The sequence below is a fragment of the Derxia gummosa DSM 723 genome, assembly GCF_000482785.1.
GTDB lineage: Bacteria > Pseudomonadota > Gammaproteobacteria > Burkholderiales > Burkholderiaceae_E > Derxia > Derxia gummosa.
In genome coordinates this window covers 1-51,949 of sequence record NZ_AXWS01000004.1, presented here as the reverse complement: position 1 = coordinate 51,949, position 51,949 = coordinate 1, and the positions used below count along the sequence as shown (strand labels likewise).

The 51,949-nt window shown below is 67.6% G+C and carries 42 protein-coding genes and 4 pseudogenes; 9 read left to right on the top strand and 37 right to left on the bottom strand.

The features are described from left to right. Both H566_RS27920 and H566_RS27915 read left to right on the top strand, forming a co-directional pair. Positions 1–490 (top strand): effector protein Tle3 domain-containing protein (locus H566_RS27920; protein WP_156924253.1); only part of this gene is annotated, 490 nt, incomplete at its 5' end. A 5-nt stretch (positions 491–495) separates the two neighbouring features. Then, positions 496–1,863 (top strand): type VI lipase adapter Tla3 domain-containing protein, encoded by a 1,368-nt coding sequence (locus H566_RS27915; protein ID WP_169732473.1) that lies wholly within the window; start codon positions 496–498, stop codon positions 1,861–1,863. A gap of 8 nt (positions 1,864–1,871) precedes the next feature. On the opposite strand, the gene H566_RS0101185 is transcribed toward H566_RS27915, so the two are convergent. After that, positions 1,872–2,579 (bottom strand): glutathione S-transferase N-terminal domain-containing protein, encoded by a 708-nt coding sequence (locus tag H566_RS0101185; protein WP_028309993.1) that lies wholly within the window; start codon positions 2,577–2,579, stop codon positions 1,872–1,874. A gap of 14 nt (positions 2,580–2,593) precedes the next feature. Next, positions 2,594–4,228, bottom strand: a complete 1,635-nt coding sequence (locus tag H566_RS0101180) for a nickel-dependent hydrogenase large subunit (RefSeq protein WP_034410202.1) — start codon at positions 4,226–4,228, stop codon at positions 2,594–2,596. Positions 4,229–4,437: 209 nt separating this feature from the next. Between H566_RS0101180 and H566_RS22205 the strand changes: the two genes are divergently transcribed. Then, positions 4,438–6,723, top strand: a complete 2,286-nt coding sequence (locus H566_RS22205; RefSeq protein ID WP_084544613.1) for a multicopper oxidase family protein — start codon at positions 4,438–4,440, stop codon at positions 6,721–6,723. A gap of 88 nt (positions 6,724–6,811) precedes the next feature. Here H566_RS22205 and H566_RS0101170 read toward each other — a convergent pair whose 3' ends face one another. The 21 genes and pseudogenes from H566_RS0101170 to H566_RS0101065 form a co-directional block, all read right to left on the bottom strand. Next, a complete protein-coding gene (locus H566_RS0101170; protein ID WP_051377795.1) occupies positions 6,812–7,855 on the bottom strand; it encodes an NADH-quinone oxidoreductase subunit B family protein in 1,044 nt (347 codons plus the stop codon). A gap of 32 nt (positions 7,856–7,887) precedes the next feature. Next, on the bottom strand, positions 7,888–9,372 hold the full coding sequence (locus tag H566_RS0101165) for a sigma-54-dependent transcriptional regulator (protein WP_028309990.1): 1,485 nt from the start codon (positions 9,370–9,372) through the stop codon (positions 7,888–7,890). Positions 9,373–9,503: 131 nt separating this feature from the next. Then, positions 9,504–9,755, bottom strand: coding sequence for a hypothetical protein (locus H566_RS0101160; RefSeq protein WP_028309989.1), 252 nt, complete (start codon positions 9,753–9,755; stop codon positions 9,504–9,506). A gap of 109 nt (positions 9,756–9,864) precedes the next feature. Beyond that, complete coding sequence (locus H566_RS22200; protein ID WP_245591257.1) at positions 9,865–10,296, bottom strand: antibiotic biosynthesis monooxygenase; 432 nt, start codon at positions 10,294–10,296, stop codon at positions 9,865–9,867. A 350-nt stretch (positions 10,297–10,646) separates the two neighbouring features. Further along, positions 10,647–11,708, bottom strand: coding sequence for a hydrogenase expression/formation protein HypE (hypE, locus tag H566_RS0101150; RefSeq protein WP_028309988.1), 1,062 nt, complete (start codon positions 11,706–11,708; stop codon positions 10,647–10,649). A 706-nt stretch (positions 11,709–12,414) separates the two neighbouring features. After that, positions 12,415–13,533 carry a hydrogenase formation protein HypD gene (hypD, locus tag H566_RS0101145; RefSeq protein WP_028309987.1) on the bottom strand — a complete coding sequence of 373 codons (1,119 nt, stop codon included), beginning with the start codon at positions 13,531–13,533 and terminating at the stop codon, positions 12,415–12,417. A 143-nt stretch (positions 13,534–13,676) separates the two neighbouring features. Beyond that, a pseudogene (locus tag H566_RS29845) lies at positions 13,677–13,877 on the bottom strand (HypC/HybG/HupF family hydrogenase formation chaperone); the annotation flags it as partial. An 88-nt stretch (positions 13,878–13,965) separates the two neighbouring features. Further along, a complete protein-coding gene (locus H566_RS22190) occupies positions 13,966–15,213 on the bottom strand; it encodes a Kae1-like domain-containing protein (protein WP_051377791.1) in 1,248 nt (415 codons plus the stop codon). A gap of 287 nt (positions 15,214–15,500) precedes the next feature. Next, positions 15,501–16,481: pseudogene (gene hypB, locus H566_RS22185) on the bottom strand (hydrogenase nickel incorporation protein HypB); the annotation flags it as partial. 3 nt (positions 16,482–16,484) lie between these two features. Then, positions 16,485–16,859 carry a hydrogenase maturation nickel metallochaperone HypA gene (hypA, locus tag H566_RS0101120; RefSeq protein ID WP_028309986.1) on the bottom strand — a complete coding sequence of 125 codons (375 nt, stop codon included), beginning with the start codon at positions 16,857–16,859 and terminating at the stop codon, positions 16,485–16,487. 32 nt (positions 16,860–16,891) lie between these two features. Then, complete coding sequence (locus tag H566_RS0101115; protein WP_028309985.1) at positions 16,892–18,088, bottom strand: nickel-dependent hydrogenase large subunit; 1,197 nt, start codon at positions 18,086–18,088, stop codon at positions 16,892–16,894. Beyond that, positions 18,085–18,627 carry a [NiFe]-hydrogenase assembly chaperone HybE gene (hybE, locus tag H566_RS22180; protein ID WP_051377789.1) on the bottom strand — a complete coding sequence of 181 codons (543 nt, stop codon included), beginning with the start codon at positions 18,625–18,627 and terminating at the stop codon, positions 18,085–18,087. Before hybE ends, H566_RS0101115 begins: the two co-directional genes overlap by 4 nt. Continuing rightward, positions 18,624–18,854: a rubredoxin gene (locus H566_RS29565; protein WP_028309984.1), complete on the bottom strand. Its 231-nt coding sequence runs from the start codon at positions 18,852–18,854 to the stop codon at positions 18,624–18,626. The genes hybE and H566_RS29565 overlap by 4 nt, the downstream gene beginning before the upstream one ends. Before the next feature lie 14 nt (positions 18,855–18,868). After that, positions 18,869–19,765 carry a hydrogenase expression/formation protein gene (locus H566_RS0101100; RefSeq protein WP_034410199.1) on the bottom strand — a complete coding sequence of 299 codons (897 nt, stop codon included), beginning with the start codon at positions 19,763–19,765 and terminating at the stop codon, positions 18,869–18,871. Between the two features lie 18 nt (positions 19,766–19,783). Next, the gene (locus H566_RS0101095; RefSeq protein WP_028309982.1) at positions 19,784–20,272 is read right to left on the bottom strand and encodes a thioredoxin domain-containing protein; all 489 of its coding nucleotides are present in this window, start codon (positions 20,270–20,272) and stop codon (positions 19,784–19,786) included. A gap of 71 nt (positions 20,273–20,343) precedes the next feature. Then, on the bottom strand, positions 20,344–20,661 hold the full coding sequence (locus tag H566_RS0101090; RefSeq protein WP_342668626.1) for a HypC/HybG/HupF family hydrogenase formation chaperone: 318 nt from the start codon (positions 20,659–20,661) through the stop codon (positions 20,344–20,346). A gap of 18 nt (positions 20,662–20,679) precedes the next feature. Further along, positions 20,680–21,351, bottom strand: coding sequence for a HyaD/HybD family hydrogenase maturation endopeptidase (locus H566_RS0101085; RefSeq protein WP_028309980.1), 672 nt, complete (start codon positions 21,349–21,351; stop codon positions 20,680–20,682). An 83-nt stretch (positions 21,352–21,434) separates the two neighbouring features. Further along, complete coding sequence (locus H566_RS27910) at positions 21,435–21,935, bottom strand: HigA family addiction module antitoxin (RefSeq protein ID WP_084544616.1); 501 nt, start codon at positions 21,933–21,935, stop codon at positions 21,435–21,437. A gap of 56 nt (positions 21,936–21,991) precedes the next feature. Beyond that, positions 21,992–22,732: a Ni/Fe-hydrogenase, b-type cytochrome subunit gene (cybH, locus tag H566_RS0101075; RefSeq protein WP_028309979.1), complete on the bottom strand. Its 741-nt coding sequence runs from the start codon at positions 22,730–22,732 to the stop codon at positions 21,992–21,994. A gap of 10 nt (positions 22,733–22,742) precedes the next feature. After that, positions 22,743–24,596: a nickel-dependent hydrogenase large subunit gene (locus H566_RS0101070; protein ID WP_028309978.1), complete on the bottom strand. Its 1,854-nt coding sequence runs from the start codon at positions 24,594–24,596 to the stop codon at positions 22,743–22,745. 18 nt (positions 24,597–24,614) lie between these two features. After that, positions 24,615–25,697, bottom strand: coding sequence for a hydrogenase small subunit (locus H566_RS0101065; protein WP_028309977.1), 1,083 nt, complete (start codon positions 25,695–25,697; stop codon positions 24,615–24,617). Between the two features lie 362 nt (positions 25,698–26,059). Between H566_RS0101065 and H566_RS0101060 the strand changes: the two genes are divergently transcribed. Continuing rightward, the gene (locus H566_RS0101060; RefSeq protein WP_169732472.1) at positions 26,060–27,463 is read left to right on the top strand and encodes a DUF3422 family protein; all 1,404 of its coding nucleotides are present in this window, start codon (positions 26,060–26,062) and stop codon (positions 27,461–27,463) included. A gap of 22 nt (positions 27,464–27,485) precedes the next feature. Here the strand turns inward: H566_RS0101060 and H566_RS0101055 are convergent, their stop codons facing one another. Further along, positions 27,486–28,715, bottom strand: a complete 1,230-nt coding sequence (locus H566_RS0101055; protein ID WP_028309975.1) for a hypothetical protein — start codon at positions 28,713–28,715, stop codon at positions 27,486–27,488. Between the two features lie 483 nt (positions 28,716–29,198). Between H566_RS0101055 and H566_RS22170 the strand changes: the two genes are divergently transcribed. Both H566_RS22170 and H566_RS0101045 read left to right on the top strand, forming a co-directional pair. Then, the gene (locus H566_RS22170; protein ID WP_051377787.1) at positions 29,199–30,032 is read left to right on the top strand and encodes a HoxN/HupN/NixA family nickel/cobalt transporter; all 834 of its coding nucleotides are present in this window, start codon (positions 29,199–29,201) and stop codon (positions 30,030–30,032) included. Positions 30,033–30,422: 390 nt separating this feature from the next. After that, positions 30,423–32,867 (top strand): hypothetical protein, encoded by a 2,445-nt coding sequence (locus tag H566_RS0101045; protein ID WP_028309974.1) that lies wholly within the window; start codon positions 30,423–30,425, stop codon positions 32,865–32,867. A gap of 264 nt (positions 32,868–33,131) precedes the next feature. Here H566_RS0101045 and H566_RS0101040 read toward each other — a convergent pair whose 3' ends face one another. Continuing rightward, positions 33,132–35,003: a cisplatin damage response ATP-dependent DNA ligase gene (locus H566_RS0101040; RefSeq protein ID WP_028309973.1), complete on the bottom strand. Its 1,872-nt coding sequence runs from the start codon at positions 35,001–35,003 to the stop codon at positions 33,132–33,134. A 257-nt stretch (positions 35,004–35,260) separates the two neighbouring features. Between H566_RS0101040 and H566_RS0101035 the strand changes: the two genes are divergently transcribed. Both H566_RS0101035 and H566_RS0101030 read left to right on the top strand, forming a co-directional pair. Then, positions 35,261–36,115 (top strand): quinoprotein dehydrogenase-associated SoxYZ-like carrier, encoded by an 855-nt coding sequence (locus tag H566_RS0101035; protein WP_084544608.1) that lies wholly within the window; start codon positions 35,261–35,263, stop codon positions 36,113–36,115. A gap of 17 nt (positions 36,116–36,132) precedes the next feature. Further along, positions 36,133–37,146 (top strand): quinoprotein relay system zinc metallohydrolase 1, encoded by a 1,014-nt coding sequence (locus H566_RS0101030; RefSeq protein WP_245591256.1) that lies wholly within the window; start codon positions 36,133–36,135, stop codon positions 37,144–37,146. A 158-nt stretch (positions 37,147–37,304) separates the two neighbouring features. Here H566_RS0101030 and H566_RS22165 read toward each other — a convergent pair. From H566_RS22165 to xrtB, 9 genes and pseudogenes are all read right to left on the bottom strand, one after another. Then, positions 37,305–38,507 (bottom strand): annotated as a pseudogene (locus tag H566_RS22165) (glycosyltransferase family 4 protein); the annotation flags it as partial. Then, positions 38,405–39,592: a glycosyltransferase family 4 protein gene (locus H566_RS27075; RefSeq protein ID WP_084544607.1), complete on the bottom strand. Its 1,188-nt coding sequence runs from the start codon at positions 39,590–39,592 to the stop codon at positions 38,405–38,407. The gene H566_RS27075 and the pseudogene H566_RS22165, both read right to left, overlap by 103 nt. A gap of 20 nt (positions 39,593–39,612) precedes the next feature. Continuing rightward, a complete protein-coding gene (locus H566_RS27905; protein ID WP_084544606.1) occupies positions 39,613–40,509 on the bottom strand; it encodes a glycosyltransferase family 2 protein in 897 nt (298 codons plus the stop codon). Then, the gene (locus tag H566_RS0101010; RefSeq protein WP_169732471.1) at positions 40,509–41,792 is read right to left on the bottom strand and encodes a lipopolysaccharide biosynthesis protein; all 1,284 of its coding nucleotides are present in this window, start codon (positions 41,790–41,792) and stop codon (positions 40,509–40,511) included. Before H566_RS0101010 ends, H566_RS27905 begins: the two co-directional genes overlap by 1 nt. Then, positions 41,789–42,892, bottom strand: coding sequence for a glycosyltransferase family 4 protein (locus H566_RS27900; protein WP_156924251.1), 1,104 nt, complete (start codon positions 42,890–42,892; stop codon positions 41,789–41,791). The genes H566_RS0101010 and H566_RS27900 overlap by 4 nt, the downstream gene beginning before the upstream one ends. After that, a complete protein-coding gene (locus H566_RS0101000; RefSeq protein ID WP_028309966.1) occupies positions 42,889–44,316 on the bottom strand; it encodes a hypothetical protein in 1,428 nt (475 codons plus the stop codon). Before H566_RS0101000 ends, H566_RS27900 begins: the two co-directional genes overlap by 4 nt. A gap of 6 nt (positions 44,317–44,322) precedes the next feature. After that, on the bottom strand, positions 44,323–45,720 hold the full coding sequence (locus H566_RS28715) for a hypothetical protein (protein ID WP_156924250.1): 1,398 nt from the start codon (positions 45,718–45,720) through the stop codon (positions 44,323–44,325). Then, positions 45,720–46,454, bottom strand: a complete 735-nt coding sequence (locus tag H566_RS27895; RefSeq protein WP_169732470.1) for an exosortase C-terminal domain/associated protein EpsI — start codon at positions 46,452–46,454, stop codon at positions 45,720–45,722. Before H566_RS27895 ends, H566_RS28715 begins: the two co-directional genes overlap by 1 nt. Positions 46,455–46,459: 5 nt before the next feature. After that, positions 46,460–47,416, bottom strand: coding sequence for an exosortase B (gene xrtB / locus H566_RS22150; RefSeq protein ID WP_051377781.1), 957 nt, complete (start codon positions 47,414–47,416; stop codon positions 46,460–46,462). A gap of 970 nt (positions 47,417–48,386) precedes the next feature. Here xrtB and H566_RS27890 point away from each other — a divergent pair. Further along, on the top strand, positions 48,387–49,838 hold the full coding sequence (locus tag H566_RS27890; RefSeq protein WP_084544602.1) for a GNVR domain-containing protein: 1,452 nt from the start codon (positions 48,387–48,389) through the stop codon (positions 49,836–49,838). 247 nt (positions 49,839–50,085) lie between these two features. Here the strand turns inward: H566_RS27890 and istB are convergent, their stop codons facing one another. From istB to H566_RS0100965, 3 genes and pseudogenes are all read right to left on the bottom strand, one after another. Further along, on the bottom strand, positions 50,086–50,883 hold the full coding sequence (istB, locus tag H566_RS29835) for an IS21-like element helper ATPase IstB (RefSeq protein ID WP_034410193.1): 798 nt from the start codon (positions 50,881–50,883) through the stop codon (positions 50,086–50,088). Continuing rightward, a pseudogene (gene istA, locus H566_RS29830) lies at positions 50,880–51,641 on the bottom strand (IS21 family transposase); the annotation flags it as partial. The gene istB and the pseudogene istA, both read right to left, overlap by 4 nt. A 42-nt stretch (positions 51,642–51,683) precedes the next feature. After that, a partial coding sequence (locus H566_RS0100965) for an integrase core domain-containing protein (RefSeq protein ID WP_028309962.1) occupies positions 51,684–51,949 on the bottom strand: 266 nt, incomplete at its 5' end.

Sequence of the window (51,949 nt, the reverse complement as noted above, 5' to 3'; positions counted from 1 at the left end):
CGACGCCACCGGCCAGCTCGTGATCACCCGCGAGGAAACGCCCAACGAGATGAAGCGCCGCCTGATGGAGGACACCGACCTGCGGAACGCCAACGAGAACAGCTACCACTCGGGCGTGCCGGCCAATGCCAAGCACCACGAATTCGTCACCGCCTATGACCTCAGCCTCGGCGAGCCCGTACCCTTCGAGATGGAGTATTTCGGATGGCTGGAGTATTTGCGGGCCGTGGCGGATTGGCGGGTGAAGTGGCAGAGCGACAAAAAGGTGGAGCGAGATTCAACTGCATTCGGCAATAGCAGCCCGTTACCGGAGCACGTCCTGAAATGGAAAAACGCCGAACAAGACAGTGCAGCAGTAGATTTAATCGCCTCAACGTACCGTTATCACACAGATGGAACCCTCCCATCCAACCTACCTTCATTAGCTGCGCTTCGCCTGATCACCAATATCACGATCAAGCATCGACGCGAGTCATCTGCACGAGACTGAAAGTCATGACGCTCCCCGACAAACTCAAGATCCCATCCCTGGCCTTATTCGTCATCACCTGCGCACTCTCGGCCGACATTCAGGCTGCCGACCTCACCCCACCCGTAAAAATGTCAGACCAAATTATTGACGATTCCACCCACATGACTGAGGACACCCAATCATTGTCCATCATCGGACTGTCGGCTCTGGCAGAGCAATTCCACCAACGAAAACTCTGGCTTGGAATTCAAAAAAAGCCCGGACAACGAATTATCCCCGATGATCCAAACTATTACTACATCACCCAAGCCGAAAAAAGCAGGGAAATTGATTGGAAGATATCGACTGGCCTAGAATGGGTAGCCCGCCCACTGGTGGAAGGCTGGACAATTCCCGGATTGGAAATTTCCGAAAAGCCCAGAACCCCTGAAGCTGAACAAAGACTTCAGCAATCAGATACCTTTAATGAATATAGGGCTGACGCCGGACTGCACTGGCATCGGTTCGTCAAAATTGGCCATCTCTTCAGCAACTACCCAGACCGGGCATTGAATGCGGTATTCCGCTTTTTTGATCTGAATACTGACGTGCCAATTCTTCTCGTTCATAGTGATCATTACGGCAATCTTCGGACAGGTCCGCGTACAGTCTCGGACACCACCCAATCCGTCGCCGTCCTCGCCTTTGCCCGCCGCGATCGCGTCGAGTGGTTGCGGTATTTCGCTCCCTATACCCGGAAGCCAGACGGCACGGCTTATCCGCAATTCTGGAAATGGCGTTCCACGCCTCCCAAGCCATTTACTCCCACCCGCTTTTTCCCCGAACCCTGGACCACCGAGCAGCTCGCGATGTTCGACCAGCTGCCCGACCTCGCCATCGTCCATCGCCCGATCCTCGTCTCCTACCGCAAGGACGACGGTGCGCCGCAGTCGCCGCCGGTGCTCATGAAGGAGCGCGAGCGCCAGGCCGCCTTCGCCGAGGGCTGGGCCCGCGCGCTCGCGCTGCTGCCCCGTGACGAGCGCGGCGAGATCCCGCCGGCCGCCCTGCCGCAACGCGTGTTCTACGACTACGGCGCCGGGCCCAAGGCCTACAACTTCGTGCCCGCCACCCTCGCGCTCATGCACAACCCGGCCTTCCCCGAGCTGCCGCTCGCCGATCCCGCCTTCGGCATCAATCTCTGGACCGCCCTCGGCGACCCGGGCGCCAACATGCCCATGCTCGGCTGGAGCATCGCCGCCATGGCCACCTCCATCGAGCGCAACACCAGCGTCGTGCTCAATCTGCGCGACGACGATCACGCCGTCATCACCGTCATCGAGCCTCCCGCCGTCAAGCCCGCCGCGCCGTCGATGTTCGATGGCTGGGATCCCTTCGGAACTCAGCTGCGCTGAGCGGCGATTCAGCCCGCCAGCCCCCGCACCGATGCGGCCGTCTGTCCGAACAGTCGCGCCTTCTCCTCCTCGGTGAATGGCTGCCGCTTGATGCGCTCGCCATGCTCGTACGCCCGCGCGGTCGCTGCGCGCGCCCCGATCGCCTCGAACCAGCGTTTCAGATGCGGGAAATCATCAAGGTTCTGCTGCTGGTTCTTCCAGGGCACGACCCATGGATAGGCCGCCATGTCGGCGATCGAATAATCCGAGCCGCCGAGGAACTCGAACTGCGCGAGCCGCCGGTCCATCACGCCATACAGGCGGTTGGTTTCCTTCACGTAGCGCTCGATCGCGTAGGGCAGCTTCTCGGGCGCGTACAGGCCGAAGTGATGGTTCTGCCCGGCCATCGGCCCGAGCCCGCCCACCTGCCAGAACAGCCACTCCAGCACCGTCTTGCGGCCGCGCGCATCGGCGGGCAGGAAGCGGCCGGTCTTCTCAGCCAGATACACGAGGATCGCGCCCGACTCGAACACGGTGATCGGCTCGCCGCCATCGGCCGGCTCGCTATCGATGATCGCGGGCATGCGGTTGTTGGGGCTGAAGGCGAGGAACTCGGGGCGGAACTGGTCGCCCTTGCCGATGTCGACCGGCACGATCGTGTAGTCGAGCCCGGCCTCTTCGAGGAAGAGCGTGATCTTGTGGCCGTTGGGCGTGGGCCAGTAATAGAGGTCGATCATGGTTTGACGCCTTGTCAGTGGACCGTGCAGACCATGCACGGATCGAAGGATCGGACCACGTGCTGGACGCGCACGGGCGTGTCGTCACCGGCGTTTACCTCGGTGCCGACGAGGGCGGCTTCGAGCGCGCCGGGCGTGCCGGCGGCATCGCGCGGCGAGAAGTTCCAGGTGGTGGGCGCGACGATCTGCCAGTTGGCGATGCGGCCGCCGCGCACTTCGGCGTAGTGCAGCAGGCTGCCACGCGCGGCCTCGGTACGGCCGACCGCGAAGCCATCGGCGGATGCGGCATGGCCTGCGTGCGACGCGGCGCCCGGCCGGGCCGCGACATGGAAGGGTTCGCCCGGGCGGATCGCGGCGAGCCAGCCTTCCGCGGCGATGACGATGCGCGCCGTCTCGACCAGCCGCGCGAGCACCCGTGTCCACACGTTGGCGCCCGAGCGCATCACCTCCCGCTCGACCAGCGGCTGGCCGTCGATGAGCTGGCGCGCGATCGCGCCCGTCTCGAGCACGCGGCCGGCGTAGCGCGGCGCCTTGGCCCAGCTGTAGGCGCCGGCGCGATCGATGTCGGGCAGCGTGCGGGCGGCGGCCGGCGATGGCGCGGGCTGGTCGGGCGCGGCGGCATACCAGGCGTGGCTCACGTCCTCGGTGACGGCGGCCGGATCGGGCATGACGAGGCGCCAGGGACGCGGCGCGGTGCTGAGCGGACGGGGATGCGGCGCGTGATGCGGCTCGGGCGCGTCTGCAAACCCTTGCAAGCCATCAGTTCCAGCCGGCGCGGGCACGCGCTCGCCGATCTCGGCCGGGCCGTGGTGCGTGTCGAGAAAGCCGGAGTGGAACGCCTCGCCGCCCTCGGGCAGCGGATAGGCGCCGACGCTCAGGTAGCGTCCCGGCCCCGGCCCGAGCGCATCGAGCGCGAGCGCGTCGGCCAGTTGCGCGAAGAAGCCGAGATCGCCCGCCGCCGCGCCGCCGCCGAGCAGCGCGTCGAAGGCCGCGCGCGAATCGAGCGCCGCCACCGCCTCCAGCGGCGCGCCGAAGGTGGTGGTTTCGAGAAAGCGCCTCAGCTCGCGCACCGACGCGAGCAGCCGCCGCCGCTCGGCCGCGTCGATCGCGCGCGTGCTGCCGCCCGGCACGATGCTCTGGGTGTGCGGCCATTTGCCGCCGAGCGTCCCGACGATCGTGAACCAGCGCTGCCGCGCCGCCAGCGCCGCGCGCGAGCGCTCGCCGGCCAGCGCGGCATAGCGCCGCTGCGCCTCGGCAAACCACGGCTCGGCAGCGTAGGCCGGCCGCGCGAAATCGGGCATGAAGAACAGGTAGAAGTGCGACAGATGGTCGGCCACGTTCTCGACCGCGCCCATCAGGTTGATCGCATGCGCGCCGTTGGGCGGCGGCTCGATACCGGCCAGTTCCGCCAGCGCGCGCGCCGCCGCGATCGACTGCGACACCGAGCAGATGCCGCAGATGCGCGGCACGATCACCAGCGCGTCGGCGGCCTCGCGGCCTTCCAGCATCTGCTCGAAGCCGCGGTACATCGGCGAATTGACCTCGGCGCGCCGCACGCGGCCATCGGCGATGTCGAGCCGCACTTCGAGGTCGCCCTCGACGCGGTTGAAGGGGCCGAGGATGAGGCGGCGGTCTGGGCTGGCGGGCATGCGGGCGGCAATCGGCGGGGGAGGCGCGAATACTCGCCCGCGGGGGTGGCGGCCGGCAACCGGCGGCGCCGGACAGGATGACCGGCCGGGGACACGGGGTTACGGGAAGGCTCCCGCGTGAACTGGTTCACACGACGCGGCAGGCCCGGGCGGCGACCTTCGGCATTCCGTCGTCGGAACCACTCCCTCTCGTCAAAGAAGGTCATCCCATGCCCCCGTCCTTCCGCGCCCGCCCTCGTCGGGCGCCAGCCTTGCACCGCCTGCTGCCGCTGGCGCTCGCCCTCGCGGCCGGCGCCGGCCATGCCGCGCCGGCCCAGATCGCCGTCGATCCGCCGGTGCTGACCAACATGCTCGGCAGCGCGCGCAGCCCGTCGCTGCAAGGCCGCGTCGCCCGCGGCGGCACGGCCGAGCAGGTGCTCGACCTCAGCATCAAGGCCGAAACCGGTGTGCTGCTGAACCCCTCCGCCACCGATCCGGCCGCCGCCTACCAGCGCGTGCGCCTGCGCAGCTACCAGGACCGCAACAAGCCCCGCGCGAAGGACGCGCCGATGTTCGTCGCGCCCACCATCGATATCGAGCCGGCGCAGACGGTGCGCATCACGCTGCACAACGACCTCGATCCTGAAGCCGGTTGCGACGGCGCGGGCCATGCGGCCGACCCCAACAAGCCGCACTGCTTCAACAACACCAACCTGCACTCGCACGGCCTGTGGGTGAGCCCGGCCGGCAACAGCGACAACGTGTTGCTCAACATCCGCCCGGACAACCACTTCCAGTACGAGTACAACGTGCCGGCCGACCATCCCGCCGGCACCTTCTGGTACCACACCCATGTGCATGGCTCGACCGCGCTGCAGGTGTCGAGCGGCATGGCCGGCGCGCTGATCGTGCGCGGCAACCGCCAGCCCGTGCTGGCCGCGCCGGGCGTGCAGCCGCGCACCGGCGACCTCGACACGCTGCTCAAGGATCCGGGCGGCAAGCTCGCCTTCGAGCGCGTGGTGCTGCTCCAGCAGATCGCCTACGCCTGCCCGGTCGTGACCGGCGGCAACGGCACCCGCGCATGGACCTGGAACTGCACGCCCGGGCAGATCGGCGAGATCGAGAGCTACGAAGGCCCGGTCACGGGCGGCGTGCCCAATCCGCCCGTGCCCACGACCGGCCAGTTCGGCCCCAACACCTGGGCCAATTCGGGCCGCTACACCAGCATCAACGGCATCGTCTGGCCGTGGTTCGAGGGCGCGGTGGCCGGCCGGCTCGAACGCTGGCGCGTGATCCACGGCGGCGTGCGCGACTCGATCGGCGTCGAATTCCGCCGCGCGAAGCCCGGCCTGCGCGCCCTGCTGGCCGACCCGACGCGCCGGCTCGACAAGGACAAGCTCATCGCCGACGCCTGCACCGACACGCCGCTGCGTCATCACGTTGCAGCCTCCGACGGCCTGACGATGGGCGCCGCCAGCTCGCATCTGCGCACGGTTCTGCAACCGGGCTACCGCAACGACCTGCTCGTCACCTTCCCGGAAGAAGGCGACTACTGCGTGCTCGACATCAAGCCGGCCAACGGCACGGTGGATCGCGCCGACTTCCGCGATCCGGCGCTCGGCGGCGTGAACGTCGCGAAGGATCGCCGCGCGGTGCTCGGCTTCGTGCACGCGGGCAAGGCCGCGCCCGGCAGCCTCACCGCCGGCAGCCCCGGCCCCGACGGCGACGACCATGCCAACGAGCGCCGCCTCATCGCCGACTCGCGCCTGCGCGCCCAGCTCACCCGGCTCGCGCGGCTGAACATCACCGATCGCAAGGTGCGCGCGGTGGTGATCGACGACATCGACCACGGTCTGAAGCTGACGCAGTTCATCCCGCATCCGACCGTGACCGACGGCGAGATCGCGGGCCGGCCGGTCGAGAAGCTCAGCTTCCTCATCCAGGGCAACCAGAAGGCCGACGGCTTCCTGTTCCAGGTGGGCGGCACGAGCGCCCGGCCCGACGCGCCGCCGGAGTCCTACGTGCCGTCGGCGGTGCCGCGCCAGCTGCTGCTCGGCACGGCCCAGCAATGGGAGCTGGAATCGTGGTTCGTGGGCCATCCCTTCCACATCCACGTCAACCCGTTCCAGATCGTCAAGGTGCTGAATCCGGACGGCGTGGACGTAAGCGAACCCGACACGAGCGACTGCCCGAAGACCACGCCGTGGCAGCTGTGCCCGTCGCCAGCGGCCAACCAGTACGCCGGCCTCAAGGGCGTGTGGAAGGACACGATCTGGCTCGAAAACTCGAACCCGCCCGGCCCGCCGCCCGCCTACCAGGCCGATCCGAAGGCGCCGAGCACCGGCGTCTACAAGATCTTCGTGCGCACCCGCTACGAGCGCTACATCGGCGAGTTCGTCCTGCACTGCCACATCCTCGACCACGAGGACCAGGGAATGATGCAGAACGTGAGCATCGTGCTGCCCGACGGCACGCCCACCACCTCGCCGGCGGCGGCCCACGGCCATCACCACTGACGCGGCGCCCGCGCGGCTGCGGCCGCACCGTACCGTGACGACAACGGCGCCGTCCCGCGCGAGCGGGCGGCGCCGTTGTCATGCCGCGCTACTTGAGCGTCGTCTTGCGGATCGCCGGCGCCACCACGCGATGGTCGGCGACGGCGTTCTTCTTCACGCGCGGCGGCGTCGCCGACTTGCTCAGCGACGCCAGCGCGACGAACCAGGCCTTGGGCATGTCGGTCGGCAGGCCGATGGGGATGCCGGCGATCTTGGGGGTGGTGTCGAAGGCATGGCCGGGGTTCTGGAAGCCCGGCTCGGTGCAGCTGATGCAGGCATAGCCGCCGCGCGTGCAGCTGCCCTGCCCGTTCCACAGCCGCGTGTTGCAGTCGGCGTGCGCCTGGGTGCCCTTGCAGCCCTGGTGTTCCATCATGCAGCCGAGGTCGCCGGGCTTCTCGGCGCTGGCCTTGAACTCGTAGAACTCGTTGCGCGTGCAGCCGTGGTGCACGAGCTGGTCGGCATAGAAGCGCGGCCGGCCGAGCGCGTCGAGATCGCCGGCCGCCAGCTCGCCGGCCGCGAGCATTGCAAGCGTTTGCGTGACCCAGTCCGGATGCGTCGGGCAGCCCGCGATGTTGATCACCGGCAGCCCCGCCGCCGAGCGCCAGCCCGCGCCGAGCAGCCCGCCCGCGCGCGAACCTTCGTATTGCAGGCCGCAGGCCTCGGTGGGATTGGCGCCGGTCGCGCTCATGCCGCCGTAGGTGGCGCAGGTGCCGACCGCCACCACATGCCGCGCCACGCCCGCGAGGTCGCGCAGCCAGTCGGCCATCGGCCGGCCGGTGCCCGCGAGCAGATGGAAGCGGCCCGTGCCGTTCGGCCCGCGCAGCGCCGCGCCCTCGACGCAGAGCGCATCGAGCCGGCGCCGGCCCGCGAGGATGTCGTCGAGCAGCGCGATCAGCTCGGCACCCGTTTCCTGCGACAGCGACGGATGCCAGAGCAGGTCGATGCCGAGATCGGGCCACAGCGCCGCGAAGTCGGGCGTGTCGGCGCACAGCAGCGACATGCTGCAACCGCCGCAGCCGCCGCTTTGCAGCCACAGCACGGTGAAGCCACCCTTGCCCGCCGCCGGCGTGGCGCTGCCGCCTTGGCCCGCCATCGCCGCGCCGCAGCCCGCATGATCGCCGCCCATCACTTCTCCTCCAGCCCGAAGCGCACGAGCTTCTGCTTCAGCCCCACGCGCGACAGGCCGAGCGCCTTGGCCGCGCGCGTCTTGTTCCAGCGATGCTGGAGCAGCGCCTCCTTGAGGATCGCCACCTCGATCGCGCCGAGCCGCTCGACCAGCGTGCCGGTCTCGGGCACGCGCAGGCCGCCCGCGTCATCGCGCGCCGAATGCATCTCGTTGACGGCCTGGCCGCGCAGCAGCTTGGGGCTGAGCGCGGCGGCCGGAATCACCAGCTCGTCGCAGAGCGCGACCGCGCGGTAGATCTCGTTGCGCAGCTCGCGGATGTTGCCCGGCCAGGCATAGGTGAGCAGGCAGGCCATCGCCTCGGGCGCGAAGCCGTGCACCGGCCGCGCGAGATCGATGGCGGCCTGGGCCAGCAGGTTGTCGACGATGACGCCGATGTCCATCGTCCGCTCGCGCAGCGCCGGCAGCGTCACGGTCACGCCGGCAAGGCGGTAGTACAGGTCTTCGCGGAAGCGCCCGGCGCGCACCTCGGCTTCGAGGTCGCGGTGGGTGGCGGCGATGACGCGCACGTCCACGCGCACCGATTGCGTCGCACCAACGGGCCGCACCTCGCCCTCCTGCAGCACGCGCAGCAGCTTGACCTGCATCGTGAGCGAGGTGTCGCCGATCTCGTCGAGGAAGATCGTCCCGCCGTTGGCGCGCTGGAACAGGCCGACGTGATCGGCATGCGCGCCGGTGAAGGCGCCGCGCCGGTGGCCGAACAGCTCGCTTTCGAGCAGCGAGTCGGGGATGGCGGCGCAGTTCTCCATCACGAAGGGGTCGGTGGTGCGCGGGCTGGCGTAGTGGATGGCACGCGCGAGCAGTTCCTTGCCGGTGCCCGATTCGCCCTGGATGAGCACGCTCAGGTCGTAGCGCGCGACCTTCTGCGCGGTGCGGCACACCTCGTCGAGCGGGCTGCCGGGCGCGCGCACGAGGCGGTCGAATTCATGGTGCAGCTCCACTGCCGCCTGGCGCTTCTGCGCCCGCGCGCGCAGGGCGCCGGTGCCGGCGCGCAGTTCCATGTCGAGCCGGCGCACGTCGCGGTTGAGGCGGCGCGCCTCCAGCGCGTCGGACACGAGCGCGACGAGGTGGTCGGGCAGCCAGGGCTTGAGCACGTACTGGTAGATGCCGGCCTCGTTGATGCCCGCGATGATGTCCTCGGCGTCGGTGTGGCCCGAGATGATCACGCGCACGATCTCGGGCCAGCGCTCGCGCACGCCCTTGAGGAAGGCGATGCCGGTGGTGCCGGGCATGCGCTGGTCGCAGAGGATGAGATCGACCGGCGTGTCGGGGTTGCCGATGCGGGCCTCGTTTTCGAGGATGCCCAGCGCCTCCTCGGCCGAGCCGGCGGTGCGGATGTCGAAGTCGTCTTCGAGCGTGCGGCGGATGGCGTCGGCGGAATGGCGCTCGTCGTCGATGACGAGGACGGTGGGCTGGATGGAGGGCATGGCGGCGAGTTTAGGTGCTCGCGCTGGCTCCGAGGATGGTGAGCGGCCCGGCGGCGCCGGCTGGCGGCGGGGTGCCTGCCTCGGAGGGTGTGTCGGAGGGGACGGGCCGCCTTGAGCCGGTCGCGACCGGCTCAGTCGTCGTAGGGATCGATGTTCTTCATGATCACCCGGCCATCCGGGAAGACCTGGAACTGCATGCCCGAGTCGGCGTCCTCGCCGGGGCCGTCCCACAGGCGGTAGAAGGTGTAGCTGTCGTCGCCCGCGCCGCCCTTGCCGAAGGGCGGGAGCACGCCGGTCTCGCGCACGTCGTTGCCGTCGTCGTCATAGACGAGGTCGTGACTGAGGGCCTGGGTGATTTCCTTTGGGGCGTCTGCGACTTGCATGCGGGGGTCTCCGGGTGAGCCGGACGGCGGGCGTCGCTGTCCGGATTGATGGTCTTGCGACACGGTTTTCCGGGGGAGGCAAGGCGCGGGCCATGACGCCCGGCGCGGATCAGAGCAGCGCGCCGCCGCGCGACAGCGGGCCGACGTCGCCCAGATCGGCCACTTCGGCGACGACCACGCGGTAGCCGTCCAGCTCGCGGCCCTGGGCGGCCTCGGCCGCGTACTGCGCCGGATGCCGCATGAGCGCGTCGAGCGCCTCGGCCGATTCCCAGTAGATGACGCGGGCCGCGAGGCCGGTGGCCGGATTGCCCCAGCTCTGTTCGCCGAGGTAGCCGGGCAGGCCGCGCGCCGCGACCGCGATCTCGTCCTCGAAGGCGTGGGCCGAGGTCTCGATGCCGTGGCCGATGAAGATGAAGGTGGCCGACACCGGCGTCGGCTCGGGCGTCGGGAAAGGGAAGGTCGCCGACGGGAGCGGGCGATAGGGGGCGCGGGCAAGGCTTCCGGGCGGGAAGACGGTGGTGGCGGTCGCAAGCATCTGCATGGCGTTGCTCTATCCGTAGGAACCCGCGCAGCATGCTTGCCACGTGAGTGCGCCGGATGTGCGCGCGATCAATTCGTCCGCGCATGTGTTGCAGGGCGGACGCCGTTTGACGCCCGGCCGTGTAACGAGTCACGACAGCCGGCGGCGCTGCGCCGATGGCGCGCATTCCGGCCACTTCCGTGACGGAAGACCGCGACGTACCCGACCCGGAACGCTCCGTTTTCCGTCCTCGTTGCAAGCGTATGCACGCACCTCGCGCGAGGCCTTGCCTCGAGGCGGAGGCAGCCCTTGCCCGTCCTCGGAAAAAGCCCGGGCAAGCGCCCGAGGTTGCTCCGAGTCGCGCGCCGCCCTCAGCAGATGCGCGGCAGCGGCTCGCCGCTGAGCCAGTCCACCACGCGCTGGCCACCCATCTGGGTGCGCATCCGCACGAAGCCGTTGGCGTCCTCCACCACCGTGCCTACGCGTGCGGCGCGCTGGCCGAGCGGATGCGCGCGCATCGCGTCGAGCACGACCTCGGCCAGCTCGGGCGCGACGATGGCGATGAGCTTGCCCTCGTTGGCGAGGTAGAGCGGATCAAGCCCGAGCAGCTCGCAGGCGGCCGCGACCTGCGGCTCGACGGGAATCGCCGACTCGTCCAGCTCGATGCCGGCGCCGCTCTGCCCGGCGATCTCGTTGAGCGTGGTGGCGAGGCCGCCGCGCGTCGGGTCGCGCAGCACGCGGATGGCGGCCGGCGGCACGGCGGCGAACATCGCCTCGACCAGGCCGTTGAGCGCGGCGGTGTCGGAGCGGATGGCGGTCTCGAAGCTCAGCGATTCGCGCTCCGACAGGATGGCGACGCCGTGGTCGCCGATCGTGCCCGACACGAGCACCACATCGCCCGGCCGCGCGTTGGCGCCGCCGGTGTCGCGCCCGGCCGGCAGCGCGCCGACGCCGGTGGTGGCGATGAACACGCCGTCGCCCTTGCCGCGCTCGACCACCTTGGTATCGCCCGCGACGACCGCCACGCCGGCCTCGCGCGCGGCGGCGGCCATCGACTCTGCGATGCGCTTGAGGTCGGCGAGCGGGAAGCCTTCTTCGAGGATGAAGCTGGCCGTGAGGTAGAGCGGGCGCGCGCCGGTCATCGCCACATCGTTGACGGTGCCGTGCACCGACAGGCAGCCGATGTCGCCGCCCGGAAAGAACAGCGGGCTGATGACATGGCCGTCGGTCGCGACGACGAGGCGCTCGCCGGGCGCGGGCGCCGGCAGCACGGTGCCGTCATTGCCCTGGGCCAGCAGCGGATTGGCGAAGGCCCGCGCGAACACCTCGCCGATGAGCTGGTGGCTGGCGCGGCCGCCGGCGCCGTGGGCCATGTCGATGCGGCCGGTCTTGAGGTCCAGGGGGCGGACGTAGGTGGGCTTCTTCTGGGTCATCGGAGTACAGGGGTTGAGTTGCTGTGCGGGGCTTGCGCTTGGGCGGCGCGGGTGGGGATCGGGGTGGCGGGCCGGCTGGCTGCGCCCGCCTGCTTCGCAGGCGGGTTCCCTCGCGGCACGGGCGGGACGGGGCCGGTCCGCCAACTCGCGGCCTGCGGCCGCTCAAACATGCGGACCTGGGCGCCACAGGCGCCCTCCCCGTCCCGCCCGCGCCGCGAGGCTTGCCAGAAGGCCCGCCACCCCGATCCCCACCCACGCCGCCCGCCCGTTCCCCTCGACGATTGGGGGATCAGGGCTTGTTCGACGAGTCGGCGGCCTTGGCCGCAGACAGATTGGAGCTTGCGGCCGAAGCGAACCGGCCAGACGGAATCGCAGGCGGGCGCCAGCCCGCCAAGCGCCACCGGCCAAACCGTGACGCCGCCTCCGCCCGCCCAATCCCCCTCAGCCCCAAAGCGGTGCTGCTCGGTGCCGGGGGTGGCGGGTGCGGGTCGGGCGGCTTCTGGCGCGCCGGGCGCGGGGCTTGCGGCGGGGTGAACGCCTTCGGCGTTCAGGCGTGCCTGTCTGAGCGGGCAACGCCCGCGAGTTGGCACGCCGCCCCCGCCGCAAGCCCCGCGCCCGGGAACCCGCCTGCCACGCAGGCGGGCGCAGCCAGTCGCCGCCCGACCCGCACCCGCCACCCCCGGCACAAACCGAAGCACCGCAAGCCTCACGACGTCCGGAACCGCCCGTAGGTGTAGTGCGCCGCGCAAGCCCCTTCGCTGCTGACCATGCACGACCCCACCGGCGATTCCGGCGTGCAGACCGTGCCGAACAGCTTGCAGTCCACCGGCCGCTTCACGCCGCGCAGGATCGGCCCGCACTCGCAGCCCTTGTGGTCGGGCACCGGCTTGTAGCGCACGAAGTAGCGCGCCTCGGCGTCGAACTCCTCGTACTGCGCGCGCAGCTTCAGCGCGCTCCACGGCACCTCGCCGAGGCCGCGCCATTCGAAGCTCTCGCGCTTCTCGAACACCTGGTCCACCAGCGCCTGCGCCGCGAGATTGCCGTCGCGGTCCACCGCGCGCACGAACTCGTTCTCGACGGTGGCGCGCTTCTCGTTCACCTGACGCACCAGCATCAGCACCGCCTGCATCACGTCGAGCGGCTCGAAGCCGGCGATGACCACCGGCTTGCTGTGGCTCGCGGCAAACGGCTCATAGGGCCGCGAGCCGATCAGGATCGACACATGCGCCGGCCCGATGAAGCCGTCGAGCACCACGCCCTCGCCGCTCTCGCCCGAGTCGAGGATGTGCGCGATCGCGGGCGGCGTGAGCACATGGCAGCACAGCACGCTGAAGTTGCCGAGCCGGCGCTTGGCGGCTTCGCGCACCACCAGCGCGGTGGGCGGCGTCGTGGTCTCGAAGCCGATCGCGAAGAACACCACCTCGCGCTCCGGCTCCTTCGTGGCCAGTTCGAGCGCGTCGCTCGCGCTGTACACCATGCGGATGTCGGCGCCCTGGGCCTTGGCCTTGATGAGCGACATGCCGTTCGAGGCCGGCACGCGCATCGTGTCGCCGTAGGTGCAGACGGTCACGCCGTGCTTGAGCGCGAGTTCGATCACCTGATCGACGCGGCCGATCGGCAGCACGCAGACCGGGCAGCCGGGGCCGTGGATCATGCGCACGTTGGGCGGGAGCAGGTCGGTGACGCCGTAGCGCGAAATGGCATGCGTGTGGCCGCCGCAGAACTCCATGAAGGCGTATTGCCGATTCGGGTTTGCCTCGGCGGCGATGCGCGCGGCGACGCGCTGGCCGAGGTCGGCATCGCGGAATTCATCGACGTATTTCATGCGCGGACTCCTGCGGCGGGAATGGCGCCGGACGCGGCGGCGGACGTCGATGCGGCGCCATCGGGCGCGATGCCGGGGCCGCCGTCGGCCGTGTCGCCGGCGGCGGCGCGGTTGCCTTCGAGCGCGGCGTCGAGCAGGCCGCCCTCGGCAAAGATGGCGAGCGTGCGTTCAGCTTCGTCGGGGTCGATGCGGCCGATCGCGTAGCCGACATGGACGATGACGTAGTCGCCCGCGACCGCGTCGGGCACGAGGGCGATGTTGATGCGTTTGCGGACGCCGCCGAGATCGACGACGGCCTGGTCGAGTTCCACCGAGACGACCCGGGCGGGAATGGCGAGGCACATGGAAACAGCTCCGTGATCCGGAAGGCGTTGAGGTCAGGACCGGCGCGCGCAACGCGTGCCGGCGGTGGGCAGGCCCATCGCGACGAGGTCAGAAGGCATCGCCGGGCAGCACGTCGCGGCAGGCGAGCGCCTGGCGCGCGACCCAGGCCTGGCCGAGCGCGAGGCCCGAATCGCCGAGGCCGGCGCGCGCCGAGTCGATCACCTCCAGCCCGGCGGCCGCGAGCCGCGCGCCGAGATCGACGCGCAGCAGGCGGTTGAAGAAGCAGCCGCCCGACAGCGCGACGGTGCGCACGTCCTGCGCGCGCGCGGCGGCAATGGCCCAGTCGGCGAGGCCGGCCGAGAGCGTGGCGTGGAAGGCCGCCGCCCAGTGGCCGACGCTTGCGTCGTCGCGGCCGGTGGCGTCGAGGCCGTCGAGCAGCGCGAGCGCGAAGGGGCGCAGGTCGAGCGCGGTGAAGCCGGGCGCGTCGGCATGCGGCGGGTCTTCGGCGAGCAGCCAGCCGTCGGGGATGGTGAAGCCAGCCAGCGCCGCGCCGCCGGCTTCCAGATGCAGCCGCGCGGCCGTCTCCAGCGCGATCGCGGCCTCGGCTTCCTCGGTCTGCCGGTCGCTCAGCGCGAGCAGGCCGGCGATGGCGTCGAACCAGCGGCCGGCGCCGGTGGCGGTCGGGCAGTTGAGGTTGCGCGCGAGCATCGCGGCGACGGTGCGCGCGGCGGTCTCGCCCACGCGCGGCGCGAGGCGGAACTCGATCTGGCGGTCGAGCCCGAGCGCATGCAGCAGCGCGGCGGCCATGCGCCAGGGTTCCCGCGCGGCGATGTCGCCGCCAGGCAATGCAAGCGGTTGCAGGGCGCCGAGGCGCAGCCAGTCGTCGGCCTCGACCAGCAGCAGCTCGCCGCCCCAGGCGCCGCCGTCGGTGCCGAGGCCGACGCCATCGAGCGCGAGGCCGATGGCCGGCCCGGCATGGCGATGCTCGGCGAGCGCGGCGGCGATGTGGGCATGGTGGTGCTGCACCGGCACCGCCGGCACGCCGAGCCGGTCGGCGATGCGCACCGCGAGCTGGCTGCTGAAGAAGTCGGGATGCAGGTCGTGCGCGACCACGCCGATCTCGATGCCCTCGGCCTCGGCGGCGGCGAGCAGCGCCTCGGCCGAGGCTTCGAGTGCCGCGCAGGCGCCGGGGTCGCCGAGGTCGCCGTGCAGGGCCGACCAGCGCACGCCGTCACCGCCGAGCCGCGCCGGATCGCCCACGAGGCAGATGCGGTTCTTGAGCCAGGCGCCGAAGGCGAGGCAGGCGGGCTGGGCGTCGAGCGGGGGCGCCACGCCCGCGACGGGCGGCGGCGTCATGCCTTGCGGCCGAGCCGGGCGCGCAGGGCGGCAAGTTCGGCTTCGATGGCGGCGAGACGGTCGGCGACGGCGGCGTCGCCGTCGTGCGCGTGGTCGTGCGGATGCGCGCCGGCATGCAGATCGGCGTCGGCATGCGCGTGGGCCTGGGCATGGTCATGGCCGTGGTCATGCCGGTGCTCGTGCGCATGCGAATGCGGGCGGCCGTCGCCGTGGTCGTGCGCGTGGTCGTGCACATGGCCGTGACCGTGCGCATGCGCCTCGCCATGGCCGTGCGCCCGCCCGGCCGCGTGGTCGAGCTCGTGCACGAGCCAGGCGACCCAGCGGTCCATGCCCTCGCCGGTGCGCGCCGATACCTGCAGGACCTCGATGTCCGGATTGACGCGCCGCGCGCTGTCGATCGCCTTCTGCACGTCGAAGTCGAGATAGGGCAGCAGGTCGGTCTTGTTGAGGACCATGAGCCGCGCCGCCGCGAACATGTCGGGGTACTTGACGGGCTTGTCCTCGCCCTCGGTCACGCTGAGGATCGCGACCTTCGCGCGCTCGCCCAGGTCCCACATCGCCGGACAGACGAGGTTGCCGACGTTCTCGATGAAGCAGATGCCGCCATCGCCGAGCGGCAGCCGCGCGAAGGCCGTCTCGACCATCTCGGCGTCCAGATGGCAGCCCTTGCCGGTGTTGACCTGGATCGCCGGCGCGCCGGTGGCGCGGATGCGGTCGGCGTCGTTGGCGGTCTGCTGGTCGCCCTCGATCACGCCGATGACGGTGGTGGGCAGCGCGCGGCGCAGATGCTCGATCGTGGCGCAGAGCAGCGTCGTCTTGCCCGAGCCGGGGCTGGACACGAGGTTGAGCGCGAGCACGCGATGCGCGGCGAAGTGGGCGCGGTTGCGCGCGGCGACGGCGTTGTTGGCGCCGAGCACGTCCAGCTCCAGCTTGATCGCGCGCTCCTGGCTCATGCCCGGCACCGACACGCGCGCCGAGCCGGCGCCGTAGTGCAGGTCGCCGCAGGCCGCGCCATGCACGTGGCCGGGCAGCGCGTCGGCCGCGTGGGCGTGGCCGTGCGAATGCGAGTGGCCGTGATCATGGGCATGCGCGTGATCGTGATCGTGATCGTGATCGTGCGCATGACCGTGGTCGTGCCCGTGGTCATGCGAATGCGCATGGCCGTGCGCGTGGTCGTGCGCATGCGAGTGCGCGTGGCCGTCGGCGTGGGTGTGCTCATGGGCATGGCCGCCCGGCTCCCCGCTCGAACATCCGCAAACGACGCACATGGCTTACTCCTCGATGGTGATGGCGGGCGGCGCCGCGTCGCGGACGATCAGGTCCGTCACGCGCAGCTCGGTGCCGCCGGTGGGTTGCAGGCGATGACTGCCGCAGCTCGGGCAGGCATCGAGGCGCGAGCGGATCTCGACGCTGCTGTCGCAGCCGAGGCACCAGGCGCGCGCCGGTTCTTCTTCGATGACGATGTTCGCACCGTCGAGCACGGTGCCCGGCGCAAGCCCCTCCAGCGCGAAGCGCAGCGCGCGCACCTCGACGCCCGCGAGCACGCCGACGCCGAGCACGAGCCGCGTCACGGCCGCGAAACCCTCGCGCGCCTGCGCGTCCTCGACGATGCGCAGGACGCCGCCGGCCAGACTCACTTCATGCACGACGGGCCTCCGGGGTGGACGGTTGATGACGGTCACGCACGTTCGTCCTCCAGCACATAGCTGACGCAGGGATCGAAGGCGGCGGCGAGCAACGCGCAGTCGCTGGCGGCGACCCGGGCGTCGGGCACGAGGGCCGCGAGCGCGCGCGCGGCCGCGCCTTCGGGATGGAAGTTCCATTCGGTGGGCGACACGATGTCGTAGGCGACGACGCGCCCGCCTGCATCGACCTCGGCCACGTGCGCGAGCAGGCCGCGCGCGGTCTCGACCCAGGCCACGCCGACGCCGGGCGCGACCGCATGGCCTTCGGCGGCGAGCAGGTCGGGCGTGGTGGCGAGCCGGGCGACCTCCTCCAGCTTGGCGAGGATGCGGTCGAAGGCGGTGAGGCGGACGGCGGGCAGCGCGGGCTCGGACGGCGTCGGCGCGGGTCCGGCGGCGGATGCGAGCGCGCGGCCGCGCGTCCAGCAGCCGGTTTCGCGCGTGCGGCCTTGCCAGCGCGCCTCGGGCAGGTCGCGCGCGCGCTGCCAGTCGCCGAGCCAGGCGGCGAGCGCGGCGGCGTCCGTCGCGACGGGCAGCGCGGGGTCGGCGTCGGCGGCGAGTTCGCTCGCGCGCTCGCGGCAGGCGGCGAGCCAGCGCGCGGGGCCGGTGGCGCCGACGGCGAGCCAGTCGCGCAGCCAGACGTCGCGGGCGGCGCGCCCGGCGGTGACGTGGCCGGAACCGCCGCGATCGGCGCTCGTCTGACCGGCGGCAACACGGTCGGCGCCCACGCGATCGAGCCAATGCGCGGGCGCGCAGCCGAACACCTGCGCCGCGAGCCAGCCGCGCAGCAGCCGACCCTGCTCGGCCGCGTCGGCGCCAGCCTGCTGGCGCCAGAGATCGCGCAGCGGGCCGAGGGTGTCGGCGGTGATGTCGGACTCGGCGCCGAGCAGGCGCGGCCAGTCGAGCCAGACGCGGCGCAGATGCTCACGCTGGGCGCCCAGACCGAGCGCGATGCGCTGGCTCGACGTGGCGACGGCCGGCGCGCCGCGCGCGGCGTCGAGCGCGAGCCGCGCCGCGAGTTCGTGCGCGCTGCCGCACAGCGCATGCAGCTGGCCGAGCAGGCGCGGCACGAGATCGACCGTGAGCCCGCGCACGAGCGCGCGCGCCACCGCCGGCCGGGTGCTGACGATGTTGGGCACCGCCGCGCCCGGACGCAGGCGCAGCTCGCCGGCCGGATCGCCGCGCTGGCTCATCCCCGGCCTCCGCCGAGGAAGGCGCGGCGCGAGGGATTGGGGCCGTCGGCGGGGCGGGCTGCGGGGGCGCCCTCCGCGCCGCCGGCCTTCGGCGCGAGCTGGCGCAGCACTTCCTCCGCCACCGCCACCGCCGACGCCTGCCCGTCGAACTCGAACATCGGCGAGAACAGCGAGCAGGCTTCGTGCGGCCCGGCGGCCTTCTCGCCGCCACCGATGAAGGCGTAGTCGGCGCCGTCGAGCCGGTGCGGGCGGGTGTCGCCGGGCGCGGCGAGGCGGGTGGCGTCGTCAGGCAGCCAGACGAGGTTCATCGACCAGGGCGTGACGAGCACGCCGAGCTGGCCCGATTCGGCGGTGAGGCCCTCGGCCGTCGCGCGCAGGCGCGGCGCGAAGCCGACCGCCTGCACACGCAGCGCAAGATTGACGACCGGCATGCCGAGCATGCGCGTGGCCGAGATGCGGGCGTAGGCGGCTTCGAGCCGCGCGACGGCGGCGGCGCGCGTGGCGGCAAGCCGCGACTCGTCGGCCAGCACCGCGCTCACGCGTCCACCACCATGAACTGCTCCGCCTCGCCATCGCAGCGCGGGCAGCGCCAGTGCGCGGGCAGGTCGGCGAAGGCGGTGCCGGGCGGGATCTGCCAGACCTCGTCGCCGAGCGCCGGGTCGTACACCCACCAGCAGATCTTGCATTCGAGCTTCGTGGCCGGGTCGAGCCGCGCCCGGTCGCCGAGATAGCTGCCCTCGAAGCGGGGCTGGTCGTGGAAGGCCATCGCGCCCGCTCCCGTCAGGCCGCGCTGCCGAGCCAGTCGATCACCTCGGCGAGGCGCTCTTCCGAATCGGCGAGGTCTTCGGCGGCGGCGAGCGCGGCCTCGGGCATGGCGGTGATCTCGAGCGTGTCGAGGATGACCGCGTCCTGCGAGTTGTAGTAAGTGACGCGCCAGAGATTGGGCCAGTCGGTGCTGCCGATGCGGCAGTTGCCGTAGCCGCGCGACAGCAGCGTGACCGGGCCGGCGCCGGTGCGTTCATCAACAAACGCGCGGTCGGCCGGGTTGAGCGGCAGCAGCGTCATGTTGATGACGTGCGCCGCGCGGCCGGCGCGGTGGAGCATGAGCTGGTCGCTCACCTCGGCCAGGATGTGCGGCGCGTTCATGAGCTGGCCGGCGTAGATCGGCGCGGCTTCGGCGGTGAGGCGGCCGAGCGCGGCGCGGTCGAGCGGCGCGGCGGCGTGCAGGCCGGCGGGGATGGCGCCGATCTCGATCGCGTCCGAGCCGTCGTCGCCGAGCACGCGCCAGATGCCGGCGAACACCGATTCCTGCACGCGCAGGCCGGGCCGGTCGCCGGCCGGCTCGCGCCGCGCGCTCACCTCGCCTTCGCCGAGCACCTGGTTGATGAGGGCGCGGTTGGCGTCGTCGAGGCCGGTGAGGTCGATGCTGCGCGTGCTCGTGGCCGGGGCGCCGGCGGCGATGTCGGCGCGCAGGCCGGCCAGGGCGACGCGGGTGGCGCGCAGCGCGGCGTGGGCGGCGTCGAGGCCGGCGACTTCTTCCGGCTCGGGCAGCGCGGGCGCGTGGTAGGTGTCCATGCCGCGCGGCATTTCCATGTAGTCGAGCGTGTCCTCCTCGACATGGGAGCCGGGGCCGACCATGCGGACGGGGATCGGGAAGGGCTTGAAGGCGTCGGTCATGGCGTGGCTCTTTTCAATTCAATGGCAGGCATCGGCGTTGCGCACCGGAATGCCGATGCCGGGCGCGCGGCCCGGTTCGGTGGCGAGCAGGCGGCGCGCCTCGGCGGCGAATTCGCTCCAGTCGAGCATTCCGCCGATCACGCCCTGCCAGCCGCCGTCGCGCACGAACACGACCGACGGCCGCTTGAGCGCGCCCTGCTTCTCGGCGATGGCGCGCTCGCTCGCGAGGCCGACCACGCCGATGCGGAACAGCGCCTCGGGCGCGACGCCGGCCTCGGCCGCGAGCGAGCGGCGGATCTCGGGCAGCACCACGGCCACGTCGAGGCATTCGGGGTAGCGGATCGGATCGCTCCACACGAACAGCACCGCCTGCCCCGGCGCGGCGAGGAAGTCGGCGAGCGTGTCGGTCTCGACCCAGGCCGTGCCCGGCTCGGCGGCGAGCCGGTCGATGAGGCGCGGGATCGCGGGCGCGTCGGTGTCGGCGGGGGCGAGGAGGAAGTCGTGCATGGCGGGGGCTTTCAAGTGCTGCGAAGTCGGTCGGGGGGCGTGGCTCGGTGACGCGGGCTGGCGGGCGCCGCTCAGGCCGCCTTGGGCGCGGCGCCGGTCAGCGCGGCGAGGTCATCGGCGCTCATCGCCGACGGCAGCGTGAAGCCGGGATCGGCGCCGGCCGGGCCGAACTGGTCGGTCAGCGCGGCGGCCAGCATGTCGAGCGTCTCGTTCACCTCGGCGGCGCGCTCGGCGCTGATGACCTCGATGGCCGAGTCGATGAACACCAGCACCCAGTCGCCGGGCGCCACGTCGCCGACGAGGGCGATGTTCACCTCGCGCAGTTCGCCTCGGCCCAGGCATTGCGCCTTGCGTTCGGTGGCGCTCACCACCTGCATCGGGATTCCCATGCACATGTCCGGCCTCCTTCAGGCGCGCGCCGGCATGAAGCGCGAATCGCCGGTGCGGCAGGCGTCTTCCTCGCTCGGGCGCTCGGCTTCGTAGCGGTCCATGCGCAGGTGCGGCAGCGTCACCGCCTCCTGCTCGCTCAGCGGCGTGGTGCGCGGGCGCATCGCCACGCCCCAGTCGCGCAGCAGCGCGAGGCCGCGCTCGATGGCCTCGGGCAGCACGGCCTTGATGCTCGGCCGCAGGCTGCCGCCGTAGTCCTCGAGCTGCTCGGGCTGGCAGCCCACGAGCGCCACCTTCTCCGGAAACTTGCCGGTGAACTGGGCCAGCGCCAGCACTTCCTGGAAGCCGGTCTGGTGCAGGCTCATCTTCTTGGCGCCCATGTAGGCCGGCACCTCACCGTCGCGCGCCACCATCAGCGTGCCCGGCTCGTAGCCCCAGTCGATCGCGTCGAAGATCAGCAGCGCGTCGGCGCCCTGCACGTGATGGATCAGGTAGAGCCCCTGCGTGCCGCCGTCGATGATCTCGACCTCCGGCCCGAACTCCCATTCCTGCTGGATGCGCTCGACGCAGCGCACGCCGAAGCCCTCATCGGCCCACAGCACATTGCCGATGCCGAGGATGACGACATGGCGCGGACTGTCACCACCAGCGTTACAGCCGTCTGAAGGCGGAATTTCGGGCGTCGGGTTCATTGGAAGATTCTCCGGGAATGCGGGTTTGCGCCGTGGCGCGGTGATTCGGGGGGCGGATCGGGCTCGGCCCGGCGGTGACGCCGCTAGCGCGCGGGCACCGGCGCGAGGGCCGGCGGCAACGCGGCGCGGGTCATGCCGTCGCCGCGCGGCAGGCCGGCGCGGGCACGGCCGTCGAGGCCACGCGGCAGCGGTGCCGTCACGCCGTCGGCCTTCATGCGCTCCCAGGCCTGGAAGCTGTCCCAGGCCGATTGCAGCGCGAGCCAGAACGCCGCGTCGGCGCCGAAATGCAGCGCGCAACGGATGGCGGTGTCGGGCGTGATCGCGCGCCGGCCCTGCACCACTTCATGCAGCCGCCGGCGCGAGACGCCGAGGCAGCGCGCCGCCTCGGACTGGCTGATGCCGAGCGGCACCAGGAACATGCGGTTGAGGAAGCGGCCCGGATGCACCGGCCGACGCAGCGGCACGCCGGCCGGCGGCAGCGCGGGACGCACGGCACCGCCCGCGGGCGACGCGACCGGCAATGCCGGCCGCCGTGCCGCGCCGCCGCGTCGCGCCGGGACCGGCACCACGACCTCCGTCGTCATGCCCGCCGCATCCGCGCGCGTCAGCGCCCTCGCCCGCATCGTCGTCATCGCGGTGCTCAGTCCTTGAAGGTCCGGTAGCCCGAGACCATCGTGCTGATCACGCTCTGGCGACCCATGATGTCCTCTCGGACCGCCGCGTACACGTGCATGAGGATGAAGAAGATGATCAGCCACATGCCCATGTGATGCCAGGTGTGCACGTCCTGCGACTGGCCCATGAGCGGGATCACCCAGCCGAAGGCGCGCTCGGCCCACGACCCCATCTGCGCGCCCTCGCCATACATCGCGAAGCCGGTGCAGATCATGAACACGGCGGTCGTCAGGAACAGGCCGAACATCGCCAGCCGCGCCAGCGGGTTGTGGCCCACGTAGCGGTTGGGGCGCTGGCTGAGGAAGTGGTACCACTTGAACATCGCCCACACCTCGCCCCAGTAGGCGCTGCTGAAGATCGGGATGGTGAACAGCTCGCGCGCATGGTGGTTGCCCACCACCGCCCAGTAGGCCCGCACCACCAGCCCGATCGCCATCACGTAGCCGGCGATGAAATGCGCGGCGCGGATGTAGCCCATGACGAACACGTTCGTCGCCTCGCCCGGCATCGTCGGCAGCGGGCTGCCGATGAAATAGCCGGTGATGCACAGCGTCGTGATCGCGAGCACGTTGATCCAGTGCCAGATGCGCACCGGCGCCTCGTACACATAGACCGACTTGATGCTCTTGCCGCCCGACACCGCCTTCTCGTCGGTGCCGGTGACGGCGGCGCGCTCGTCGTACTGCGTTGTTGCCTTCGCGTTCATCGCGGGCTCCTCAGCGGACCTTCACCGTCGTGAGTTCCTTGCCGTCCGGGCTCATGACGTGGGTCGAGCAGGCGAGGCAGGGGTCGAAGGAATGCAGCGTGCGCAGGATTTCCACCGGCTGCTCGGGGTTGACCATCGGCGTGCCGAGCAGCGAGGCCTCGAAGGCGCCGATCTGGCCCTTGTGGTCGCGCGGGCCGCCGTTCCAGGTGGACGGCACGACGCACTGGTAGTTCTCGATCTTGCCGTCCTTGATCTTGATCCAGTGGCCGAGCGCGCCGCGCGGCGCGGCAACCAGGCCCACGCCCTTGGCTTCCTTGGGCCAGGTGGACGGGTCCCACTTGTCGACATTGGCCGTGGCCGTGTCGCCCGCCCTGATGTTGGCGACCAGCTCGTTGTAGTCGTCGAGCAGCATCTCGCTGCAGTACTGACCTTCGAGGGCCCGCGCGAGCGTGCGGCCGATCGTGGTCGGCAGCAGCTGCTTGAGCGTGTACTCGGTCTCGGGCAGGCCGAGCGCCTTGGGAATGGCCTTGTTGACCATCTCGGCCGAGAACTCCAGCTGCTCCTTCGGGCGCGAGACGTACTTGTTGCCCTTGGCGGCATGCGCGTAGGCGAGGATGTAGCGCGCGAGCGGGCCGACTTCCATCGCATGGCCGCGCCAGCGCGGCGCCTTGATCCACGAGTACTTGGCGCTCTCGTCGATCTGCTCGATGTTGGTCTTGCTGCCCTTGGCCTTGCTGCCGAGCACGTAGTTGGGGCTGGTCTCGCCGTCCCAGGGGTGCAGGCCCTTGGTCTCGTCGGCGTACTGGTACCAGCTGTGCGAGACGAATTCCTGGATCTGCTCCGGGTCGCGCGCATCGACGGGCAGGATCTCGTCCCAGTTGCCGTTGATGATGGCGCCGCCCGGCAGCTGCTGCGTGCTGTGGTCGTAGGCGACCTTCTCGTAGGTGCCGTAGTCCATGACGTTGGTGGCCGACAGGCCGCCGCCGTAGAGCCAGCCGGCGTTCTTGTAGAGGGTGCCGATCGCAAGCACGTCCGGGATGTAGACGTTCTTGTTGAACTCGATCATCTCGTCGATGCGCGCCTTCACGAAGTTGAGGCGCTCCATGTTGATCGGCGCGCCCGCGGCGCCGGCGCCGTCGAGGTTGATCGCGCAGGGCACGCCGCCCACGAGGTAGTTCGGGTGCGGGTTCTTGCCGCCGAAGATCGTGTGCACCTTCACCCATTCCTTCTGGAGGTCGAGCGCTTCCAGGTAGTGGGTGACGGCCATCAGGTTGGCCTCGGGCGGCAGGACGTAGGCCTTGCTGCCCCAGTAGCCGTTCATAAAGGGGCCGAGCTGGCCGCTCTCGACGAACTTCTTGAGCCGGTTCTGCACGTCGCGGAAATAGCCCGGCGACGACAGCGGATGGCTCGGCGAGACGAGCTGCTGCAGCTCGCTGGTCTTCTTCGGATCGGCCTTGAGCGCGGCGACCACGTCCACCCAGTCGAGCGCGTGCAGGTGATAGAAGTGGACCGCGTGGTCATGCACCTGAAGCGTCTTGGCCATCATCTCGCGGATGAGGTGCGCATTCTTTGGAATCCGGATTCCGAGTGCATCTTCCACCGCGCGCACCGAGGTCAGCGCATGGCAGCCCGTGCAGACGCCGCAGATGCGCTCGACGAAGGCCCAGGCGTCGCGCGGATCGCGACCACGCAGGATCACTTCGAGGCCGCGCCACATCGTGCCGGTGCTGACCGCGTTGCGGATGACGTTGTTGCTGTCGACGTTCACTTCGCAGCGCATGTGGCCTTCGATGCGCGTGACCGGATCGACGACGATGCGTCGGCCCGTGTCGTCGAGCTTGAAGCCTTGAGTTTCGTATCCCATGTTCTTTTCCCTCGGAGGTCAGCGCGCTTCGTTCTTTTCTTCGGCCTTGCGGTCGGCCGCGCGCTTGAGAGCGCTTGCAGCCGCGTGCACGGCCACCACGGCACCCGACGCGGCCGCGAGCGTGCCGCCGATCTGGTCGGCATTCGCCTCGACGCCGAACTGCTTGATGGTCGTGAGCCGGTCGTAGAACGAGCCCTTGTCCCAGAAGCCGTCTTCCGAGCAGCCGATGCAGCCGTGACCGGCCTTGATCGGGAAGCTCGTGCCCTCGTTCCACATCACCGTGGAGCAGGCGTTGTAGGTGGTCGGGCCCTTGCAGCCGACCTTGTAGAGGCAGTAGCCGCGACGCGCGAACTCGTCGTCGTAGTTCTCGACGAACTGGCCGGCGTCGAAGTGCGGCCGGCGGTAGCACTTGTCGTGGATGCGCTGGCTGTAGAACATCTTCGGCCGGCCCTGGCGGTCCAGCTCGGGAATGCGGTCGAAGGTGAGCATGTAGGTGATGACGCCCGTCATCACCTCGGCGATCGGCGGGCAGCCCGGCACCTTGATGATCGGCTTGTCATGGATCACCTGATGCACCGGCGTGGCCTGCGTCGGGTTGGGCTTGGCGGCCTGCACGCAGCCCCAGCTCGCGCACGAACCCCAGCTGATGATGGCCTTGGCGTCCTTGGCCACATGCTTGAGCTGATCGACGAAGGGCTTGCCGCCGATGATGCAGCTCATGCCGTCCTGGTTGAGCGGCGGGTTGCCCTCGACGGCGAGGATGTAGTTGCCCTTGTACTTGGTCATCACCTCTTCGAGGATCGCCTCGGCCTGGTGGCCGGCAGCGGCCATCAGGGTGTCGTCGTAGTCGAGGCTGATCATCGACAGCACGGCGTCCTTCGCCAGCGGATGCGCCGAGCGGATGAAGGACTCCGAGCAGCAGGTGCATTCGAGGCCATGCAGCCAGAGCACCGGGGTGCGCGGCTTGGTTTCCATCGCATGCGCGATCTTCGGCACGAAGGCGGGCCCGAGGCCGAGCGAGGTCGCCGTGAGCGAACAGAATTTCATGAAGCTGCGCCGGGTAATCCCCTGGCGCCGCATGACTTCGTAGAAGGTTTCCACCGTCTTTTCTCCTGGGTCGCGCCGTCGTGGCCCTGCTGATCAGGGCGTTGTCTCCCGAACCTGCTCGGGTCGCCGCGTTGCGCAGGGCTAGGGCAATTAGCGGACCAGTTCTCATTCGCGCGGGAAGCGGTCGCTAAACCTTTGAAAAAAGACAGGAAATTTCAGTCGGATATTGCGGCGCGCGGGTTAACCCCCAAAGTGTTGCAAAGCGTCAATCGATCATGGGGTGATCGGTTTTTCGCGTGACCGATCAGATGGCTTGCGGCCATCACCGTCCCGAAGCGGCGCAATCCGTCCCGGTGCGATGTTTGCGATGCAAGCCCCCGCGTGACACAGCACAACAACCAGAACGTTCGACCGCCATGCCCGATCCGATCCTGCCCGCCGCCCATCCGCAGCCGACCGCCCTCGCCCCGGCCGGCGCGCCCGCGTCCGACGCCGCCCGCCTGCCGCGCCACCTCAAGCCCGCCGACCATCCGGAGCGCCGCGCGCTCAGCGACGAGATCCACGCCCGCCCGACCGCGCGCATCCGCCATCCGGCGCTCGTCACCCACATCGCCGTGCTCAACGCCGGCATCGCGCCCGAGGTCGAGCATGCACATCTGCGCGCGCTGTTCGACGCGCTCGGCGCTCCCTGCCATTTCGACGAGCCGCATTTCATGCGCGCCAACACCGAGGCCTTCACGCTCAAGTGGGAGCGCCACGGCGAGTTCTCGCGCTACTCGATCACCCAGCCGCTGGACCAGGACGCGGTCTGGGGCGCCGACGAGCCCGACCTCACGAGCCTCGTGCGCGCGCCGGCCGACTGGCTGCGCGCCATTCCGGGTCAGACGATGGCGGCGATCCACGTGGTGCTGCTGCGCGCCGATCCGGCCATGTCGCCCGAGGAGGAGGTCGAGCATGCGCGGGCCTTCCTCGGCACGCCGCGGCTGTGCGGCTCGTGGCTGCGCGGCGGCAGTTCACGCGCGCGGGCCTATGCCAACTTCAAGATCCGCGCCGACGGCTTCACGCGCTTTCTCGTGATGGGCGAGCGCCTGCAGGAAGGCAAGGCTGGGCGCATCACCGCCGGCCTGCTGGAGATGGAGACCTACCGCGTGATGGCGCTGCTCGGCTTCGCGCCGGCGCGGCGTCTGGGCGGCCGGCTCGCGGCCGGCGAGCACGAACTGGCCGAGCTGACGCAATCCATCCACCGCCCCGAGCGCGACGACGTCGGCCTGCTGGAGGAGCTGATGCGCCTCGCCGGCGACAACGAGATGATCCTGGCCGACCACACGACGCGCTTCTCGGCGTCGAAGGCCTACTACGGCATCGTCCAGCAGCGGCTGACCGATCTATTTGACGAGCCGGTCACGCATCTGATGGGCATCGGCCCCTTCGTGCAGCGCCGGCTCATGCCCGCGATGGCGACGGTCGATGCGACGGTGCAGCGCATGAATCAGCTGTCGGAGCGGGTCTCGCGCACGAGCGCGCTGCTGCGCACTCGGGTCGAAATCCAGACCGAGCTGCAGAACCAGGATCTGCTGCGCTCGATCGGTCGCGGGCAGCGCATGCAGCTGCACCTGCAACAGACGGTGGAGGGCCTGTCGATCGCGGCCATCACCTATTACGCGAGTTCGCTCGTGCACCACCTCGCCGAGGCGGCGCACGGCATGGGCCTGCATGTGTCGCCGGAGCTGGTGACGGGCTTCTCGATTCCGGTCATCGCCGCCGCGATCTGGTGGACGACGCGGCGGCTGACCGGCCATGTGGAGCACGCGGGCGATTGAGCCCGCGCGCCGCCCGGCCCGATCAGTACGGCCAGTCCTGGCTCGTGACGAAGCGGTGGCCGGCCGACGCCTTGACGGACAGCCAGACATTGCCGCTGGTCGGATTCACGCTGCCGGTCCACTGGCCGAAGCTCGCGCTGCTGCCGCGAGGGGCCAGCGCGCCGTCCCACGACCCCTTGTAGACATTCATCGTCGTGGCGCTGTTGCGCAGGTACACGCCGGCGTTCTCCATGGTCATCGTGTAGGAGGTCGGCAGCGTCCAGGTCAGCGACACGGTGCTGCCGTTGACGATGCTGCCGCGCAGCGCCGGCCTGAAGGTCTTGGGCGTGGCGAACCAGCTCGTGTTCTTGGTGGCGACCACGTCGTTGGCATACGGCACCGACGGGATGCCCATGGTCGTGACCTCGCCGATGCGCCGGTACGACGCGTTGTAGAACACCACGTTGTAGCGCGAGCTGCTCTTCATGGTCGTGAGGTCGACGCAGTTCAGGCCGTAGTAGGGCGTGGCGCAGTCGGGAATCCAGCTCGTGTCGAGCGAGGCCAGCGAGGTGTCGACGAGCCGGAAGTCGCCATCGGCCGTGCGGCCGTACACGATGCCCTGTACCGAGCCGAGCCGGCTGAAGCTGCGCGCCGCCGGCAGGCCCGGGCCGGAGAAGCGCACGTACTTGACGGTGTCGGCGGTCGAGCTGTCGATGCTGAATTCCATCCAGCGCGAGTAGTTCCAGGCCGAGCTGGCGGTCGCGCGCTGGCGCTGGTTGATCGAATGCGGCTCGACATAGCCGAGGCGGCGGTCGCCCCAGAAACGCCACTTGCCGTCCGTGCCGAGCACGAACTGCATCTCGGGCGCCTCGACCGGCGAGGCATTGCCCGGCCAGGCGATCGACAGCTTGGCGAGCAGGCTCTTGCCGTCGCTGGCGACGCTGATGATCTTCGTCAGCGAGAAGGTGATGCCGATGTTGTCGGTGCTGAGCAGACCATCGGTGGTCAGCACGCTCGCGCGGTCATCGCCGCCGTCGAGGAAGTCGCTCGCGAACAGGTCGAGCAGCGCGGCATTGCCGGCGGCCGGCACCGAGGTCGTGAACAGGCTGTTGAGGCTCGTCAGCACCGCCCTGATCGCATCGCTCTGGGCCGTGGTGCCGGCCTGGATCACCGCGCGCGCCGGCGCGCCATCGTCGGCGAAGGCGACCGGCAGCGCGGTCAGGCCAAGGGCGGCCGCGAGGGCGACGGAGCGCAGGCTGAAGGTTTGGGGCATCTCTCTTGTCTCTCGTTGATGGTGAAGGGCGCCTGTTGTCCTGCGGCAGGCGTGTGCGGATTGTTTGCCGGACCGGACGTCGCCTGCATTTCGGGCGTCGTGATCCGGCCACCGCCCGGACTGCCTGCGGGCCGAGGCCGTGACATCGTGCACATCGATGCCGGCGCTGATCACGGAATTTCCAGTCCGGACAAGCCGGTGATCAGCCCGCGACAGCGGCACGCCGCCAGGCGACGCGACCGACCCGACCGGCGTGCTCCGCCAGCGCAAGGCGGGACGTGTTCCAAGTGTCTGCTCACCCGTCCCGGGAACGAAGCGCCGTCCTACGAGCGGCAGGCCAGCCGGATGGCAGCGGCAGGACGGTCACTGCCGCTGCGGACACGAGGCCGGCGCCGACGGCGTCGCCACGGCACTCCGTAGTCACCCTGACTGGTACGGATCGTGTATGAAGAATGGCCAATTCTTCATCCGCGCCGCCGCTCCATGGACCTGACCACCGCCACCAGCCTGCCGCTCGCCCTCGCCTTCGGCGCCGTCCTTGGCGCGCGCCACGGCATGGATGCCGACCATCTCGCGGCCATCGACGGCCTGGTGCGACTGCATTCGCGCGCCGGGCGCACCCGGCTGGCGCGGCTGGCGGGGGCGCTGTTCTCGCTCGGCCACGGCGCGGTGGTGCTGGCGGTGGCGCTGGCCTGCCTGCACGCGGGCGGGCTGAAGCTGCCCGACTGGCTCGACCGCGCGGGCAGCCTGTTCTCGATCGGCTGTCTCGGGCTGATCGGCGTGTTCAACCTGCGCGCCGCCCTGCTCGGTGACGCGCCGGTCCCCGGCTGGCGCGGCCGACTGGTGAAGCGCGCGCCGGTGTTCGGCCGGGCCTGGGGCGGGCTGCTGCTCGGCATGCTGTTCGCCATCTCCTTCGACACGCTCACGCTCGCGCTGTGGTTCGGCGGCGTGGGGCTGGAGCGCGGCTCGGCGCTCGCGGGCGCCGGTCTGGCGCTGGCCTTCACCGCCGGCATGTGCGCCACCGATTGCGCGAGCGGCTGGTGGATCAGCCGCCTGCTGGGCGGCCGCGCACCGGTCGCCGGCGGCGGACCGGCCGGCGGCGCCTCGACGGCCGGCGCGGCGCGCTGGATTCCGGCCATCGTCGGCGGCGGCGCGCTCGCGGTGGCGGGCCTGGGTCTCGCGCGCCAGCTCAGCAACGGCGCCGACGCCCTCGTCGAAGGCCGCGAACTGCTGCTCGGCCTCGGTTTTCTCCTCGCCAGCAGCAGTGCGCTCTGGTGGGTGCGACGTGTCGGAAGCAGGCGTAGCGCCGCTGTCTGATTTCTTCCGACGCCGGTTTTTCCGAAGTCCGATCTAAGAATCGGACTATCGGGTTAACCCTAGCCTAAAGTTCGCTTCGTTCTCACGAAGCGGAACAGCCACCGAAAGCCCCGGCACTTCCCAGCCTCTCCCGGAAGCCGCTTGCGGCAGCGCAACCGGCCGTCCCGACCATCGGGAGCAGCTGCGACATTGCCTGCCCCGGTCCGCGTCACCCCCGAGCCTCCATCGCCACTTATTCCTAGACCGGCTGCGGATTGCAGTCCTAGCCGCGCCTACTCGCGCCGGCCGCCGGTTCAGCTTTGCCCCGCCCCCTGCCGCCAAGCACTCATGGGCCTGCTGCTCTCGATGCACAGCGCCCGCTACTGAGCAACGTCTTACCGGGGGGCAACCATGCCAGCCAAGATTTCTTTCCAGCCGACCGTCATCGCCGCATCCATCGCCCTCGCCAGCCTGCTGTCCGCCTGTGGTGGCGGCAACGGCGACAGCGCATCGGCCACCAGCACCGGCGTCGCCTCGCCCGCTGCCTTCGTCTCGACCGTGATCCCGAAGGAAGCGCCCGCCGCAATCAGCGAAGCCAGCTCGGGCGGTCTCGCCACCGAATCGCTCGCGCCTCAAGCCACCGCCGCCACCAGCACCACGGGCGCCGCCCGCGCCAGCATCGCCGCCGCCGTCAGCACCTCGAAGCAGCTGGTGGCCGCGAGCGACGCCACCGCCGTCGCTGCCGCCTCGCTGTGGGTGCCGATGAAGGACTACGACCTGAGCGTCGCGGCCGGCACTGCCCTCGACATGAGCAACATGAGCAACCCCTACAACCGGGGCATGTGCATGAACTGGGTGCTCGACACGATGGGCCCGCTCACCGACGCGACCACCGCGACCGCCTATGTGAACGAGGTGCGCCGCCGCGGCTACAACCTCGTGCGCATCCACGGCATCGACGTGGCGCTGATGGTGAAGAACTCGACCACCGACGCGAACATCAATCCGGTCGCGCTCGACGGGCTGTTCCGCCTCGTGGCCGAGCTGGGCAAGAACGGCATCGCCTACACGATGGATGCGCAGTCGTACAAGTACGGCTGGGTGAACGACACGAGCGTCAACGCCAAGTCGCGCGTGCATTACGACCCGCGCTACCAGGCCGCGTGGAAGAAGGCGGTCGACCAGATCTTCGACAAGGTCAATCCGTACAACGGCATCACGATCGGCCGCGATCCCAACCTCAAGGCGGTGATCGGCGTGAACGAAGGCTCGATCACGATGGTGGCCGGCCTGAACAACAACAAGTTCGATGACGGCCTCAAGCCCGGTTTCAACACCTGGCTGCTCGCCAAGTACGGCAGCCTCGCCGGCCTGAAGGCGGCCTGGACCAACGTGGTGCTGGCCAGCGGCGAGGATCCGGCGCTCGGCACCGTCGTGCTGCCCACCCGCGTGAGCGTGCGCACCAAGCGCGAGGACGACTTCGGCCGCTACATGGCCGATACCGAGCGCGCCACCGCGCAATGGATGAAGGCCTACCTCCAGACCAAGGGCGTGTACTACAAGTTCAGCAACGCCAACTCCTGCGCCAGCTGGTCGGACACGATCGCGCGCAGCGAGGGCGACGTGATCACCTACAACAACTATCACGACCATCCGACCGCCGATGACGTGGGTGGCACGATCGTCAACAACAGCGCCTTCGACACGATGGCGGCCTACCTCGGCGGCAGCGCGCCGCTGCGCTACCAGGGCAAGTACTTCTACGGCACCGAGTTCTCGGCCCCGTTCTGGAACAAGTACCGCTACGAATCGGGCGTGATGATGGGTGCCTTCGCGGCGCACCAGAACTGGAGCGGCCTGTGCAGCTTCGGACACCAGCTCGACGTGCTGGCCTACCAGAACCCGCCGAAGTGGGCGCACTACGGCTACATTCGCGCCTTCTTCAACTGGGGCGATCCGATCCTCACCGCGAACGACCGGCTCTCGGCCTTCCTGTTCCGGCGCGGTGACGTCTACGGCGCGCGCAACACGGTTGCCTACACGGCGCGCACCGACAAGATGCTCGACTACAAGTACGGCACGACCTGGATGATGGGCTGGACCCCGGCGATCCGGAACATGTCCTTCATCTCCCGCGTGGCGATGATCCGGCCCGAGCAGACCGACGGAAACCGCAACTGGATCGGCACCGGCACCGCGCCCACGCAGATCAAGGAACCGCTGCTGAGCAACGACGACCTGTCGCCGACGCCGCGCGCCGCGCTCGCCAGCTATCCGTCGGCCGACGCGTCCTGGTACGAAGCCGCCGCCCGCGCCCGGGACTCGGGCCTGATCTCGGCCGACAACATCACCGACGCGCCCAACGGCATCGTCCAGAGCGACACCAACCAGACGATCTGGGACTTCAAGAACCGCGCGATGCGCGTGGTGACGAGCAAGAGCGAGGCGCTGACCTTCGACACCAAGGTGCGCCAGGGCGACCTGCTGTCGATCGGCAACTTCACGCCGGGCGCGACGGTGGCGGCGATCTCGCTCGACGACAGCCAGACGCTGGCCAACACGGGCCGCATCCTGCTGATGCACATCACCGACGCGAAGAACACGGACATGAAGTTCACCGACTCGACCAACCGCACGCTGGCCAGCTACGGCACCTTCCCGGTGCTGATCCGCGGCTCGGTGGTGGAAGCGCGGCTGGCGGTGTCGGGCAGCTGGACGCTGTATGCGCTCGACGCCCGTGGCAACCGGACCGAGACCCGGCCGGTGACGGTGGATGCGAACGGCGTGTCGTTCAAGCTCGACAACACGATCGGCAGCAAGGGACCGTCGGTGTACTACGAGCTGGTGCGCAACTGAGCGCGGCGACGGTGAAGCCGGCCGGCGGGTGACGCCGGCGCGGACGGGACGAGGCCCGGTCCGGCGATGAGCCGGGTCGGGCCTCGTCCCATCTGGACGTTCGCTGGTTCGTCCAGGCTCTTGTTCAGGCGTTCCGCCTCGGGCGTTCGGTTCGGTCGGCGCCCCGCCCCGGCCCCTGCCCCGCGCCAGACCGGACCGGAAAACCCAACCGCCTCAAAGCCCGACCGCCCCGAACACCGAGCCAGCGCCAGCGTCGACGCCGCTTCAGCCACCGTCGTCCAGCCCCGCGAGCCGCCGAAGCCCCGCGAGGCTGTCCGCCTCCTCGACCGGCTTGTCGCGCCGCCAGCGCAGGATGCGCGGGAACCTCACCGCCACGCCGCTCTTGTGCCGCGCGCTCGGCGCCACGCCCTCGAAGCCCAGCTCCATCACGAGCGTTGGCGTGACGCTGCGCACCGGGCCGAACTTCTCGACCGTGATGCGCCGCACGATCGCGTCCACCTCGCGGATCTCGGCGTCGGTGAGGCCGGAATAGGCCTTGGCGAAGGGCACGAGCACGCGGCCGCCGTCGGGCGCGTCGGCCCAGAGCGCAAAGGTGTAATCCGTATGCAGGGATGCGCGCCGGCCGTGGCCGGCCTGGGCGTAGATGAGCACCGCGTCGATCGTGAGCGGGTCGATCTTCCACTTCCACCAGCCGCCGCCGGCGATGCGCGCGCGGCCGATGCCGTAGGGGCTGTCGCGGTGCTTGAGCATGAAGCCCTCGACGCCGCGTTCGCGGCTCTGCTCGCGCAGTGCGGCGAGCGCGGGCCAGCCGGCGGCGGGCCTCGACTCGACAAGCGGCGACAGCCGCAACGGCCCCTCCTGCCCGCTCGGCATGCTCGGCCGCAAACCGTCAGCCTGGTCGGAGGAAGCCGGCGCGCCCGTCGTCGCATCCGCCGCCAGCACCGCGCCGACGACCGCCTCCAGTCGCGCGCGCCGCTCGCGCTGCGGCCGAGCGCGCCAGTCGATGCCGTCGGCTTCGAGCAGGTCGTAGGCGATGAATGCCGCCGGGTTCTCGGCCAGCAGCTTGCGGCCGAGCGTCTTGCGGCCGATGCGGGTCTGGAGCGCGGCGAAGGGCGCGGGCCGACCGTCGCGCCAGACGACGATCTCGCCGTCGAGCACCGTGCCGTCGGGCAGCGCGAGCAGCGGCGGCGCAAGTTCGGGGAAGCGGTCGGTCACGAGTTCCTCGCCGCGTGACCAGAGCCAGAGCCGGCCGGCGCGCCGCACGGCCTGGGCGCGGATGCCGTCCCACTTCCATTCGACGAGCCAGTCGGCGGCGTCGCCGAGCGCGGTGATGTCGCCGGTGTGCGGCTGGGCGAGAAAGAAGGGATAGGGCTGGCCGTCGGCGCGCGGGCGGGCGGGCGGCGTGCCCGTGGACGGGCCGACGGCGCTGGTCCCGGCTTCCGGCGCGGCGCTCCCGGCCCCCGCACCGGTACCGGCACTGGCACCGGCAACGCCATCACCGCCGTCCCCCGCATCCGCAACGCTACCGCCGCCCTCCCCCGCCGCGAGCGGCGCGATCAGCGCGAGGTAGTCCTCGGCCGAGGGCAGGCGCGCGCCGTCGGTGTAGCCGACGATGCGCTCGGCCACGCGCTTGGGGTCGAGGCCGGCATGCGCCGCGAGCGCGCGCACCACCAGCGCCCGACTCACGCCGACGCGGAAGCCGCCGCCGATGAGCTTGACGAGCAGGAAGCGCCCGCCCCAGTCGAGGCCGCGCCAGTACTCGCGCAGGCGGGCGGCGAGCTCGTCGGGCGCGAGGCCCTTGAGCGGCGCAATGCGCTGGTCGAGCCAGTCGGCGAGGCCGAGGTCGTCGTCGCGCTCGGGCGGCGGGAGGATGTGGGCGATGGTCTCGGCCAGGTCGCCGACGGCGTCATAGCTCTCGTCGAACAGCCATTCGGGCAGACCGGCCTCGGCGCGCGCCGCCTCGCGCAGCACGCGCGATGGCACGGCGCGGCGCGGGCGGCCGCCGGCAAGGAAGTACACGGCCACGGCCGCGTCGCGCGCGGGCGCGGCGGCGAAATAGGCGGTGAGCGCAGCGATCTTGTCGAGCGTGGCGGTGCTGGCGTCGAGCGCGGTGTAGAGGCGTGCAAAGGCTTTCATCTCGGGGCCGGGACGACGGATGGCGGTTGGGACCACGAACAGCGGCGGGGGTTGCGCGGTCGAACGTCATGGCAGCGCGCTCACCCGGTCGGACCGACGTGCCACCGGCCTTCGTTTCGGGCGGGCGGCGGCGATCGCGTCCGTCGGGCCGCCTTGCCGCGCCGCGCGCGAGCCGCAATCATCCGCCGGCTGCCGCCGCGACGCGGCAGCGCGCCCCGGAGACAAGGCGTCAGCCACCACAACGACAAGGACCGACGATGTCCATCACCCACCGCCCCGCCCGGCCGCGCGGGCGCGCACGGCGCAGCCCGCTCGCCGCGCTGGCCCTCGCGCTCGCCTGCGCCGCCGCGCCGCTGCACGCGGCAGACCTGCCGGCCACGCCGTCGGCACCCACCCTGGCGCCCGCGCCTGCCGGTACCGTGCCGCCCGATCCGCTGCGCTCGCCGTCCTGGGACGTGATGGTGCGCGGCTTCCTGTCCGACCACCCGGTGGTGTTCGACGACCGCGTGCGCGTCTTCCTGCCCACCTACGCCGAGGACGCGCTCAACGTGCCGGTGCAGGTGGACGCGCGCGCGCTCGACGGCGTCACGCGCATCCTCGTCGTGGCCGATCTCAACCCGATCCCGCGCCTGATCGAGTACCGCCCGGTGCATGCGAAACCCGAGATCTCGTTCCGCTTCAAGGTCGAGCAGTCCACGCCGGTGCGAGCGGCCGTGCTCGCCGGCGACGGCGTGTGGCACGTGGGCGGCGGCTGGCTCACGGCCTCGGGCGGGGGCTGCACCACGCCCAGCCTCGGCACCGGCAGCAAGCAATGGTCGGACGTGCTCGGCCAGGTGTCGGCGCGGCTCTGGCCTCGGCCCGACGGCGGCTCGCGGCTGCGCCTGCGCACCATGCATCCGATGGACACGGGCCTCGCGGCCGGCATTCCCAAGTTCTACATCGAGCTCATCACGCTCACCGACGACGCCGGCCGCGAGCTGGCGCAGATCGAGCCGTGGGAGCCCATCTCCGAAAATCCGATGATCAGCATCGACCTCGACACCACCGGGCCGGTGCGCATCATCGGCCGCGACATCCAGGGCAACCGCATCACCGGCTGGGTGACGCCATGAGGCGCGGACGCTTCGGCATGGCGCCGCGTCCGCGCGCCGATACCGCGATGCCCGCCGGCGCCGATGCTGCCGCGCCACGCACGGATGCCACCTCGGCCGCGCCGCGCCCGCGCGGCCCGCGCCTCGCGGCGCGCCTGCTGCTCGCGCTCGCGCTGGCGGGCGGCGCCGCCGTCGCCCAGGCCCCCGACTACCGGCTCGACCCGGTCAGCGTCGCGCCCGGCGTTTTCGTGCTCGAAGGCGTGCGCGAGCATTTCAACGCGCGCAACGGCGGCAACATCGTCAACACCGGCTTCATCGCCACGCCCGAGGGCGCGATCGTCATCGACACCGGCCCGTCGCGCCGCTACGGCGAGCAGATGCGCGCGGTCGCGGGCGGCAAGGTGGCGGCGGTGTTCATCACCCACGCCCATCCCGACCACTTCCTCGGCAACCAGGCCTTTGCCGGCGCGCCCGTGAGCGCCCTGCCCGGCACGATCGAGGCGATCCGCACGCGCGGCGAGAAGTTGTCCGACAACCTCTACGGCATGCTCGCGGGCTGGATGTCGGGCACGGTGGTGGCGGTGCCCGCGAAGGTGGCCGAGCCCGGCCGGGTGACGGTCGCGGGCCGCGAGCTGGAACTGATCGCGCTGGCCGGCCACACCGGCGCCGACCTCGCGGTGTTCGACGTCAAGAGCGGCACGCTGTTCGCGGGCGATCTCGTGTTCTTCGAGCGCGCGCCCACCACGCCCGATGCCGACATCGACGCCTGGCTCGCGGCGCTCGACCGGCTGGCCAAGGTGCCCTTCACCACGCTCGTGCCGGGCCACGGCCCGGTCGTGCATGGGCAGGAGGCCATCGCCCAGACCCGCGACTACCTCGACTGGCTGCGCGCCAGTCTGCGCGACGCCGCCGGACGCGGCCTCGACATGCCCGAGGTGATGCAGCAGCCGCTGCCCGCGCGCTTCGCAGGCATGGCCGTGGCGCGCGAGGAACTGGAGCGTTCGGTCGTGCACCTGTATCCGCGCTACGAGGAGGAGACGCTGCGCAAGTGAGCGCGGCGCGGGCGGCGGTCGGCCCGGCAGACCGGAGCGCCCGGCGCCGCGGCCGCCGGCGCAATGTCGGGCCGGGTCCGTGTCGGCAACGCCGCCGACCGGGCCTAGACCGCCGCCAGCCGCAGATGCCCCTTGCCGCCGGTGCGCGGCGTCAGGCCCAGATAGCCGTCCACCGCCGCGCCGAAGCGCGCGCGGAAGTTCTCCTCCGAGAAGCCCTCGGCCCAGACGCGGCAGTTCTGCGGCGTGAACTCGCCCGCCCGTGACTCGAATTCGGCCACCGCCGCGATGATCGCCGGCACCGCCTGCTCGGGGAAGAACACGCCAGTCGGAGCATCGCCGCGCACATTGACGGTTTCGAGCGAGCCGCCACGCCCGTAGGCGATCACAGGAGTGCCGCAGGCCTGGGCCTCCACCGGCGCGATGCCGAAATCCTCCTCGGCCGCAAATACCAGCGCCTTCGCGCGCTGCATGTACGACACCATCTCGGCGTCCGCCTGATAGCCGAGCACCGTCACATTGGGCGTGGCGATCGCCTTCACGCGCTCGAAATCGGGGCCGTCGCCAATGACGACGAGGCGCTTGTCCGGCATCCGCGCGAAAGCCTCGACCACCAGCGGCACGCGCTTGTACGCAACCATGCGCGACGCCGAAAGATAGAAATCCTCCCTCGCGCCGCCCAGCTCGAATTTGCGCACATTCACCGGCGGATGAATGACTTCCGATTCGCGGCGATAGGTCTTTTCGATACGTCGCGCGATGAAGGCCGAATTGGCGACGAACCGGTCGACGCCCAGGGCGGAACGCGCATCCCAGTTGCGCAGGTAATGCAGCATCAGCCGCACGATCGCGGACAACGCGCCGCCCGTCATGCCCGACTCACGCAAATACTGATGCTGGAAATCCCAGGCATAGCGCATGGGCGAATGCACATAGCTCACATGCAACTGGTTCGGCCCGGTGATCACGCCTTTCGCCACCGCGTGATTGGATGAAATCACCAGGTCATAGGTGGAAAGATCGAGCTGCTCGATGGCCAGCGGCATCAAGGGCAGGTAATGCCGGAAATGCGTACGCGCTTTCGGCAGGTGCTGGATGAAGGTGGTGGCAGGCCGCTTGCCGCGCAGGAATGCCCGCTCACAATCCGGCAGAAAGTCCACCACGGCAAACAGATCCGCCTCCGGATACAGCAGCAGCAATTGCTCGACGACGCGCTCGCTACCCGCATAGGACGCGAGCCATTCGTGAACGATGGCCACCTTCATCGCAGCGCTCCCGACATCTGGCCGCGCGGCCTTTCCATCTCTCTGCCGCGCAAGGCCGAATCGATCAGATGCAGAAAATGATCGCCCGAGTTTTCCCAGGAATGGCGTGCATAGAAAGCGGCGTCCTGCAATTTGCGTGGCTGACCCAAGGCGCGCAGGATGCCGGCGCCGATCGATTCCGCATCGAATCCGGTCACGATAGATTCCGACTCGCCGGCTTCGATCAATTCCGGCACGCGGGTCACGAGCGTGGGCGTGCCCCAGGCGCGGGCTTCGAGTACCGGCACGCCAAACCCTTCATAGCGCGACGGAAACACGAACAATTGCGCATTGGCGTAAAGCGGCCCCATCAATTCATCGGGCACATATCCGGGCAGGATCACGCCCTCCGATTCCAGCGCCGCGATCTTCCGATAGGCCTCCGACTTTATCCAGCCTTTCGCGCCCGCCACCACCAGTCGCAAATCGGGCGGCAACTGCCTCGAGCGCTTGAGCGCGACAAAGGCATCGACCAGGGCCATCACATTCTTGCGCGGCTCAAGCGTCGACACGGTCAGCAGATAAGGCGGACGCACGCCGAGCAGGCCGAGCTCCGCAAGTCCCTCGCCTGCCGCCGAGACGCCCTGCCATTGCGGTGGAAGACGGACGCCCAGCCGAACGATTCCCTGAGCCTCGACCTTCAGATGGCGGGCCAGGCGCTCGCGCGTGCCTTGCGAATTGACCAGCACGCAATCGGCACCGCGGACATCACGGGCAAACCAGAGTCGGTGCGACAGACGCGTGCTTCCCTGCATCGTTTCCGGCACCTCGACATGGTTGAGATCGTGCACGGTCGAAATCATGAGCGGCGCCACCCGCCGTCCGGTGTGCAAGGTGCGGCCACCCCAGAACACATCGAGCCGGTCATTCCGTGCGCGAGCCGCGCCAAAACTGCGCAACCAAAGGAAGGACGGAATGCGGGCAAGTGTCTCGTTCTCCTCGCGCCGATAAAGCCAGCGATCGGACGGAAACTTCAATTCCTCGCGCGGATACCGGCCATAGGCAAATAACCGGGCATCGGGCAGTCGTCTCTCGATATGCGCACACAATTCGTGCACATAACGCCCGACGCCCGACATCGGCATGCGCAGAGCCTCGGCATCGATACCGAAGCGCAGATCCTGAAGTCTGCTGAATGGATTCATGAGCAATCTGCCTGGCGCGATCAGCGCAATTCCAGTACGCGCATCGGGTCCAGACGTCTGCGCAACAGATCACTCAAGGCCAGAAGGTTTCCGCGCAGCCTGCCGCGCCGGTCCACCCACGGCTCGGGGGCCAGCGATTTCACCAGATTGCTCACGCAGTTTCTCCAGATATGCCGACAGGCATATTTGAACGAAATGCTACCGCCCTGCACCATATAAATCGGATTCGCCAGCTGGGAATACCCGAGGCGAATTCCGGGACTGCGCCCCTTCTTTACCGCGAGATGAACTCCGGTCAATTGCGGGCTACTGACGATCTCACCGAAACGGGCGAGCCGGCGAGTGAAGTCGATATCTTCGAGCCAGCCATAAAGCGGAAGTCTTTCATCAAAGCGAAGCCGGTTTTCATATACCGGGCGCAGACGAATCGCCATGTTGCAGCCATAGCCGCCATAAGTCGGCGCAATGCAGGCCGGTCCGGATGGGCGCGCATATCCCGCGAGGAGTCGATCGGCCTCCTCGGGTGGGAAACCCGGCCCGGTAGCACCGTCATGTACCGGATGCCCGGTAGCGACCACCACCTGCCGATGCGCCAGAAATATTTCCTCGACTCGCTCGAGATACCAGGGCGACGGGTAGTAATCGTCATCGAGAAAGACCACCACATCGGCGGCGTCGCAGCAATCGAGAATCTGATTGCGCTGGGCGGTCAACCCGGGACGCTTGCAATCGATGACCTCGATGGGCAATGACCAGCGCGAGACGTCGGCGGTGAAATCGTCGGCGCGGGCTGGACAGATACAGACGCGATCTGGCCTGCGATCCATGGCGGCAATCCGATCGAGCGTCAGCGGCATCTGCTCCCGACGCCCGGCAGTCGCAATCGCGACAACGATCCGGAGCGGATTCGCCGTCATTACAAATCCCCCTGTCGAATGAGAGGCCGCAATACCAATGCCGAAATCAGACACATGAGCACATATCCGCCGAGTCGCGCCGCGACCGCGCCGGCCGCCGAATACCGCGGGGCCAGCAGCACGACCAGGCCGGTCGTGAGCAGCGCGCCAGCCGAACTGATGAGTGCCACCGATCTGTCCTGACGCAATGGCACCAATACCCAGCCGGTCGTGACCTGGGTGAACAGCGCCATCGGAAACACGAAGATCAGCGCTCGCAGCAATTCGATGCTGGCGTCGAAATCACTGCCGAATATCAGCGGCACGATGACAGGCGCGAGCGCATACCCCGTTGCCGCGACCACGAGGCCGGCCAATGGCGCGAGCACGAGCGAACGGCGCATGAGCCGGCGCGCCTCGGCGCGCCGCGCGGGATCACCCAGGCGACTGGAGATCGTGCCGATGAGCACCTGGCTGGCTGGCGCGATCAGGCTCAGGCCCACGGTGACGAGTCGGTCGGCGGCGCCATAGCGGCCGACCTCGGCCGGGCTGGCGCTGAGGCTCAGCAGATAGGTGGCTGCGCCCGCGAGCACCAGCGCAATGCCGGCATTGATGAACAGCGCCACGTTGCCGCGCACGAACCGGGCACCCGCCCGCCATTGCCCGCGCCAATCGAGTTTCCAGCCCAGTTCTCGAAGGGCGATCCGATGGGCAAGGAGGGTGCAGATCAATCCCGAAACGATCTGCACTTCGAGAATGCGGATTCCGTCCTCCGGGCCTTTTACCAGCAGCAGGATTGCGGGCAGGTTGATCGCGAAACCAAGCAGCTCGAGCAGGATCGTCTTGCGGAATTGCAAGGTCCCGAGAAAATACCAACCGAGATTGAAGCCAGAAATCACCGCCATCACCACGGCGCACAGGCCGTAGGAATAGGGGTCGGAAAGCGCTTGCGAAAAATAGGCCGCGACCAGTCCCGTCAGACCGAATATCGACGCCGTCCACACCCTCCCACTGATCTGCCGCGCATAGATTTCCCGGCGTGCTTCGAGACTGGGCTTCTGTGCAATATCGCGCCCGCCGGCAGCCGGCATGCCCCATTCGATGAGCAGCCAGATGACCTGATAGAGCGACATTGCGGCAAGCACACGGCCATATTCGCCGGCACCGAGCACGCGTCCGTAAAACGGGATGAGAATGAGCAGATAGATGTAGCGAAAGAAATATCCGGCATAGACGATGGTGAGCGACGCTCGCGTCGAACCTCGCCTCACGCCACCCGACGCCTTGAGCACCCCAGAACTCATGGCATGACTCCGGGCGCGAGATCGAATTGCTCGCACACGAGCCGCAGATAACAACGTGCCGCCGAGCGCCATGAATAATGTGCGAGTCGCGCCTGCGCTTCGCGCGCAAGCGATGCGCGCAATTCCGGGTGTTCGCGCACCGACGCCACTGCCGCCGCCAGTTCCCGCGCCGATTCCGGCCGAAAATAGATGGCGGCCTCCCCGCACACTTCCTGCAGTGCATTCGCCGTCGAGGAAATGACTGCGGCATTGCACGCCATCGCCTCCAGTGGCGGAATGCCGAAGCCTTCGTAAAAGGATGGCATGATGAAACCGAGTGCGTGGGCATAAAGCGACTTCAACTCGCCATCGCTGACATAGCCAAGATGCTCGATGGCGCCGACCTTCGCATCGTCATCACGAAACACACGCTTGTCGACCGCCCCCACCGCGATGCAGCGCGGCGCCGTTGTTCCCAGCAATTGCAGAGCCTCGCCAACGATCGGAAAGTTCTTGTGCTTTGCCGGACTGCTGACGACCAGGAAATAACCCTGATCAGCCAGTCCTGCACGCCGAAGAATTGCGTCATCTGCCCGCACCTCACGGATGTGTTCCCAGCCTTCACCCGAAACAGCAATTCGTTCGCGCGGCAAGCCGAAACACTCGACCGCCTCATTCGCACTGAACTCCGAAACCGCCACGGTACTGCGCGCACGTCGACCGATCAGCCCGACCACCAGCCGATACCAGAGCCTGAATTGGCGGCTGTAACCCTCCGGCATGCGAACCACCGCGCCGTCATGCACCGTGATGATTTGGTTGCGCTTGAACAGCGGACCAGTAAATCCGAAATTGAGCAGCAATGCCCGTCCCACGCGGCGAGGCAGATCGATCTGCTCCCATGCATGTCCGTCGCACTTGCCGAGCGATTCGCTCATGATTGCCCGCAACTTCGGCACCGCCGTACCGGCCGGGACAAGAAGAATGAATTGAAGATGTTCGAAATGAGCCCTTCCCTCGTCCAGGCAGGCATCCAGGGCCAGCAGCACTTCCCGACCGAAACGCTGAACTCCCGTGACCCTCTGAGAAAGAAAGCGCCCGTTGATATAGATCTTGTTCAAGCAGCCTTCCTGCTCATGAAAACCTCTTTCCCGGCCATCAAATCAGGCGATGCAGCTGTCAGTTGCTCGTGGCTCATGCCTCGATAAGCTGCCACCGCGCAATACATGTAGAACGCCATGCCCAGGTCATAGACCGCCGCCGAAAGCAAACCACCCATCAGCAGAATGAGTACCGCACTGCGCGCCCCTCTGAGAATGACCGCAGCTTCTTCACTCATTTCGCCTCGACGCCCGAACATGGCCTGCCATATGAAGGCAACGAACATCAGGAAGCCCGGAACTCCCAGATTCGACAGCAGCACCACGGCGAAATTGCTGGCGCGGGCACTGCCGACACCGATGCCAGCACCGTAGCTGTCATAGAAGTTCTCCATTGCCTGCACATTCCACGAATGCCGCTCGATTGCGGATTCCGAATCGAGCTTCTTGTAGAGCAGGTTGTATCCATAGTCATAGACGGCATCGACGGCCTTGGGGTAAAGCAGGGCACCCGCCACCATGCCGGTGAGCAATGCCCATGCAAGTACCGAAATCACACCAAAGCGAATCCGGGCACCGGTAAACAGCTTGGCGATACCCCCCAGGGAGACCATGGCGAAGTAAATGACAAGAGCCCCCAGCGCCGTCGAGGATGTCGAAGCCACGAGGGACAGAAAGGTTCCCAGTGCCACCCAGCCGCTCATTCTTCTGCGGTACCCGCCGAGATAAAGCATGAAGGTGAAACCGAACAGCGGCAGCGAAAAGCCGGCAAAAGCCGATGGTTCGGAAAAAGTTCCCGAGATCCTCACCAGACCCGCCACGGTGCCGTTCTCCATTACCGCATATTCGGCATTCTTGATGAGCACGAGAATGGGCGGCGCTCCGGCGTAGTTTTCGGCGAGATTGATAAATACCGCCACCAGATTGAGCAAGGCCAGCCACAACACTCCATTGGCCGCCATGCGCAACCTGAATTCATCAATCATCAGACAGCGCGCGGCAAGAAACGAAACGGTGCTGGCCACGGCATAGATCGTCTGCGTGATATTGGTCGACATCGGCTTGAGCAATGCCTTGTGCAATCCTCCGCCGGACGACTGCACACTTCGATCAGCGCTGAAAACGTACATGTCGCCCTGCATGAGACGAGGAAAGAAGATCGCACCGATCACAATCCACACCGCCAGCAAGGCCAGCCAGAATCCGGGCTGCGGAAAAGCCAGTTCCGCCGTCAGTAGCCGGCTACCGCGATCGCGCAGGGCGTAGACGAACAGAAAAGGAATCATCGCCACGGCGGGCGTTACCGGCGCTCCGCCCAGCGCGGTGACAGCCACAACAGCGGTTGCACCAAACAGTGCCGCGGCAATCACCCCGCCGACAACGCGCTGAGGTCCCAGCCAATAGCCGAAGGCCAGGAAGACAAAAAGAAAAGGCTCGATCCGCATGGCGATTCATCGCGCTGCCCGGCATTCCGGATCGCCTTGGCTCAATGTCTGTCGGCTGGAATCCGCCCAGCCTCCAGACAGATAGATCACCCCCGGCCCAAGCGGAACGCAGGCTGCGCCTTCACCAAGCACGATCGGCTTGAGTTCGTCACCCTCGGCATTCATGGCCGTGCCTTCGCCGGTCAGGCGCAGGCTTGCCGGCTCGGCAGAAGAATTCCAGGCCACGGTGCGCGCAAATCCACCATCTCCCGAGTAGCGCAATACATGGACGCCAAGCACACGATCGGTCGGCCCTGAAATCCTCCGCTCGAAATGCATTCCAGCAAGCTGCTTGGTCATGATCCGATAACTGTCATAAGCAAGGCGGCGTCTCCCGAAATTGGTCGTCAACCCCATGGGACCATCCGCATTGTCCTGACTTGAAAACCAGCAGGTCGCTTGCACACCGGCTTCATTGGCCAACAAGAATGCACGGGGCAGGAAATTTGCAACTTCTCGAGAAGTGAATGCAGGCGAGGTCCCGTCTGCGGGCCAGCCCCACTCGGTAATCCAGATTTCCAGGTCACGCCCCAATTTTTGGCGACCATAAGCCTTGAGTCGCCGCACCGCGGAACCAAAGGCACGATCCGGGTCGACAAGCTGATATGGCCGCGCCCAATCCGTGTCATGCGCGACTGCCGCGCGCTCGGGCATACCCATCACATAAGGATGGACGGACAGCCCATCGATTTCCGGCGTCAATCCCGCATCGATGAACCGGTAATGGAGAAGCCACATGTCATCCTGGGCCAGCAGCTTGATGGCGGGATTCCATTGCTTCACTGTCGCAACGGCTGCATTCGCCATTGCGACATAGTGCTGCAACCATGGCGACGGTGGACTTCCGTTCCATTGCCCACCAAGTCGCGGCAGCAATGCGGAGTTGTGCGGCTCATTTCCGATTTCGAGCACGAATCGCACTCCTTCTCGTGAAAGAGCTTCAGCGGCAGCATGTGCAAAACGGCCATAAGCCTTCGCATCAAAGGCTCGCAGTGAACCATCCAGCCCCGGCGGATAGGCCACAGGATTATCTAGCGTGAGCAAGGCAATCAAGCCGATATCGTGACTCCGGTAGTAAGCCAATTGCCGCTTGAGCACCGGGCTGAGCTCTGCATAGTTGCCCGGCTGAGGCTCGAATTCGTGCCAGCGGACAAGCTCGCGTGCCCAGTGAACGCCAAGGTCATGCAGCATGGGCATATCGCGCTCCGGCTGCCCCTGAACGAACTTCACGACCAGACAAGCAGATTCATTGAAATCGCCTGGATCGGCGGCACGTGCAATCGCGGCTGACCGGACGTCGGACAGCACAATCAGCATCCATACCAAAAGCCGGCGGATGCTCCGAAGGGATTTCGGCTTGATCATCACGACATGCCTTTCCCGACAGCGATTTCCCGCATACCTACCGGCATGGCCTCAATCAATTGCGATAAAAACGCTTTGATTTCGGCTTCCGCCTCGTCGTCCTCGGACGGATCAGGAACCTGAATCGACGCACGCACCAGCACACCGTCCGGAATGCGCCCGGCGAGTCCTTCGGTAATCAGGTGCAGGCGGGTTTCCAGGGCACTCTCACTGAAAATGCGCCCGATCCGAATCCAGTAGCCGACCAATTGCCGCTGAGCACCAGTCTGATCTGAGCCAACCAGAAACTTGCCGAGGATCGGCAATGGGTGACCTACAGAGTCAATAACCGGGAATGCGACTGAGCGCACAGCGGAGACATGCAACCCCTGAGCCTCATAGCAAAGCTCAGGCCGATGAATCTTGATTTCCTGCCGCTGATTGCGCCCCCATGCAATTGCAAGCTGAATTACTTGGCCTCTGCCATTGCGATAGGCGCGGTACAGGGTCTGATCATAGGGACTATCGGTACTGTTCCCGCCCACGTTCAGCATCGGATTATCGAGGCTCGTATTGATCACCACCCAATCGCCAAAAGAACGGGGCGCAGCGGCTTCGATGTCTACGACATCGACTGATTGCAGATTGCCCGGCACCAACCGGCGTGAAAGATAGATGGAGAGCAGCACAAGAACAACGATCGCCGCAATAACTCTCAGATCGAAAGCTTGCAAAGTGCCGTCGGATTGGCGCATCAGAGTCATGCCTTACCCTTGCCGAGAGAAAGCACCCAAGCCTTGGTTATCCGCAACACGCTATCGAGCGAAGTAATGAGCATCAGGGCAGTGACAAAAAGCACCATTCCCGAGAACTCATGCAGAAAACCTTGGCCCGCAGCTTCCCCGGCATGAAAACTCACCAACCCTATGAAAACCACACGACTGACATTCGACACATAACTGATGGGAACGATGAAAAGTGCCAGCACGACATTCCGGAACACGGATTCGTGGCGGATCACATTCATGTAAGTCAGTCCGAGAGCTTCCAATGCAAATAGAGAACTGAGACCAGAGCAGGCATCCGCAACCAGTAGCCTGTACGGGCCCAATGTGATGATCACCCCCGAACGCGCGACGGGATATCCCATCCAGTACAAGACATGCTCCGCACCGTAGGACGCAGCGATTTTCATTGGCTGAGTCGCTGCATCAATGACTGATCCCGGCCAAGGGAGGGCAAATATCATCAATACATAGGCAAACCAAGCCCGTCGAAATGCCGCCCCACCAGTCATCATCAATTGAATGCCAGCAAAGACGAAAGGCAGCCCTCCCATTTCAAAAGTGATGAACTGCTGTGAATGCCCGATCACAGACAGACCCAACCCGATAAGAAGCATGGGAACGCCGCAGGCTATTGCCGTGAACGATAGATATCCTGAGGCCGGCGACTGATAGGCGCGCTTCGTGAACAACAGATAAGCCGCGAGTACAAGCACGACCGGCCCGTAACTGCCCATCTCCTCCTGCCACGTGGTCACCGCCAACTGGAACATCACTGGCGTGTACAAGAGCACCACGGCTGCCAGACTCAAGGCACCGGCAAGAAGCTGGCGAGTCTTGTCAGAAGGCAAAACGGACAAGAAGCCGAGGCATCCCTTCCATGCCACCAGCAGCGACACCTCACCAGTGTCAACGGGTCCCGGGTTTTTCATCGGAAATACTCATCTAAATCACCCCCTACACCTTTCTGGCAAGCCACGAAGCCACCAAGCTCCGCCACGCGTCAGTGATTAATTCATGCAAACGTACAAGTGCTGCTCAAGCCTGCCTTCCAGCTCTGCGATATAAAAGCAAAGCTGGTCAAATTGAGCGCTATGAAAATACTTCACAACCGGTGAATATTGCTCACGCGGTTTGCATCGCTCCCATCGCTTCGATGCGGATTCGCGCATTCATCGACGTCTTTGCATCGAATCCCACGTCACGGCGCCGTAACTGACTCATCCGAAAGCAATTCGATGCCGAGCCGGTAAATCCGAGGACAGCCCGATTCACCTCCCTGCTAACCCCGACAGGTTTTGCATGGTGAATTGACTGATCCGAGACCTTATCGCCGCTTGCGATTCACAGGGCCCGGCGCAAGGTATTCAGTTGTCGACCAGTGAGCAAGGCCAAGGATTGCGCATCATGGTTAATAAGCAAGGAGTGCGGATTAATTCAATAAAATGTGTCACACCCACAGCTTCGCTAGTTGGCCGAGACAATTATCAGTAAGCTTGGCTTGTGCCATAGGCAAGATGATCATTGAGCCATCATCATCCATTTTCGCGTCCGCACCGCCATCGCCTTCGACCGACACCAATGCTCGGTACAGTTGTCGAATCTGACAGGACTCCGACGGAAAATCTTGATGTAGGTGCGCTTTACAACTTTTGACCTGCCTTTGCTCACTACATCGACTGGCTCGGATGGATAAGCGGTCGGCAATTCATCACAGGCTCGAGCAATTGGGCTTGACGACCTGCCATAGAAACCAAGGTTCAGCTCACTCCGAATTCAAATGCCGCAGCGTCAAATCCGCACTGAGCTTGCGACGCCCCAGTCTTGCCCAGAATTGGCGCATCGACCCGGTGAAGCTGATCGCGTCATCGTTTGTAGTTCCGTCAATCGAGCACTAGCGCAATGAGTCCCCTACAGCTCTTCCTGATCCTCAAGGCCCGTTGGCTTGCTGCGGTTGTTACAGCAATGGCGGTGGTCAGCCTGACCATTGCCGTGACCGAATTGCTTCCAAAGCAGTACACGGCCTCGACCTCTTTACTGATTAGCCCGCCCACCACTGATCCGATTACGAATGCGCTCGTATCCTCAGGAGGCACGATCACGACCGTGATTGCGACCGAGCTCGATGTGATTTCGAGCGACCGAGTACTGCTTAATGCGGCTCGTAGCGCTGGATTGGACCGGGATGCTTCACTCAATGCCAGGTGGAATCGAGAAACCAAAGGCCAGGGAGACTATTTGGCTTGGGTGGCAAGCACGCTTCGGCGCAGCCTTGACTTGCGCCCGACACGTGACTCGAAAGTCGTGAGCTTGTCCTTCACGAACATCAGCCCGGAGTTCGCAGCTCTGATGGCCAATACCATTACGGAGGCCTATGTTGCGACGACGACGGACCTCCGTGTTGAGCAAGCAAAACGTTACTCTGAATTCTTCGACCTGCGAACCAAGGAGACGCGTGACGGACTGGAAGCAGCGCAAAGTCGATTGTCTGAATTCCAACGCAATGCCGGCGTCATCATTCCTGATGATCGCTTCGATAATGAGAGCTCCAAACTTGCAGAACTTTCAAGTCAAGTGCTCGCATTGCAAGCCACAGTTGCCGAAAGCCAGAATCGCGAACGACAAGCGCACACATTGTCGGATAGCACCCAGGAAGTATTGTCAGACCCAGTAGTCGGCGACCTTGCATCGCAGCTGGCACGCGAAGAGGCGAAGCTTGAAGAGACACTTGCTCGTTACGGAGAACGTCATCCTGCCATTCTTGAACAGCGTGCGCTGATTGCTACTTTGCAGAAAAAAATCGATGCGCAAACAAACAAGGTCACTAGCAGCATCGGAGTCAATGCGGCGGTAAACATCGGTCGTCTTGATGCAATGAAAGCGGCATTGGAGGAGCAGAAGTCTCGTGTTCTTCACATGGCAAGTCTTCGGGACGAAGCGGCCGTGCTGAAACGTGATGTTGAGAATGCCCAGCGCTCATACGACGCCATTCTTAACAAAGGCAGCCAGACGAATCTTGAAAGTCAGAACACTCAGCCAACAGTCTCCATATTGCAAAATGCGACCCCTCCTCCCTCCCCCTCTTCGCCAAAGGTCGCGCTGAACATAATTCTTGGCGTTGTGCTTGGTGGATTGTTGGGATTAGGCACTGCAGTTGTTCGAGAATTAGCAGACCGGCGCATTAGATGCCTTACGGACATTGAGAGCATCAATGGGATTCACGTATTAGGATCTATTGCTCGCTGCACCCAGCCGCACACTCTTATTTCACGTCGTATTTGGACAGTTTTCAGTCAAAAAATGAGATTACGAAAGAGAGGTCGTCACTTGAGCGATCTGCTTATAGGCCACTGAGATTACCTCGCTCCCCGGCCATCAGAGCAGTCAATCAAGCAGACTACTAGCGACTGCCAATCCGCAATAATCTTGGACCGGCGACCTCAGCGCCGGATTATTACACTAAAGTGCTGGGGATGAAGTTATTATGCAAGCAGGAATATGAGGAGGGGAGATTCACGCTTGCCTTTGTTGGGTACGGAGCAGAAGTGTCAACGCCGGTCGAAATCTGACCCACCTGGGTCGTTATAGGTCATGTCGTCGGTCAGTCCGACGAGGGGGTCATCAGGGCTCGGGGCCGTGCCTGTCCGGCGCGCCGCTTGTCCTTGAGCCGCCAGCTCTCGCCGCTCATCTGCACGAGGTGCGAGTGATGCAACAGCCGGTCGAGCAGCGCGGCGGTGAGGGTCGTGTCGTCGGCCAGCGCCGTGGCCCATTGTGCGAACGGCAGGTTGCTGGTCAGCACCATCGAGCCGCGCTCGTAGCGCTTGGCCACGACGTTGAAGAAGAGATTCGCCTCGTCGCGCCCGAAAGGCAGGTAGCCGAGTTCGTCGACGACCAGCAGCCGCGGTCTGAGCACGGCACGGTTGAAGTACTCCTTGAGCCGGCCCTGAGCCTTGGCGGTGGGCAGTTGCAGCATCAGGTCGGCCGCGGTGATGAATCGCGTCTTGATGCCTGCCATCACCGCGCGGTACGCCAGCGCGATGGCCAGGTGGCTCTTGCCCACGCCCGAGGGGCCGAGGAAGACGACGTTCTCGGCGCGCTCGACGAAGGCGAGGCTCACGAACTCGAGCACCTGCGGCCTGGGCACGCCCGAGGCGAAGGCGAAGTCGAACTGCTCGAGCGTCTTGACCTCCGGCAGCGTGGCCAGCTTGAGCAGCGTCGAGCGCTGGCGCTCGGTGCGCGCGTCGCGCTCGACCTCCAGCAGCCGCTCGAGGAAGTCAGCCAGGCTCGCATCGCGGCGGGCGCTGTCCAGCGCCACGGCTGGCCAGTCGGCGGCGATGCGCTCGAGCTTGAGCGTCTCGGCCAGCACGGCGATGCGTGCGTGCTGCAGTCCTTCGCTCATACGCTCACCTCGCCCAGCAGGGCCTCGTAGACCGCGCCAGCGGATGCTGCAGGCTCTCGACCGGCACGGGCCGTCGGCTCGGGGCTGCGGGTGACGGCAGTCCCGCCGCGGGCGTGGGCAGCGGCACCATGCGCTCCCGCGCGAGCCGTGCATCAGGCCGCTCGCCGGTCGTGCCGTGCCGTGCACCCAGCAGTTGGCCACCTCGTCAAACCAGCGGCGCACCGCCCGGTTCGCAGCCGCGACGTCCAGCCGCAGGCCGGCAGCCTTCAGCGTGGCCGCCAGCGGCACCAGGAGGCTGCCCTTGAGGTAGCCGTTGAAGCGCTCGACCTTGCCCTTGGTCTTGGCCCGGTACGGCCGGCACACCCGCGGCACGAAGCTGTACTCGACCGCCAGAGCGCGCAGCCCCGGATGCCAGCGATACTCACCCGGGCCATACGCGTCGCGCTCGTGGATGACGGTGGCCGCGTTGTCGAACAGCACCTGCTCGGGCACGCCGCCGAAGTACTCGAAGGCGACCTTCAGGCCGGCCTTGAGCGCCTCGAAGTTCTCGCGCTCGGAGAGAACCGCACGAAGCTCGCCCGCGACCGGCCCAGCGTCGCCACCAGCGCGAGCAGCGGGTCCGCGCCGCGGCGCACGACGGTGAAGTCCGCCTGCATCTGCTGGCCCGGCAGCGTCTCGAAGCGCACGACCGGCTCGGGCGTTGCCCGCTTGAGTGGCGCCAGCCACACCTTCAGCTGTGTGACCCTGGCCTGCCCCCCCCGCAGCCGTACCAGTGATTGGTAGGGAGTCTCGGTTGAAGGTTACTGAATCTCGTTGCTTGCAGGGGTGAGGTGCCGAGCAGCATCACCGGCATGCCGGCAATGCTGCTCGGCGAACTGCGCCGGTGGCACTCGCCCGATGCTGCCGTGCGGCCTGACCTCGTTGTAGTCACGCCGCCAGGCGGCGATCACCTGGCGGGCTTGCTGCAGGTTCTCGAACCAGTGCTCGTTCAAGCACTCGTCCCTGAACCGTCCGTTGAAGCTCTCGATGTAGCCGTTCTGCATCGGCCGCCCGGGCTGGATCAGCA

Excerpts from the sequence above, each read along its gene's own strand:
- H566_RS0101090 (WP_342668626.1), bottom strand. The coding sequence starts at position 20,661 with ATGGGAATCCCGATGCAGGTGGTGAGCGCCACCGAACGCAAGGCGCAA.
- H566_RS0101070 (WP_028309978.1), bottom strand. The coding sequence starts at position 24,596 with ATGGGATACGAAACTCAAGGCTTCAAGCTCGACGACACGGGCCGACGC.
- H566_RS0101040 (WP_028309973.1), bottom strand. The coding sequence starts at position 35,003 with ATGAAAGCCTTTGCACGCCTCTACACCGCGCTCGACGCCAGCACCGCC.
- H566_RS0101160 (WP_028309989.1), bottom strand. The coding sequence starts at position 9,755 with ATGCAAGTCGCAGACGCCCCAAAGGAAATCACCCAGGCCCTCAGTCAC.
- H566_RS27910 (WP_084544616.1), bottom strand. The coding sequence starts at position 21,935 with ATGACGACGGAGGTCGTGGTGCCGGTCCCGGCGCGACGCGGCGGCGCG.
- H566_RS0101000 (WP_028309966.1), bottom strand. The coding sequence starts at position 44,316 with ATGCGGATCGAGCCTTTTCTTTTTGTCTTCCTGGCCTTCGGCTATTGG.
- H566_RS0101165 (WP_028309990.1), bottom strand. The coding sequence starts at position 9,372 with ATGCCCTCCATCCAGCCCACCGTCCTCGTCATCGACGACGAGCGCCAT.
- H566_RS27890 (WP_084544602.1), top strand. The coding sequence starts at position 48,387 with ATGAGTCCCCTACAGCTCTTCCTGATCCTCAAGGCCCGTTGGCTTGCT.
- H566_RS22190 (WP_051377791.1), bottom strand. The coding sequence starts at position 15,213 with ATGACGCCGCCGCCCGTCGCGGGCGTGGCGCCCCCGCTCGACGCCCAG.
- xrtB (WP_051377781.1), bottom strand. The coding sequence starts at position 47,416 with ATGAAAAACCCGGGACCCGTTGACACTGGTGAGGTGTCGCTGCTGGTG.
- H566_RS0101180 (WP_034410202.1), bottom strand. The coding sequence starts at position 4,228 with ATGCCCGCCAGCCCAGACCGCCGCCTCATCCTCGGCCCCTTCAACCGC.
- H566_RS0101035 (WP_084544608.1), top strand. The coding sequence starts at position 35,261 with ATGTCCATCACCCACCGCCCCGCCCGGCCGCGCGGGCGCGCACGGCGC.
- H566_RS0101055 (WP_028309975.1), bottom strand. The coding sequence starts at position 28,715 with ATGCCCCAAACCTTCAGCCTGCGCTCCGTCGCCCTCGCGGCCGCCCTT.
- H566_RS27915 (WP_169732473.1), top strand. The coding sequence starts at position 496 with ATGACGCTCCCCGACAAACTCAAGATCCCATCCCTGGCCTTATTCGTC.
- H566_RS0101170 (WP_051377795.1), bottom strand. The coding sequence starts at position 7,855 with ATGGCGGGCCAAGGCGGCAGCGCCACGCCGGCGGCGGGCAAGGGTGGC.
- hypE (WP_028309988.1), bottom strand. The coding sequence starts at position 11,708 with ATGACCCAGAAGAAGCCCACCTACGTCCGCCCCCTGGACCTCAAGACC.
- H566_RS0101045 (WP_028309974.1), top strand. The coding sequence starts at position 30,423 with ATGCCAGCCAAGATTTCTTTCCAGCCGACCGTCATCGCCGCATCCATC.
- H566_RS22205 (WP_084544613.1), top strand. The coding sequence starts at position 4,438 with ATGCCCCCGTCCTTCCGCGCCCGCCCTCGTCGGGCGCCAGCCTTGCAC.
- H566_RS27075 (WP_084544607.1), bottom strand. The coding sequence starts at position 39,592 with ATGAATCCATTCAGCAGACTTCAGGATCTGCGCTTCGGTATCGATGCC.
- H566_RS0101010 (WP_169732471.1), bottom strand. The coding sequence starts at position 41,792 with ATGAGTTCTGGGGTGCTCAAGGCGTCGGGTGGCGTGAGGCGAGGTTCG.
- H566_RS0101100 (WP_034410199.1), bottom strand. The coding sequence starts at position 19,765 with ATGACCGACGCCTTCAAGCCCTTCCCGATCCCCGTCCGCATGGTCGGC.
- H566_RS0101095 (WP_028309982.1), bottom strand. The coding sequence starts at position 20,272 with ATGCACGACTTCCTCCTCGCCCCCGCCGACACCGACGCGCCCGCGATC.
- hypD (WP_028309987.1), bottom strand. The coding sequence starts at position 13,533 with ATGAAATACGTCGATGAATTCCGCGATGCCGACCTCGGCCAGCGCGTC.
- cybH (WP_028309979.1), bottom strand. The coding sequence starts at position 22,732 with ATGAACGCGAAGGCAACAACGCAGTACGACGAGCGCGCCGCCGTCACC.
- H566_RS28715 (WP_156924250.1), bottom strand. The coding sequence starts at position 45,720 with ATGATCAAGCCGAAATCCCTTCGGAGCATCCGCCGGCTTTTGGTATGG.
- H566_RS0101185 (WP_028309993.1), bottom strand. The coding sequence starts at position 2,579 with ATGATCGACCTCTATTACTGGCCCACGCCCAACGGCCACAAGATCACG.
- H566_RS0101030 (WP_245591256.1), top strand. The coding sequence starts at position 36,133 with ATGGCGCCGCGTCCGCGCGCCGATACCGCGATGCCCGCCGGCGCCGAT.
- istB (WP_034410193.1), bottom strand. The coding sequence starts at position 50,883 with ATGAGCGAAGGACTGCAGCACGCACGCATCGCCGTGCTGGCCGAGACG.
- H566_RS27905 (WP_084544606.1), bottom strand. The coding sequence starts at position 40,509 with ATGACGGCGAATCCGCTCCGGATCGTTGTCGCGATTGCGACTGCCGGG.
- H566_RS0101115 (WP_028309985.1), bottom strand. The coding sequence starts at position 18,088 with ATGAGCCAGCGCGGCGATCCGGCCGGCGAGCTGCGCCTGCGTCCGGGC.
- H566_RS22200 (WP_245591257.1), bottom strand. The coding sequence starts at position 10,296 with ATGCAGATGCTTGCGACCGCCACCACCGTCTTCCCGCCCGGAAGCCTT.
- H566_RS22170 (WP_051377787.1), top strand. The coding sequence starts at position 29,199 with ATGGACCTGACCACCGCCACCAGCCTGCCGCTCGCCCTCGCCTTCGGC.
- H566_RS0101060 (WP_169732472.1), top strand. The coding sequence starts at position 26,060 with ATGCCCGATCCGATCCTGCCCGCCGCCCATCCGCAGCCGACCGCCCTC.
- H566_RS27895 (WP_169732470.1), bottom strand. The coding sequence starts at position 46,454 with ATGCGCCAATCCGACGGCACTTTGCAAGCTTTCGATCTGAGAGTTATT.
- H566_RS29565 (WP_028309984.1), bottom strand. The coding sequence starts at position 18,854 with ATGGCCTTCCACGACCAGCCCCGCTTCGAGGGCAGCTATCTCGGCGAC.
- H566_RS0101085 (WP_028309980.1), bottom strand. The coding sequence starts at position 21,351 with ATGAACCCGACGCCCGAAATTCCGCCTTCAGACGGCTGTAACGCTGGT.